The following is a 57,671-nucleotide window of genomic DNA, read 5'->3' as shown; positions in this document are numbered from 1 at the left end:
GTTTATCCGGGATCTTCTGGATATGAAAGGGGAAGTGAATCTTTTTACACGGCCCCGCCGTTTTGGAAAAACGCTGAATATGAGCATGCTCCGGTATTTTTTTGAGATGGAAGAGGACAATGCCGGAAGACTGTTTGCAGGCACAAAGATTATGTCCGCCGGAGAAGAGTATCTGAAATGGATGGGGCAGTTTCCGGTTATCAGCCTTACGCTGAAGTCCATGAAGCAGGCGACCTGGGAGTTGTCCTTTGAGATGCTGAAAAAGGCGATAAGAGAGGAATATTCGCGCCACTGGAAAACAGTGGAGGCCAGCGGACGGCTGAATGACGCTGACAGAGAGCGCTTCCAGCGTATTCGGGATTTGAAAGGTACGGACGCGGATTATGCGGATGCGCTGAAATTTCTGTCCGAATGCCTTTATATTTGTACGGGCAGAAAAACCATCATTCTGATTGACGAATATGACGTTCCTCTGGAAAACGCGCATTTTGCAGGATTTTATGAGCAGATGACTGCATTGCTCCGTTCTTTGTTCGAATCCGCGTTAAAGACCAATGAGAATCTGGAATTCGCGGTGATGACAGGCTGCCTGCGGATCAGCCGGGAATCCATATTGACGGGACTGAATAACCTCAAGATTATGCCCATCACCGCAGAGGATTATGCGGTGTATTTCGGGTTTACGCCGGATGAGGTGGAAGCAATGCTGAGATTCTATGATCTGGAAATGAACCTGAAGACGGTACAGAGGTGGTACGACGGCTATCAGTTTGGCAGCACAGAGGTGTACAATCCCTGGAGCGTCATTAATTATGTACAGTCCTGTCGGACGAATAAGGACGCCTTTGCCCGCCCCTACTGGTCCAATACCAGTTCCAACAGCATCATCCGCACCCTGGTGGAGAAGGCCGACCTGTCCGTGAAGCAGGAGATCGAAGCCCTGATAGAGGGCAAGACGATTACGAAGCCGATTCATGAGGACATCACCTATGAAGACATGGACTCCACCCAGGACAATCTGTGGAACTTTCTGTTTTTCACCGGCTATCTGAAAAAGATCCGGAAGCAGCAGGAGGGAGAGACCATCTACATGGAGATGGCCATACCAAACAGCGAGGTCCGTTACATCTATAAGAATACGGTTCTGCGCTGGTTCGAAGAAAAGACGGACAAAAAGGAACTGTCGCCGCTCTATGAAAGCATTCTGAACGGAGACACGGAAAAAATGGCGGAGATTCTCTCGGAGAACCTGATGGAGACCATCAGCTTTTATGATTATCAGGAAAGCTACTATCACGGCTTTCTCGCGGGAATGCTGAAAAACATCGGAAACTATATTGTCCTGTCCAACCGGGAATCGGGGAACGGAAGACCGGATATTATCCTGAAATATCCCAGCGTCCGGGGCAAGGCAGTCATTATTGAAATCAAGGTGTCCGGGACCTATCAGGGTTTGGAGGATAAATGCGATGAGGCCCTGCGCCAGATAGAAGAGCAGAAATATGAGGAAGCTCTGCGGCAGGAGGGGTATCAGAATATCATGAAGTACGGAGTCGTCTTTTACCGGAAGGAATGTATGGCCAAGCTGGGGCAGGCCGGAAGTGAGTCAAATACCCCGCAGCAAGCTGACGGGGCATGAAAATAGTTAGCGCAGCTTAAGCTGCGGGAATAAAGAAAGCAGTATCAGACCGATAAGGGATGTGCCGTATATCTGTGGAAACAGTGTTTTCGCAGATATGCGGCATTTTCTTTTTGCAGGCAGCGCCTGTAAATCCCATAAATTATGGGAATCGGCTTAATTGCCTGACAAAAATCTGTATGATATGCTGAAAATCAGGAAAATGCCGTCTGAAGAAGGAAAAATGCCGGGAGGAACCGGAAGGAATAAAAAAGAAGGATAATGAAACAGGGAAGTCATTTCAGCATCAGGAATACAGATAGAAAGAGGTGGAAATACAGGTGAAAAAGAGGCTTTGCAGACAGTGGAAGAAAATCCTGGGGAGACTGCGGCGCTGGCTGGGAGCAGGGAGAAGGGACAGAAAGGACAAAAGTGTCAAAAAGACTCAGGCTTCAAAGGAGCGGCAGCTTTCACAGGAGGAGCTGTTTCTTCAGGTATGGACGCAGGCCCTGACTGAGAGGGCGGAAGTGTTTAACGGATTGTATGGGGGACTGCGGAGGCTTCAGGCAGGAACGGCAAAGAAAAAGGAGAAGATCATCGGCGAGTGGTGGAACCGCGCCCGCTATCAGTGGGAGGGAAGCCCGCTGGAAGAGATCAGCCGGAAAGTTCTGGAGCCGCTGCGGGAATCAGGCACAGAAGAGGAGTACCGCAGATGGACGGAACTGCTTCTTAGAGCCGCTGAAGCGGCGGGGATCACGCAGGACGCGCCGGGCGAGGCCGTGCTGGATGAGCTCACAGCAAATGCCTATACGGAATGGGAAGGAAAGCAGCTTTATCTGGGAGATCATGTGGAAATTCTGTTTCCGGCCTGGTATCAGAATGGGCGCGTAGTCGAACAGGGAAACTGCAGAAGTCTGGAGACAGAGGAGGGATAGACAGGATGGCAGCACAGAGAATCATAGGTGTAGATTTCGGAACCAGCACTTCGGTGATCCGGGTGAAGCGGTATGAGGGTGGGAAGCCGGCAGGAGGCAGCGCAAAGCTTGACACCTGTTCTGTGATATTTAACGGGATGTACCCGGCGGTGCCCACGGTAATTCAGAGAGTTGGAGACAATACCTATTATGGATATGATGCGCTGATATCGAGAAAAAAAGCCAGGACGCATCAGGGGTTTAAGGTAAAGCTGGAAAGTAATATTCAGAAAGAACAGGAAGAAGCCCGCGCGCTGACGGAAGAGTTCCTGGGGTATCTGGGCCGCTGTTATAGGGAACAAAGTGAAGGAGGCCATCTGGGGGAACCGGATGATCAGGAGAGGACGCTCATCAGCTATCCGGTGAAATGGAGCGAAGAGACAAAAAAATTTATGATACAGGCGGCAGAGAAAGCAGGCTTTCCCAATGTGGAAGGTATGGATGAGGCCCAGGCTGCTGTTCACGCGGCAACTCTGCAGTGTGAGACGTATCTGCAGAATCAGGGATATCTGGAACCGGGACAGACCTGTACGATTTTATTGATAGATATGGGGGCAGGTACTACAGATCTGGTGCTGTGCCGGTATACGCCGGGAGAAAAATCAGAAAATGAGATTCTGTGTACCTGGCCAAGAAAAGGCGATGTGCTGTTTGGGGGACAGGAAACAGATGACCTTCTGCGCAGCTTTGTGCAGAACCGCCTGCCGGAGGAAGCGTCTCTGATATTGAAAAATTTTGGAAATGAAAAGTTCAAGGCATGGAAGGAAAATCTGGTGTCACCGGCGCTGCTGCGGGGAGATGAGGTGGATGGGTTTGCGGATCTGGATTCCAGCCTGATGATGCTGGGTCTCGATGTGGGGGATTACGGCCTGAACCGTGCAGTGTTTGAACGATGGGCAGGGGAATATCTGAAAGGCCTGCCGCAGCTGGTACGCGGCTGCATTCAGGAATCGGGAATCAGTCCGTCAGAGGTAGAGCTGGTGGTTCTGACCGGCGGCCACAGCCAGTGGTATTTTGCAAAAGAGATTCTGAGCGGGCAGAAGCCGAAGATCTGTGAAACGCTGCTTCCGCAGATAGCGGCGGATGCGGGGAGAGTGATTTCCATATCCCGGCCTCAGGAGACGGTGGCGCTGGGGCTGGCATATCTGCCGCTGACTGTGGAATTGCCGGATTTAGACGCAGAGTTTGTTTTCGGGGAGGCAGGAAAGGGATATACCGTCATAAAATATACAGGAAAGGCAGAGACCGTTGTGATTCCGGCAAAGTATCAGGGACAGCCGGTGACAGCCATAGGAGCAGAGGCCTTTGCATACCGCACAGAATTGAAACGGCTGATCCTTCCGGAAGGAATTGAACGGATAGAAATGGGAGCCTTTCTCGGCTGTTCTGCTCTGGAGAGCGTGGAACTGCCGCAAAGCTGCACCTATATCGAAAATGGAGCGTTTATTCTGTGCGATAAAATTCAGTCAGTGAAGCTGCCGGGAAGAATTCAAAAGCTTGGCGCGGCGGCGTTTCCCAATGAGGTTATGCAGACTTTGGAAATCCCTGCAGGCTGTGAGCTGATGAGCGTAAATATTACATCTAAAAACAAGGATAATTCTGAGGACTCAGGTGCTTCAGAAATGACAAAGGCCGCCGTCGTGAAGGAGCCAGGGATTCTGGATAAGGTGGAGGATGCGATGAATAAAGTAAACTGGGGACATGTGGCGTACGCGACCATGAGAATTCTGAAGATTCTGTCGGGAGGCGGCTGAGAGATGCCCCGGGAAAACAGGAATAACGATATCAGCCGTTTTCGTGCCGCTCTGCAGGAGCTGGAAAACGGTTCTGAGGAAGGAGTGCCTATGCTGAATCTCACATTTACACTCGACACCCCCGGCTTCGCAGACGGTGTTTACCGCGTCCGCGCGAAGGGCTTTCTGGCGGCGGCCCTCTGGTGGGCCGCCGCCGGGAAAGCCCTGGCGGACTGGTCCGCTTTTGCGTACATACCTGTCGCTCCTTCCGGAGACGGCGTCTTCCGCTTCCGCGGAAGACGCGCCGTCCCTCCGGAAGCGACGCATATTCTGGTCCGGGCTGTCTGCCCGGACCTTCAGCGCTGGGAAGAAGCCCTCTTCCCGCTTCCGGAAGGATGGAGCGGGTCGCAGGCGGCTTATTTCAGACTCCAGTCTGCGTTCCCCGATCCGCAGGATGCTTTTTCCAGGCTCCAGCCCGTGTCTTCCGATCCCCAGCCTGCACCTCCCGGTCTGCTGAACAGCCGGGAAGGAGGGCTTCGCCTCTGCGTCATGAGCGATCTGCATCTGACGAAGGATACAGGCAGAATCCGCAGAGCTCTCGGGTGGGCGGCAGAGGTGGACGGACTGCTGCTGGCGGGAGATCTGGTGAATGACGGTCTGCCCGGCCAGTACCGGCTGCTTCAGCAATGTCTGGAGGAGCTTCCCGGAAGCCTTCCGGTTTTTGCGGTAAACGGAAACCATGATATGCCGCAGAAGCCGCTTCCCTGTATTTCGCAGGAGACGGACTATACGGCCTTTCAGGCCTGGCTTGAGCAGCGGGCGGCGCGGCAGGGGATTGAATGGCGGCAGGATGAAAGCGGCGCCTATTCCGTCAGGCTGGGCCCGGCGGAAATCATCGGCCTGAATGCGGCGGGCCACTGGCGTAAGTTTCTGTTTCCGGAGGAAAGACAGCTCCGTTTTCTGGAGGAATGCCTGCAAAAAGAAGAAGCAGAGCGCGGCAGGGGCTGGAGAGTGATTCTCTGCCACGCGCCGCTTCTGGCGCACAATCCACAGCGGAAGCCGGGCGGTACGCCCTATCTGAACCGGGACCGGGAGCTGCAGAGGATTGTGGATGGACAGGAACGAGTCATTTTTATCAGTGGACACACACATTTTTCTCCAAATGTTCCAGAGGGCTGCGTGGAATACGAACCGGAAGCCAGGCGTCTGTACCTGAATGCCGGAAGCGTACGGCCCACTGAGATGGGAACGGGAAGGCCGCGCGCCGCCGCAGGAGATTCTGCTTATGACGATGTACTGCTCCCGGGAGAATGGGCCAGCGGCGTCTTCTGGGAACTGCGGCTTAACAGACCGGCGGAAAGGAAAAGAACGGCAGCGAAGGAAGACTGGCCTGGAGCCGGGCAGGCCGCGGCCGGAGGTCTGGAGATCTGCGCCCGTTCTGTGCATACAGGCCGCCGCTATCCCAGGGGATATTACTGTTTTTCGTGAGGAAGCCTGAAGGCAGGTATGCTTTTCCGCTGACAAAAATGCAGTTTTGAACGGTAAAACGGAAGGAAAAAGTCTGCAGGTTTTTGAACATGATATGCTTTCAGCAGGATGAAAGTCCGGGAATACGTTGAACAGATTTTTGAAGGCTTGCTGAAGCAGAGAGGAGAGTGAAAAAGATGAAAAAGTCACAGGAGATGATTGACAGAATGCTTGAAAACGCGGAGGTTTTTCTCGCAGAGGGGAAAGCAGACAGGGCCTTTTCCACATATGTGGAGATTATCCGGATGTGTCCTGATTTTACGGCTCAGTACAATCTGGGAGTATTGTTTGCCCAGGGAAGGGGGACCGGACAGAATTTTCTGGAAGCGGCTTACTGGTTTGAGCAGGCAGCCAGAGAGGGAGACGAAGAGGCGGAAAAGCTCTGCCGCCGCTGCACGGTGGAGTTTCTGCAGCAAAAAACGGCGGCCGGCTCTGCCAGAGAGCTTTTTGAGGCAATGGCTCATTTTTCCTTTTATGTCTGGCCGGAAAAGGATGTCAGAATAACGGCAAATAAACAGATATTTTCTGTTGCGGCCTGGCATTTCAAGAGAGAAGAATACGCGGATGCGGCGAAGCTGTTCCGCGCTGCCGCAGAGTTTGGCGGAGACGGTATGTCTCAGAATTATCTGGGAGTCCTCTACAATGCGGGTGCGGGAGTGGAAAAGAATGATCTGGCGGCGCTGTACTGGTTTGACCGGGCGGCGGATCAGAGGATTGCGCCGGCAGAAAAAGACAGGGACGGGATTCTGAATGCTTACCGGAGCAGCTTAAGCCCGGCGGAATTTTACGAGCAGATGAATCTGCTGGGAGAATACTGCGCCTTCGGCACAGAGGATATTCCCCGGGACGCCGCCAAGGCAGAGCGCTGGCGGCAGGCGGCAGTATAGGAAAATGAGAAATGAAAAAGAGGTGAAAGTAAGAATGAATGAGCCGAATAAGAAGATGCCATTTGCGGAGCCGAAGCAGGGAAGCAGACGGGTCGTGGTGATGGGAGGTTCCTTCAATCCTCCGACGCTGGCCCATCTGAGGCTGATGAGGGCCGCTGTGGATGCCCTCGGCGCGGAAAAGGGGATTTTCGTTCCCTCAAACCATGCTTACGTTGAAAGGAAGATGCGGCGGCAGAGGCAGGAAAAGGAGGTGCTGCCGGAGGATATGCGCCTGGAAATGCTCGCCGCCATGTGTAAAGAGGACAGCAGACTGGCTGTGGATACCTGTGAGTATGGCCGGGACCCGAGCGCGAAAACCTTCGAGACTATGGAAACAATTCAGGAAAAGTATCCGGAGGCTGAGCTCTACTTTGTAGCGGGAGGAGATAAGCTGGCAGTCATCCCGCGCTGGCACAGAAAAGAAGAATTTCTCCAGAGATTCAGGCTTCTGGTAACCAGAAGAGAGGGAACCTCGCCGGAGAGCGTGATAGAGAAGCAGCCGTTTCTGAAGCAGCACGCAGATGCGTTTGTGCTTCTCGCGGAACCGGAAGGAATAGAAAATATCAGCTCTACGAGAGTCCGCAGCCTTCTGAGGGCCGGTGATGAGAGGGTGGCGGAACAGCTGCATCCACTTGTGTGGGAAATCCTGCTAAGAGAAGGAAGGCTGAACAGGAACGCAGATATCACAAGCTTTCGCGGCGCTTATGATTTCCTGAGTAATTTTTACGCTACTCCTGTGGAATATGAAGGACTGGTTTATCAGAATGCGGAAGCCGCCTTCCAGGCGCAGAAATGTCTGGACCGCCCGGAGAGGGAAGGCTTCTGTGAGCTTCCGGCGAACAGGGCCAAAAGGCTGGGACGCCAGGTAAAGCTCCGTGGTGACTGGGAAGAAATCAAGACAGAACTGATGCTGGAGATTGTCCGGGCCAAGTTCACGCAGAATGAGGAGCTTGCCGCGCGGCTGCTTGCCACAGGGGACCGCAGGCTGGTGGAGGGAAACACCTGGCATGATGTCTTCTGGGGCGTGGATCAGAGGACCGGGCAGGGCGAGAACCATCTGGGCCGGATTCTGATGCAGGTAAGGAACGAACTGAAAGAAAGAGCGGCCGGAGAAAAATGAGGGCAGGAAACTCACAGGAATCGGCAGAAATGCAGCGAAGGAAACTCACAGGAATCGGCAGAAATGTGGTGAAGAAAATCACAGGAAGAGAGGAAGCAGGGATGGATGAAAGAGAATATTATAAGCGCCTGGCAGCCGCCTATCTGAGAGGCAGAGCCGGACGGATCGGACAGAGTTCCACGGAAGAGGAGGAGCCGAAGCTGTATCCGTTCAAGCGCGGCCACAGAGAGCTTCCCCGGGTGAGAAAGGTCCTTGGCTTCCTGCATGCCGTCCAGCCGGAGAGCCTGCTGGATGTGGGAAGCGGAAGAGGAGTTTTCCTGTTTCCCTTTCTGGAAGAGTTTCCGAAGACAGAGACCGTGTCCATCGATGTGCTGCCGCGCCGGGTGGAATTTCTGCAGGATGTAAACCGGGGCGGAATCACGAGACTTCGGGCAGTGCAGGCAGATCTCTGCGGACAGCCGTTTCCGGACGGTTCCTTTGACGTGGTGACGGCGCTGGAGGTGCTGGAGCACATTCCCGATGTGGAAAGCGCAGTGCGGGCGGCGGTGCGGATGGCCAGACGGTATGTGGTGGTGACGGTGCCTTCAAAGCCGGACGACAATCCGGAGCACATTCATCTGCTGACAAAAGAGAGACTGACGGAGCTTTTTGAGGCGGCGGGCTGCCGCCGCCTGCATTTTGACGGAGTGCCGGGACACCTGTTTGTGGCTGCGCCGCTGGGAAAGGAAGGATGACGGAAGGATCTGCGGCCGGAAAGAAGAACTGCAGAAAACAGGAAGAGTATGGAGAAGGCAGGGAAAGGAGAGCATATGGAAAGACAGACGCAGTCAATGATCAAATATCCCCGGACGCCTCATCTGGAAGGCTCCCGGCTGCAGCCGGGAGACGAGGAACTGTCTCAGATTCCGTTTTCGGAGATTGCGGGGCGGAATCTGGCAGTGGAAGAAAAATGTGACGGAGCGAATTCCGCGGTTTCCTTTTCGGCGGATGGAGAGCTGCTGCTCCAGAGCAGAGGCCATTATCTGACGGGAGGATACCGGGAGAGACATTATGCGCTGATGAAGCAGTGGGCCGCCGTCCACAGGGACGCTTTTTATCAGGTCCTGGGCAGCCGTTACATCATGTACGGCGAATGGATGTATGCGAAGCATTCGGTCTTTTATGACGCCCTGCCCCACTATTTTCTGGAGTTTGACGTGCTGGACAGGCAGACCGGGCGTTTTCTGGATACGTCTTCGAGACAGCGGCTTCTGGCAGGGCTTCCGGTGGTGTCGGTTCCGGTACTGGCACAGAAAAGCTTTGCCAGGAGGGAGGAACTGATGGGGCTTTTGGGCGTTTCCCGTTTTATTACTTCCGACCACAGAGAAAGGCTGCGGAAAGTAAGCGGACGCCTTGGCCTTGACCCGGAGCTGCAGTGCCGGGAGACAGATCCCTCCGGGCTGATGGAGGGCCTGTATCTGAAGGTGGAGGAAAATGGGCAGGTGGCAGCGCGGCTGAAATATGTGCGGGCGTCCTTCGCCCAGTGCGTGGATGAGTCAGGCACACACTGGCTGGAGCGTCCCATTGTGCCAAATCAGCTCTGTGTGCCGCTTGAAAAGCTGTTTGAATCCTGCGGACAATGAGCAGCGGAGAGCTGGCAGACAGAAAGAAAGACAGGAGGAGGTGAGCGGCTGTGAAGAGCAGAGAGGAGCTCTTCCGGTGTTTTCCGGAAGGACCGGACTGGGACACAGACTGGGAAGGGGTGGAGCGGCATTTCTGTATTCAGAAGTTTGCGGAGGGTATGAGGGGGACGCCTCAGGATCCTGTCTGGCACGGGGAAGGGGATGTGTGGACGCATACGAAAATGGTCTGCGAAGCCTTAAGCGCCATGGAAGCGTTCCGGGCGCTGCCCCGGCGGCAGAGGCAGGAGCTTTTTCTGGCTGCCCTGCTCCATGATGCGGGAAAGATACGCTGTACCAGGGTGGAAGACGGGCGCCTGAGAGCTCCCCGCCACGGGGTAGCCGGCGCGCATATGGCCAGGGAGCTGCTCTGGAGGGAACTCGGCATGGCCGGCACGCCGGAGCTTCAGAATTTCCGCGAAACGGTCTGTACGCTGATCCGGTATCACATGGAGCCCATACACCTGGGGGAGAATGAGGACAGAAGGAAACTGATCCGGATCGCTGCGGCCGGAGAGCTGGCGGGCGATTTTCAGCTCTCTCTGCTCTGCCTGCTCTCCAGGGCGGACGCCGTGGGGCGGCTGGCAGAGGACACGGCGGAACTGGCCGAACGGGCCGCCTTTACGGAGATTCTGGCCGAAGAGCTGGGATGCCTGGAAGGTCCGAAGGCTTTTTCCTCCCCATACGCCCAGAGAGCCTACCTGAAAGGAAAGCTTGCCTGGCCGGAGGGGGAGCTTTATGACGATACCTGGGGCGAAGTGGTTCTGATGTGCGGCCTGCCCGGCACAGGGAAGGACACCTGGATCCGGGAGCATTATCCGGGGCTGCCCGTGGTGTCGCTGGATGAGATCCGCAGGGAAATGAAGGTTTCCCCTGCAGAGTCCCAGGGGCAGGTGGCGGCTGAGGCCAGGGAGAGGGCGCGGGCATATCTGCGCGCGCGGCAGCCCTTTGTGTGGAACGCCACCAGCCTGACGCCGGAGCTCCGCAGAAAGAATACAGAACTCTTTGAGTCCTATAAAGCATCGGTGCGGATTGTATTTCTGGAGACAGGCTGGAAAGAAGGCCTGCGGCGCAACCGGGAGAGGGGACATGCAGACTCTTCCCAAACGGTGCCGGAGGGCAGTATCGTGAGGATGCTGGAGAAGCTGACGCCGCCGGAGCGCCAGGAGGCGCAGCAGGTAGAGTGGAGAAGTACTTGACATCTTTGGATTTTCTGACCTGAAAGGACGCTTTTTAAAAATGGGATGTGCGTCAGAAAGGAGGAGCAGCGGATGACAGATAGAATAGATATGATTCGCAGCGGAATTTACGGAGTATGTGTGGGAGACGCGCTGGGAGTGCCGGCAGAATTTCGCAGCAGGGAGAGCCTGAAGCGGAAGCCGATCTCGGAGATGTCTGGCGGAGGGACATATGGACAGCCGGAAGGGACATGGTCGGACGATGGCAGCCTGACCCTGTGCCTGGCTCAGAGTATCGGGGAAACAGGGGGCGTCCATGCCCATGATATCATGGAGCGTTTCCTGGACTGGTATGAGAATGGGAAATACTCTCCGTGGGGGGAACGGTTCGACTGCGGAATTACAACGGCGCAGGCGCTGTTCCGGTATAAAGAAGGGGTGGAGCCTGTTCTGTGCGGTGGGAATAAGGTGTCCTCCAACGGAAATGGTTCTCTGATGAGAATACTTCCCGCAGCGTATTACCTTTATTCCAGATTCGGCGCGGATCTTACGAAGTCCCGGAAGGCGATGGACATTGTCCATAAAGCTTCCGCACTGACGCACCGCCATGCCATTGCGCTGTCTGCCTGCGGAATCTATGCCAATATCGCGGTTCGCCTGATGGAAGGCGTGGATCGGGAGACGGCTGTCAGAGATGGGGCTGGGGCAGCCCTCGGCTGGTACAGGCGGCATGAAAAATTTGCGGAGGCGCTGCCGATCTGGGAGCGGATTCGGGATACGGACAGCCTGGCGGAACTGCCGGAGACGGAGATAAAAAGCGGCGGCTATGTGGCGGATACGCTGACGGCGGCTCTCTGGTGCTTTCTTACCACGGGCAGCTACCGGGACTGCGTGCTGACGGCGGTTAATCTTGGAGAAGATACGGACACTACCGCCGCCGTAGCGGGAGGGCTGGCTGGGCTGGCCTACGGATATGGAGATATCCCAAAGAGCTGGCTGGCTGCGCTGAAGGGAAAGCCGGTCATCGAGGAAGCGTGCACTTCGCTGCTGCGGGGGATGGAGGGAAAGACTCCAGAAAACGGCGCCTGCGGCGTAAATACGGAGAAGGAAGCGCAGGCTGCTTATATGCTGAGAGAGAATCTGAAGGAGGCAAAGGCAGACAGGACAAGAGAAAAGATCATCGTGATGGGAGGTTCTTTCCATCCGCCTACCATCGCTCATTTTAAGCTGCTTCAGGCTGCTGCAGACGCAGTAGGGGCGGACAAGGGCATCTTCGCTCCGGCGTCAGGGAAATACATAGAACACAAGCTGAAAAGGAGCGAGCCATCCTGTAAGCTCATGACGGATGAGCTGAGGATTCAGATGCTGGAGGCGGTGTGCAGGGAAGATCCCCGGTTTTCCGTAGAAACAGGAGAGATGGGGGAAGATGCAGGCAATCATGCGTATGATACTCTCTGCAGAGTACAGAAAAAATATCCAAATGCCAGGATTTTTTATCTGGCTGGCTGCGATAAACTGCAGATCATGCCGCGCTGGAGACATATCCGGGAGCTGCTGGAGCATTTTCAGGTTCTGACAGCGGCCAGAAGCGGGCAAAAGCCGGAAACGGTGATTGCGCGCAGCCGCTTCCTGTATGAAAACTGCGCAGGCTTTCTCTCCTTCCAGATGCCGGACGGCACGGAAGGGATCAGCTCATCCCGGCTGCGCAGATGCCTCCGCGATCATGACGAGCAGGCCAGGGACATGGTGACAGATGAGGTTTGGGAGATCCTTGTGGAAAAGGGTTACGCAGATCTGGACTGTATCAGCCGATTTACAGGCAGATACGCGTTCCTTGGCAACTTTTATGACGCGCCTGTAGAATTTGGAGGAATCCGGTACAGGAACAGTGAGGCGGCTTTCCAGGCGCAGAAGTGTGAGGATGAGGAAAAGCGCCTCTGGTTCGCCGGACTGGCGCCGGGCAGGGCAAAGTCCCTCGGCGGCAGGGTCAGGCTCCGGGAGGATTGGGAAGAGGTTAAGACAGGCCTGATGTTGGAGATTGTCCGGGCAAAATTCACGCAGAACCCGGAGCTTGCCGAAAAGCTTCTGGCTACCGGCGGGAAAAGGCTGGTGGAAGGCACCACATGGAATGATACCTGCTGGGGAATCGACATCCATACAGGAAAAGGGGAAAATCGGCTTGGGAAAATTCTGATGCAGGTGCGGGACGAGCTGAAGGAAAATCAATACTTTAGCTCATAAAATAGCCTTCAGGCAGCATTGAAACCACATGTTAGGGCGTCCCGCATATATTGGGGCAGTTTCTGAATAAATCTGGCTGCCAAACAGCATGTATTTTGCAGGTTTTGGATATATACAGCATTTTCCCGTTCTGATATCCAAAAGTACCATTATCATAGCTGAATATTGCTTTTCTTCCTCGATATCAGCTGCGGATTATACATATGGAGAAAAAGCAGCCTGCTATGTCCAAAATAAGTTCAATTGTTGGATATACACGACATATTTTCTCGTATATGTAAATAAGGGCGCTGCGCCAATGAATCTCCGGGAAATGCTTGCCATCTCACGCGGAAATTGGATGGCAGACACAATTTTTTATTGCATATATCCAAACGCCAGATCCGCAGCAGGTAGAATGGAGAATCACTTGACGTTTTTTTACATTTTTGATATCTTTTCATTGTTCCGGAGCTGCCGGTTTTGCGTTCTGGCAGCTCTGGCATATTTGTACATTTTGGACGACAGTGCAGAAGCTGTCCTGTTTTACCGGAAGCTTTGCTTCCATGCCGATCGGCAGAAGAGAAAAATATAAAGATCTGATTTTCACAGCCCATATCGGGCAGCAAAATCCAGGGATAACAAAAATAATACCCTCAGTTGACAAGAGCACACACGGTCAGGACAGGGCTGTTTCAGCGTCCTGCTGCGTTGCTTTTCTCTCTGCGTACGTCCAGTACGCGTCGTTCAAGTGTCTTGCAGGGCACTGAAACAGCCGCTGCCTGACTCTTCGACCTCCAGTAGGCCTAATTACGGTAGTTTCAAGGAATCGGAATGAGGTGTACTAAACGTACGCCGATTGACGATGACGCAGAAAATGCCGTAATTAGGCCGCTGGAGGCGAGTGTGTCCTTGTCAACTGAGGGTAGGAAAGGGGAAGCAGAAACTTTAAATCCGCTGTTGTCTGGCTGATGTAATTTATTTATAATATAGGTAGCTTCTGAAATATGTTTCTGCGAAGCATGCGTATGGAGCAAAGAAACGCTTCCGGCAATTCTGGTAAGCATGGCAGCTACCCGCGGGAAGATCGTGCGCTGAAAGCGGCGGCTCAGCTGATGGGAGAGGAGCTGCTGGCCCTGATGGGGCTGAAAGGAAAAATCAAGAGAACCCTTCCGACAGAGCAGGTGCAGCTTAAAACAGAAGATTTTTTTGAGGATTTCAATTATGAGATGGAAGACGGAAAAATCCTGCATCTGGAATTTGAAAGCGACAGTATTACGAAGGATGATCTGAGACGGTTTCGCGTCTATGAAGCGATACTCAGTTACCAGTACAAAAGAGAAGTGACTACCTGTGTGCTCTGCACAGCCGACACAAGAAAACCTATGGAGCAGCTGGTAAATGGCATGAGCTGCTATCATGTCAGAGTTGTCTGCCTGAAGGATTGGGATGCAGACACGCTCATTCGAGACTTGGAAGAAAAACAGAAGATAAAGCGCCTGGAACGTGAGGAACTGTTGAAGGTGATTCTGACACCTTTGATGAGTGGAAAGCTGCCTCAGTCCGAACGTATCCGGCGGAGCCTTTTCCTTCTCCGGGGAGAGCAGGAAAATCAGGAGAAATCTGAACTGTTAAAAATGCAGGCAGTGCTTTACACGCTTGCGGAAAAATTTGTCCAGAAAGAGGAACTGGAGAAAGTGAAGGAGGAGTTTTATATGACGCGTCTGGGACAAATGATATTTGATGATGGAGTAAAGAAAGGAATGGAAAAGGGAATGGAAAAAGGAAGGGAGAGCGGCCTGGAGCTGGCCAAACAGATTCTCCGTCTGGCAGGAGAAAACGTTCCTGTGCAGGAAATTGCCAGACGGCTGTCTGCTACAGAAGAAGAGGTCAGGCAGATACTGAACTGAACATCGGAGATTTCGTGGGCGGAACGTTACGATTCACAGCCACCCGCCCGCATGCGCACTCGTCGCCTCTTTGAGGCTCCAGTTTTGCTCCTTACGGAGCTAAGACTGCTTATGTGGGCGGGGTGACTGCTTTACAGTCCTGATTCAGACATGGAAACAGATGCTTACGTGCCAGCACGACACATCTGTTTCCATGTCTGAATCGGCTGTGAATCGTAACGGCGGAACAGATTGAAAATACAGGAAAGACCCCGGGAGATATCCGTGTGTACGGATGTTTCCCGGGGTCTTTGCGTGTCAGTATATGAAATTGTACGGAAAAATACTTTCAGGGCAGGCAAAAATGCCTGGAGCCGTTCCGGACCCTGCGGAGGGGTCATAATAGGGACATGACAGGAAGTCAACAGCTTATTTTCCCATAAAATATGGGAATCCATTCCGTTGCCTGACAAAAGGTCCTATGATATGCTGAAAATTAGAGAAATGTTGCTTTTTGGCGGCCAGAGCCGGCGCAGAAGCGCGGTGGAGCGGCTGAAAAGCGGGGAAGCCCTGAAAATCGAGGGAGAACGGAAGATGTTTGAAAATGGACTGCCGAATGTGGCGCTGCTTTTATTTACAATGCTGATATGGGGACTTTACTTTATGATTCTGGTCTCAAGTCCCAGAAATAAAGTAAACCAGTGGTGCTTTATCGCAGGCTTTCTGCTCAGCGTGGGCGTGCTGAAGGAATATATCTATTACGGCGGCTTTCTGGCCGGCCGCCAGGTGGCGCTGCTGGGAGTTGTCTATGAGGCAGATGAGCTGCTGAATTCGATTCTGACGGCGGTTCTTTATTATATGGCCATGCCCTGCGCGGTGATCTGCGGCCTGTATTTTGCAAGGCTGGATCAGCGTTTTCCCAGGCTTTTCCACCTGGCGGAGCTGGCCCTCTTTCTTCCCATGCTGTGCTTCTGCATTGTCTATCCCTGGAGTCAGACAAGGGTGATTCCCCTTACGAATGACAGCGCCTATACCATCGTGGCTTTCTACAATCTGATATACGGAGTGCTGGCTACGATTCCCATTGTCTGTACGCTTGCCAGGGAAAGAAACAGTTATTCCTTCCGGCAGAGGCGTCTTGTGTCGGTCATTGTGCTTCTGCCGCTCTGGTACTGGCTGATCACGATTTTCGGGTTTCATCTGCTGGGACTGGAGGACCTTTACAAGGTCTGGCAGGGGAATGTGGTCATTATTCTCTGTCTGTTTGTCTATTATCTGTATCATCTGTTCCACGAAGGGATCTGGGGAATGCGGCTGAGCCGGGAGCATTTTGACTGGTCTGAGGAGCCTGTAAAGATGCCGGAGAACACCAGATACATGGTGCATATGCTGAAAAATGAGATGGCGAAGCAGAGGCTCAGCGTGCAGTTCATCCGCGAGCTGGAGATTCCGGAGACGAGGGATGAGCTGAATATTATTGAGAGATCCATTGAGCATATTGAAAAGTTTGCGCAGAAGAGCACGGCCTATACAGGGGAAATTCATATAGAGGCGGAGCCTGTCAATATTCCGGAACTTCTGCGGACCGTGGCGGACGAGCAGACGGGGGCCTGGAGGGGGCAGGTGAAAATCGAAGCAGACGAGAGATACCCGGAGCTTATCTGCGATCCGGTACATATGCGGGAGGCCCTGGGGAATCTGGTGAGCAACGCGCTGGATGCCATGGGAGAGCAGGGAACGCTGACGCTTTCCTACCGGACGCCGAAGCGGGATGTGGCGCTGATTCGTGTGGCGGATACAGGGCGCGGGATTCCGGAGCAGGAGATAGGGAAGATATTTGAAATGTATTACAGCGGCTATTCAGATCTGCAGCATTTCGGCCTGGGACTTTCCTACTGCCGAAATGTGGTAAAGGCCCACGGAGGCTATATTCAGATTCGCAGCAGTACGGAGCCGGAGCGGCATGGGACCGAGTTTACCCTGTGTCTTCCGCGGAGGAAAAGGGGAAGGAGGAAGCCAAATGAGTGAGGAATTCCGGAAAGGGCCTGTAAAGGTGCTGATTGTGGAGGATGACGGGGACTTTGCCTTTCTGATCCGGAAGCTCCTGAGAAAGCAGGAGGATATCCTTGTGGCCGGATACTGCGCGGAGCCGGAAAAGGTGATGAGGATGGTGCTGGAGACTGAGCCGGATGTGGTGCTGATGGATCTGAATCTGGGAAAGTCTTCCGCGGACGGGATCGGTCTTTCCAGAGAAATTCGGATTCAGACGGATGCCAAGGTCCTGATCCTGACGGCCATCAATACGCCGGACATGATCATGCGGGCTGCCAGAGACGCTTTTGCGTCAGGCTATGTATTTAAGAATCAGCTTTCCCTTCTGGTGGAAAACATCCGTGCTGTCGCAAAGGAGTATACGGCGCAGGAATACCTGATCGCTTCCTCGGCCCTGTCCGTGCTTTCGGACGCGGAGATGGCCGTATTTCAGATCATGATGGGAAAGGAAAATGACTTCCACTCGTCGGCGAAGACGCTGGCGAACCAGAAGGGAAGAGTGATAAAAAAGCTGGGACTGAAGAATCAGAAAGAGGTTCTGCATGTGTTCCGGATGTTTCAGGAAAGGGGAGAAGAGCATGAGATGCCAGTATTGCGGAAATGAAATGAGAGAAGGGGCGCTGTTTTGCAGCCAGTGTGGAAACAGGGCGGTCTCCCAGGCCGCGCCTGTGAAAAAGATATGCCCGAACTGCGGAGAGGAGGGCGCGCCGGATATGCTCTTCTGTGAATACTGCGGGACGCGGCTCACAGAAAAGAGGATGCCGGAGCAGCCCGCGCCGCGGCCGGTACCGACACCGCAGCCTGTTCCGGTTCCACAGCCGGTTCCCGCGCCGCAGCCTGTTCCGGCTCCCAGGGGCCGCTTCCTGATGGAGCTGAATCTGATGTCTTATTATAAGGGGGAGCCTACTCTGGGAATCGCAAAGGCGACGGGCACTGTGAAGATCTATGACGACAGGCTGGAATTTCATAAAAAGATGGGGAACAGCGCTGCGTCCATGTTCGGAGCTGTGGGTATGCTGGCGGCGGCAAAGCAGGCGAAAAAAGACGGAGCTGTGGATGTCTACCGCTACCGGGATATGCAGAGCGCCAGGGAAGGAAGATACGGCGGCCTCTACCACACCATAGTCCTTGTCATGAAGGACGGACAGACACATTCCTTTGCCGGAACCCTGAACAGCGGGAAGATTCAGGAGGCAGTGGTGCAGATTGCCCGGAATCTGGGCTGACTGGCCGGGAAAGTCCGGCGTCTGGAAAAAAAGATTTTTCGAAAAAAGCCGGAAGAGACAGTACGAATGAGAGGAGCAGTCCGGAGCTATGGCAATCGACTATCAGTATTATGAATTTCAGTCCTATGAATATCTGGTGAGGCTCGGGCAGCTCTGGGAGGGAATGGAAGAGCTGACAGGAGTGCAGGAGCTCCTGGGGCAGATTCGAAAGGAGCAGGAGCTGATCCGCACAAGGAAATTCCGGGTGGCAGTGGTGGGAGAATTCCGGAGAGGAAAGAGCACCTTCGTCAACGCGCTGCTGGGAAGGGAGATCCTTCCCACAGACGCGCTTCCCACGACGGCGACTCTGAACCGGATTACCTATGGAGCTGTGCCGAAGGCATATCTCTGCTACAGGGATGGGAGACGGGAGGATGTCAGAATCGAGGAGCTGTCCCGGTATGTGACGAAGCTTACCAGGGAATCGGAGAACGCGGCCGCCCAGATAGAGGAAGCCGTCGTGGAATACCCCTCGATCTTCTGCCAGAATCACGTGGACCTCATCGACACGCCCGGCATGAATGACGATATGGCGATGAACGACGTGACCCTGTCCCAGCTGGAGCACATCGACCTGGCCGTCGTGACCCTGTCGCCGGGAAGCCCGTTCAGCGAGACAGAAAGCCGGTTCATGGCAAAGCTTCTGGAGAGCGAAGAGATCTGTCAGATCATAGTGGTGGTGACGAAGATCGATGAGATACGCGGGGAGGAGCAGAGAAAGAAATTTCTCTCCTACCTGTCCTCACAGATTCCCGAAAAGACGTATGCGCGGCTGCAGGAGACCCACGGGGAAAACGAGCCTGTATTTGAAAAATTCCGCCGGATTTTAAACGAGCCCATCCTGTTCGGCGTCTGCTCTCTGGACGCTCTGGAGGCGCGGCAGTACGGGGATGAGGAGCTGCTGGAAAGAAGCGGCTTTGCGGAGTTGAACAGCCGGCTGCCCCAGATTATCCTGGCCAGCCAGAATAACAATACAGTTCTGAGAGCGGTCCATACCGTCCGGAAAATTGCAGAGGACTATGAAAAATGGCTGCCGGCTCTGAGGGCAGAGTGCGAAGACCGAAAGGAAGGGCTGAAGGCGGGAAGAAAGGAATTTGCGGAGGCCTGCTATACGCTGGCAGACATAAAGACTCTGGACGCCCTGAAACAGAAGCTCTGGCAGATGACAGATGAATTTTCCCAAATACGGGACGAGACAGGGAAGGGCTTTGTCAGATGCCTGTCCACGGTGCGGGTGTTGGACGCGGATGTGATTGACCGGACGCTCCAGGCTCAGGCCGTAAAAAGTATGAAGGACCTGAACGCGCGAATCCAGGAAAGCTTTAGGCCGGAGCTGCAGAAGCTCTGCGCGCAGGCGCTCACAGTCTGGTATCAGGGACTGATGAATCAGATCTGCAGTCTTCCCATACTTCAGGAGAGCAGGCTGGAAAAGGTCAGAGAGATGGCGGAGGAGCTGCGCGGTTCACAGCCATTTTCCACAGAGCTTCCGATAAATCGCTTCAGCTGGACGAAAAGTCCGGTTCCCGCCAGAGCTCTGCTGCTGGCCCCGGATCTGATCGTCTATGTCCGGCAGGCAGTCTCCGACTCGGTGAATATCTGGTGTGTCGGGACGAAGACCCAGATCACGGAGAGCCTGAAGCAGGCCTCCTCGCAGGTCTTGGGAGCTCTGAATAAGCTTGTGATGGCCCTGTACCAGGCGGAGAATGCCCGGATCGCGCAGTGGGAAGCCAGGGAAAAGAGGCTTCAGAGCCCGGAGCTTCTGGAGCGTCTCAGGAAGCTTGCCCAGGAAAACAGCCGCCTGGAGGCGGATTTTATAAAGGAACTTTCAAATACTATGGAAGGGGAGAAAGGTTATGAATAATGACGCAAGATACACAAGCTATCAGAATATGGTGACGCAGGTAAATACCGGCCTGGTCCAGATGCAGAAAGCGGCCGCCAGAATGAATCTGGAGGAGACGGCAAAGCAGCTGGAGGCCAGCCGGGAAAAGCTGGAGCGGCGCAAGTTCGCGGTGGGCATTCTCGGAGAATTCAGACGGGGAAAAAGTACAGTAATCAATTCCCTTCTGGAGAAGGAAATTATGCCGTCGGATATCCTTCCGACTTCGGCTACGATGAATCGGGTAACCTATGATCTGACGCCCCATGTGGTGCTTCAGATGCGCGACGGCAGCGAGATGGAGATAGGGATCGACCAGCTGCCGGATTATGTGACGAAGCTGGACAAGGAAAAGGAAGCCAGGGCGGCAAAGGTGGAGGAGGCCGTTGTGTACTATCCCTGCAAATTCTGCCAGAACGGCGTGGATATCGTGGATACGCCGGGGCTCAACGATGACGAGCGGATGAGCCGTGTCACGGAGGAGATTATTCCGAAGCTGGACGTGGTCATCCTGGTGATGGTTCCGGAAAGCCCCTTCAGTATGAGTGAGGCGGATTTCGTGCTGAACAAGCTGATGACAAGCGATCTGGGGAGGCTTCTGTTCCTGGTCAACAAGATTGACACCATCCGTCCGGCCTCCCGCCGCCAGGACGTCGTAGATAATATCAAAAACCGGATTCAGGAAAAGGTTCTGGAAAGCATAGAGAGAAACTATGGAGCAGGTTCTGATGAGTATGAGGATGCGAAGAGAAAGCTGGGCAATATCAAGGTCTTTCCGTTTTCGGCTCTGGACGCTCTGGAGGGAAAGATGGACGGCGATCTGAAGCTGATAGAGAAGAGCGGCACGCTGGCCTTTGAGCAGGAGCTGACGCGGATGCTGACCGAAGAGAGGGGAGCCCTGGAGCTTCAGATTCCCTTGAGCGTCATGGGACGCGGCGCCCAGGAGATCCTGAAGGCCATCGAGACGAGAAAGAACGCCCTCCAGATGAGCAGCCAGGAGTTCGAGCAGCAGCAGAAGGAGGCTCTCGAGCAGATCGAGACAATACGCGCCCAGAAGACGGAAGAAAAGAAGAGGCTCCGGAACAATGCCATTGCGGCCAGGGATCAGCTGACAGGGCAGGTGGCGGACTTTTATCCGACTCTTCGGGAGAGGCTTCTGGATACGCTGGACAATACTTATATAGACACGGGCACGCTTGGTACAAAGGGCGGGCAGGACGCTGCCGTGGCAGAGCTGCAGAAGGCAGTCAGCACGGAAATGGAAGCGTCCATGAGCGCTTTTTCGGAAAAGATAGAAATGCAGCTTCGTGATATCGCAGGAAAGGAGGCGGCCCGTCTGGGCAGCTTCGCCCAGGAGGTATCCAGCCGTCTGGATTCCCTGCGTTCGGGCATTGGAACGGGAGCTTCCTGGAAGACAGGAGATTCCTTGAGCATTGCAGCCGAGTATGCGCTGGCCATGACAGTAGGCGGCTTCGGCCTGGGCGGTATCATCGAGGGCTATAAGGAGGCAGGCTTCAAGGGCGCGGCTCTCGGAGGAGCAGCCGGTCTCGCGGCCCAGCTCGCCACTGCGGCGGCTCTGATGGCGATCTCCCTTCCCGCCCTTCCGCTGTCCCTGATCGCGCTGGCGGCAGGCCCTGTAGCCAGTAAATTCCTTGTGAAAAAAGTGTTTAAGCGGGATGTGGGAGAAAAGAAGCTGGCGGAGATCCGCGCTGCGATGAAGAAGAATCTGGACGACATGATTGCGGATATGGAGGCCAGAGGCGAGCTGGAGCAGTGGGTGCGCCAGAGAGTGTCCGGCGTATTTGAAAGCCTTACCGCGGCCCTGGAAGAGGAATGCGAGGTTATGCTGAAGGATACCCAGGGAACCATCGACGCCATCAAGGAGGATCTGCTCCAGAACGAGATGCAGCGCCAGAAGCTTCAGGAGGATTACGAGGAAAACCAGAGAACGGTAAAGCAGATTCTGGAGAAGCTGGAACCGGTATCCGCCAAGGTAGGAAAGGTGCTGAAGGGCGGCCGGATGGAGGAAGGAGAAGCCTATGCTTAGAGAAAATTACGCGGATCAGGAGAATCCGTCTCCGCTCCGCAGCATGGAGCACAGCTTCCGCGCCTACACGGCGAGGAGAAAGGCTGTGGAAGAGAGAAGAATGTCGGGAAACGGCCTTCCGGATTATGCCTTTTCCTCAGACTATGAGTACCGGAAACGGCTGGACGCGATTCCCCATTTTTACAGTGTGGCGAAGAAGATATGCGGGACCTACGCCAGCCGGACGCTGCAGGAGATCAACATATCGGGGCTGCTGGTAGGGCCGGAGCAGTATCCGGATGTCTACCAGATGGGCTGCGACTGTGCCAGAATCCTGGGAATCGGCATCCCCAATATTTATATCATCAATGATCAGACGCTGAATGCCCTTACGATATGTACAGATGATATCGAGCCGTTGATTATCATTCACAGCGGTCTGTATGAGAGAATGACGCCGGGAGAGCTGCGCTGCGTCATCGGCCATGAATGCGGCCATATTCAGAATCAGCATGGTATTTACGATATACTGAGACAGATTCTGGTGGCTGCGGGGACCTCTGCCGCGGGCCTTCTCTCCGTTCAGCTGATGAATCTGATGACCCAGGGCGTTCAGTTTCTTCTGAACGCATGGGACCGGGCGGCGGAGGTGACCTGCGACCGGGCAGGCATGATCTGCAGCGAGCGGGTGGAGGACGCTTACAGCGTAAACGCAAAGCTGCTCTACGGCGCTGCCATAGGCGATAAAGAAACGGTGAATCTGGAGGCCCTGAAAAAGCAGCTGGAGATGCAGATGGGCACGCTGGTGCGCCTGGAGGAGCTGTTCGCGGATCATCCTGCTGCTGTACGGCGGATCATGGCAGAGATGGAATTTGCCCGGTGCGAGGTATTTTACCGCTGGAGGCCGGAGCTGAAGGAAGCGGGACAGAGCGTCTGCACGAAGGAGGAGACGGACGAGCGCTGCCGCCGTTATGTGGACGTAATACGGAAAGGAAAGTAGAGGGGGAAGAGTATGGGAGCAGGAATAGAGAATCGAATTACATACGATCCGGATGAGATCACCCGGCTTCTGGAGAACCAGCTGGATAAGCTGAAGGTGTTCCGATTCGACAGCCGTTACCGCAGTCTTCTGGGAGAGAGCTTCATAAATCTGGCCGCCCGCTGGGAGAAGGACATTCTGAGCCGCCGGAACGACCCCTTTACCCTGGTGGTCTGCGGAGAGTTCAAGAGGGGGAAATCCTCTCTGATCAATGCCCTTCTCGGAGAGGACGTAACGCCTGTCAATGTGACGCCGGAGACCGTGACCCTGAACCGGATCATCTATGGCCCTCATTCCAATGAGGCGGTGCTTCCGGGAGGAAAGAAGCTGCAGCTGTCCGATGAGGAGATGCAGAGAGAAAATCTGGAAGCCCTGATGCGTCAGACAGGCTTTTCCTTCCGGCAGATAGAGCTTCAGAGACCCGTCGATTTTCTGAAGCAGACGGCCGTGGTGGACACGCCGGGTCTGGGAGACTCCATGCGGGATTTCGGCGGGCTGGTGGAGGAGGCTCTGGCCCAGGCAGACGCGGTGGTCTATGTGTTTTCTGTCAATTATCCGCTGTCCCAGACAGAACAGCTGTTTCTGAAGACCATGATTGTCCCGCAGAAGTACACGGATCTGCTTCTGGTGGGAAATTATCTGGATGTGCTGAACAGCGAAGAGGATTACGAGAGAATGAGAAGTCTTCTGGTTTCCCGGATTCAGAACCTGCTTCCGGGCCAGGAACCCTGGCTCTTAAGCGCTCTGGATGAGCGGTGCAGGCAGCTGAGAGAGGAGAGGCCGAATCCTCAGATGGAGGCGCAGCTGGGGGAGCGTTTTGACCGGTTCCGGGAGGAGCTGAACCGGCTGGTGGAGGCGAAGAAGGAGACGATTCTGCCGGATCGGATGCAGCGGCTGGCCCGGGGCATGATCGCGGAGCTCTCGGAGAGTCTGACGGCGCTGGAGGACGGGCTTTCTATGAGCAGCCAGGACGTGAAGGCTGCCATGGAGCGCGTTCAGGAGCAGAAGGAAAGCCAGATCCGGACGCAGGAGGAGACCGGACGCAGGATCGACCGTCTCATAGATTCCATGAAGACTGAGAGCCGGATGTGGATGGGAGAGCTGCTGGACGATATGCAGCAGGAGACGGGAACGCTCACAGACATACCGGCTGCGGAGCTGAGCAAATATTACACCTTTTACTGCATCGATACGATTCAGGAGGGAATGAACCGCTGCATCGAGCAGCATACTCTGTATCTCTATGATCTGCTGGAGGAGATTTCGGCGGAGCTGTCCGCAAAGCTTTCCAAAACCAAGGTGAACAGCTCCTATGGCTTCCGTTTTACTCTGGACAACCGGACCTGGACGAAAGGCGACAACGTGAGCTATGTGGTGTCCAAGGTGGGAAGCCTTGCCCTTTTGAGCCTGGTGGCGGACGGCGTGGCAGGAGCCATGCGCCAGAAGGAGATGGCGGACAAAGCGCCGGATATCCTGCGTTCCATCGGCAGGCAGTATCCGGGGCTGCGGGCCTCTGTAAATCAGGCCGTTGACTCTGTCTATGGAAAGCTGGGGGAAAACGCAAAGAAGCAGCTGGCGGAATATTATGGGGATAAGATCCGCACGGCTCAGGAGCAGGTGGAACAGTCCGCGATGGTAGCCCGCCAGGATGAGGAACGAAAAGCGGAGATCCGGACGGCAGTCTCTGAAATCCGGGAGATTCTGAGCCAGATTCAGACAGAACTGGAGGGAATGGCGTAATGGGTGGATTTACGGTAAACGGCTTTGGAGCGACAGACCGGTTCGTTCCCATCAGAAATCTGGGAACCTTCCAGTGTCCGCACTGTAAGCAGGAGCGCATGCTTCAGCTGATGGAGGTACAGAGGAAGGTAAGCCTTCTCTATATTCAGACAGTGACGATCAACACAAAGTACGCAATCGCCTGCGCGTCCTGTCAGAACGGCTATTATATAGAAGAACAGCAGAAGGACGATATCCTTTACGGCCGTGCGATAGCCACGATCACGGAGCAGGGCGCAGTTCTGTTAAAAAAGGAGAAGATCATAGACGCTCCGGAAAAGCAGGAAAAGCCGTCTCTGCCGCAAAATAGCCAGGCGGAGCGGCCCCGGCGCAGATTCTGCGGCCGGTGCGGCAGTTCCCTGGACGGGCAGACCGGGCGATGCCCGGTCTGTGATGGCGAGGGAAATACGAAAGAGATAGAGGCAGAGGAGCTTTATGTGGAAGAAGGGCTGGAGCATATGGATTTCACATTGCGGACGGGGACAGAGTCCCGGACAGTTACGGCTGCGGGAAACATAAGCACAGCGGCGGATGCCGGTGCGGCCGCAAATGCGGGCGCAGCGCAGAGTCTTGCCGGAAAGTTGAGCAGAAAAATCTGCCCTTCCTGCGGTCTTCTTTTTTCCAGTGATAAAACAACCTGCCCGGTGTGCGGAAGCGGTCTGGAAGACCGCAAATAGAATGAAAGAGGGAGAAAACATATGACATATTGTGAAAACTGCGGCGCGCCGCTGGGAGAGAACGTAAAATTCTGCGGTCAGTGCGGCGCGCCGGTGAATACCGGGACGAAAACGAGAAAGTATTGTAAGAATTGCCATACAGAGCTGGAGCCGGGGGCGATCTTCTGCCCGGAATGTGGTTACCGGGTGGTGTCGGACCCTGAGCCGGCGCCGACTCCGACACCGATTCCAAAACCAGATCCAAAGCCAGATCCAAAGCCAGATCCGAAACCGGAGCCGAAGCCGAATCCGGCGCCAGCCCCGGCTCCGAAAAGCAAGCAAAAAGGGTGTCTGGGGACGATTGTCAAATGGATATTCTGGTTTCTGATTTTTATGTTTATACTTTGGCTTGTGACTATGGCAGGTAAGTAAAGTGCTGTTGTGAAAGAATGGAAATATGTCTCGTATGGAGAAAAATCCCCGAAGAACTGCGGTGAACGGCGCATTTTGCGGCTGCAGCTCTTCAAGGATTGGCGCGGCAGAAAAGGGAGAGTATATGGCATATTGTGAAAACTGCGGAGCACCGCTGTCGGAAAATGTCCGCTTCTGCGGGATGTGCGGCGCGCCGGTAAATATGGGAGCAGAAGCAAAAAAGTACTGTAGTAACTGCCATGCGGAGCTGGATCCTGGGGCGGTCTTCTGCGCAGAGTGCGGCTACCAGGTGGCTCCGGAGCCCGGGCCAAATCCAAATCCGACTCCGGGGCCGAATCCAGTACCAAATCCGGAGCATCAGCCATCCGGGGAACCGAGGCTGATAGGAGAAGCGGCAGGGCCCTTCCTATATTCAAACACAAAAAGCAGTCAATATACAGGAGCTTACAACAGGTATTTACTGATCTATGAGGACAGACTGGAGCTTCGGGACTGCAGAAAAAAACAGAAGCTGGAACCTGTGATTCTGTATATGCGTGATATTGGACTGGTGCAGGCTGAGGCCAGCGGTCTCATTAGGTATGGATGTATTACGCTGGTTATGAAGAATGGGGAACGCAGGTTTCTATTCATTGCATACAGATCGAAGAAAGGAAACCAGCAGATACAGGAAGCAGTTTCTCTGATCCGCAGTCTGCTGTTATAACGAGCCAGCCGGGGAATGGAATATTTTTTAAACTGAAGGAATAGGGAGATCGGTATGATAGAGATTAAGAGGAATGTTTACAGACACCTTAGAGAAGCAGGGGATCTCCCTGAAAGTACGGAGCGTCGAGGTGAAGTATCAGGGTGAAACGAGAAATGTGTTGTAAAAACTGCGGCGCGTCATTGGGAGCTGGGGCAAAATTTTGCAGTCAGTGCGGCGCTCCGGTAAACGCAGGGGCAGAAACGAAGAAATACTGCAGAAACTGTCATTCAGAACTGGAACCGGGAGCGCTGTTCTGTCCGGAGTGTGGCTACCGGGCAGTGGAAATAGAGGAAGGCCCTTTTACCATTGGTATGGAGATTGGCGGGGACAGGACTTGTATGGCAGTATACCGGGGCGGAACGCCTGAAATGATACCAGTCAGCCGGGAACAGACGCCGGTCACACCGGCTCTGGCATTTGTAGAGACGGAGGACGGAGTGGCAGTGCAGTGGAGCTATGGCTGGGAGGCCCTGAGAGATGACGTGGGAGATAAACAGGATGGCCACCAGTTTTTGCCGGAGGTTTTTCATGAATATACCGTAAGCGGGGGAAGCCGGACTGTAATTCGAATATGGGCTCTTCTGCGTAAGGGCGGCAGCGTGAGGATCGGGAGGCTGACCTATACCGCGGAAGAGATTGCTGCGGCATATCTGAAAAGACAGTTACAGGCCGCCCAGTCCTATTTGGGGAGAAAGCCGGCAGGAGTGGTGCTGGCGGTGCCGTGGGATTGGCTGGAGCCGCAGAAGGCGGCGCTTCGCCGCGCGGCCATCCGCGCCGGCTGGAAGGTTCGCCAGATTGCCTGCGGAATCAGTATGCTGGGATATGGGGCTGTCTCCAGAAACCTGCAGAAAGGAGAAGAAAAAGAGATTCTGCTCTGTTATCTGGGCCCGAATTGTGTGGAGGCGGGCATTTTTGAGGCGGGAGGAGAGATTATCGAAAAAAAAGTATCAGCCGGAATTCGGACAGTGGAGAGGATGTCAGATGATGAGAGGCGGATGGCACAGATCAAAGGACTGGAGATGATGGTCAGGGAAGTTCAGAGAGAATACGGGAATCCGGACATTTTCAAAAGGATAACAGAGGTATGGATAAGCGGAGAAATGGCGGACACTTCCGGAGTGAAGGAACGGCTTCAGATGCTGACGGGAAAAGCCCCAGTATGGCTTTCCGGCGAGGCGGGGCATTCGTATATAGCGGAAGGCGCTGCTTTAAAAGGAGGCGTGTTTGACGGAAAGAAGACTGCGGAAATACTTCCTCTATTTCTGGATGCTGTTTCTTCCTGTTACTGGGTCAGGGTAAACGGTGTAGAGGCGGGCTGTCTGCTGAATAAGAATACGACATTTCCCAATGCACGTTTTGAAATACTGGAAAAGTGTGTAAAAACACGTATTTTGGAAATAGAAGTTCTGCAGGGATTCCAGCTCTCCGGAAAAGATCGTATTCCGGCTGCGAAATATCAGTTTGACACCGGACTTTCTGCATTTGGCGAAGGTATGGATGCAGAGGTCAGACTGGACATGGACACTTCGGGAGTCTGCCAGGTGATTGTCTGCGTGCGGGATGGGTATGGAAAAGCGCTTGCGGAATTCAGGACTGAGATAACCGCAAAGGGAGGAGAGGATGAATATGGCGTATTGTAAGCACTGCCATACGGAACTGGAAATGGGAGCGCTGTTCTGCCCGGAGTGCGGCTGCCGGGAGGTGGAGGAACCGGAACCGTCCAATCCAGACTCTTCCATACTGGAGCCGCAGAAGGAGGCAAAGCTGCTGGGGCAGGCGGAAGGGGCGTTTGCATGCCGTATGCAGGGAACAGAAAGTCTCTCTCAATTATACGTCAGGAAGCATAAATCCACAGGCGAAGAATGCTGCGGCACTGATTCGCAGCTGTCCTGGCTGGAAATCAGGATGGCATAATTAAAACATGAATACAAATACCATAAATCGTGGAAGATTTTTGTTTGAGCCGAAGGAATAAGGAGACAGGTATGATAGAGATTAAGATGAAGGTCGATGAAGTAGATTATGAAAGGGCGCTGGAGACATTGCTTCCTCTGCTGGCAGAGCATTTCTCCTCAAAGACGGATAACGCGTTGATTTCAGGAATCTTATCCAAGACGAAAGGGCTGCCCGTAGTGGCGGTAAAGGCGATGCTGAAGACGTTTCCCCAGGAGACAAAAGATGAGCTGGCTGTATTCTGCCTGAATTATTATGGGGAGAACATTTCCCATATACTTACAGACACCTTAGAGAAGCAGGGGATATCTCTGAAAGTGCAGAGTGTTGAGGTGAAGTATCAGGGGGAATCGTGATATGTACTATGAAAACTGTGGGGCGTCATTGAGAGAAAACGCGAAATTCTGTGACCAGTGCGGCGCTCTGGTACATATCGGAGAAAAAGAAAACTGTCAGCACTGCCATGCGGAGCTGGAGCCGGGAGAGCTGTTCTGCCCGGAGTGCGGCTATCGGGTAATGGAAGAACCAGCCCCAGAACCTGTGCCTGATCCGACGCCCCCGCCAGATCCAAAGCCAGACTCAAAGCCAGATCCGCTGGAACAGCAGAGCAGTACTTCGCCGCAGCCATTGCTCAATGTTGGCAGGAATGCGTTCTTTGCGGCGGTGATAGCGGCGGCCATGTCCGTATTAGGCGCTCTCTGGCTGGCGGAGATCAGCTATATGGATATGGATTTTGGAGAAGCATTGGGTAATGGAGGAATGGGATTTGCAGCATGGCTGACAGCGGTATTCAGTTTTGCACACGCAAGAAAGTGTCAGGAGGAAGCCCAGAGAGAAAGTGATCCGCAGAGACAAAGTTTTTTGAAAAGACAGGCAAGTTCTTTGGTGAATTTGAGTTATACATTGGTGCTTCTTATGCCGATTCTTATACCGATGATTTTTTCTGCTATAGACGCATTTTATTGACAGGACAAGCCGGGGAAAGAGATTCTTCCCTTTCACCCCGCAAAAAAGCAGAACAGCCCCCGGATAACCGCAGGCCGGGTATGATAAAGACAGCTCAGAGGCCGGAGCAGAGAACCGGAGCAGCGGATCAGAGCAGCGCGCCGCCCGGCGCGGACATAGAAACCGCAGCAGCTTCCGAAAGGGAAGGAGGACACAGGAAACTATCATGGCAAAATTAAAAGAAGACATTCTGATGGACGTCAGGCCCCGGGATCTTCTGAAGAAGCTGAGCCTTCAGGATCAGAAGGTGGAGCTGGATATCCAGGTGCCGGATAACTTTTATCAGACCATGCTGGAGCAGCTTCTGGAACGGGATTACCTGAATTATACTTCTGAAAAAATATTTCAGCCGGAGAGCGCCAGGCGGGCGAAGAAGATCCACTGGCTTCAGATCACCCGGCTGCCCATTCATCCCAACGAAAATGAGAGCTATGATCTGCTCTCACGCTGGCAGGGCGTTCTGTCCAGCCTGCACGCCTGGGATTACCGCCTGATTTTCCTTTTGCTGAGAAATCAGGGCGAGACGAAGCTCTTTCTGGGCACGGTGTCTTCCCGGCAGGAAGTGGCGGCAGAGGAGGCTATCGAGCAGATCCGGGAGGCGGCTTTTGGCTCCATGCCGGGCATGGGGCTGCGGACCCTGGATGAGAAAAAGGCTGTGGATGAGGTGAATCTGCCGCTGCTGGACATGAATTACATCGGCGCGGTGACAGGCATTCCCTCCTTCCGGGAAAATGAGAAAAAAGGTATGCTGCAGACCCTGGATCAGCTGGCTTTCGGCATCCGCGACATGTACGGCACGGAAAAGGATTACGCCATGCTGGTGATCGCGGACCCGATCCGGGATCAGGAGATTTCCGATATCATTTCCCGCTACCGGAGACTGGGAAGCCAGATCCATACGGGAGTCCGGCTGACAGCGGGCCAGTCCCTCTCCAGAGGCGAGTCCATGTCGGAGCAGGGAGGCGTCGGAATGGGGATTTCCATTCTGAGTACGGTGCTGGGGGCCATCGGCGGTTCGATGCTGGGCGGTATCATGGGAAGAAGCATCGGCATGATGATGGGCAGCCAGATCGGAGGAATGCTGAATAAGCAGAAGCAGGCTTCTGTCAGCGGCTCCGCCTCCACCAATCAGGAATATCTGGATAAATTTGCAGAATACGCGGAAGTGGTCACGGATCATCATGTGGCCCGCCTGAATGAGGGCAGAAATTTAGGATTCTGGAACACAGGCGTTTATGTGCTGGGCACCTCTCCCAGAGATGTGGTGACGGTTACGGGTATGCTCCGGTCGGTCTATTCCGGCGATACCACTTATTTCGAGCCCATCCGGCTCCATCTGTTCCGGCCTGATTCCAATGCCCTGCAGATCGTCCGCAACCGGTTCGAGCTGCTTCCGATGGCGGAACGGGCCTCCCGGCCTTCAGAGACAGAAAAGGAAAAAGGGGCGGTCCGGGAAGAACAGAGGGCAGAGGAAAACTGGCATATTTTTGGAAGAGTGTACCAGTACCTGAGCACTCCCATCAATACCCGGGAGCTGAGCCTGGCTACCTCCCTTCCCCGCAGAGATGTGCCGGGTCTCCGGTTCGTGAAGACGGCCGTCCGCTTTGCCAACAATCCTGCGGTGATTCGCGGGGATCGGATTACGCTGGGAAATATTGTGGATACCGGTATCATCCAGAATACGACCTACGACATCGACGTCAATTCCCTGGTGCGCCACGCTCTGGTGGCAGGCGGAACCGGAAGCGGAAAATCCACCACCTGCAAGCGGATTCTCTCGGAGGTGATCCGCCGGGACATTCCGGTCATGGTCATCGAGCCGGCCAAGGACGACTATGTGCGCTGGGCCATCGAGCAGAACAGGCATCTGCCGGACGAGAAGAAATTTACGATTTACATGCCGGGAGTCAGCGAGGTGGACGGAACGCCTGTGGAGGAGCTGCGCATCAATCCCTACGAGCCCGCGGCGGCTCCGGGGGCGAAGGTGGATCTGCTGCAGCACTGTGAAAATTTCGTGACCCTGCTGAACGCCTGCCTGCCTTCCGAGGAGGTCGTGCCGATTCTGATCGAAGAGGTGGTGGACGAAACGATCCGGGACTTTGCGGAACGCAATGACTGCGATTATGACGCCGGGATCACGGAGCCTCTGCCGAAATATCCGGACATCGACAGGATGCTGGAGAAGGCACGGGATGTGATGAAGCACAAGTCCTACGCGAATATGAACCGGGACAATCTGACCGAGGTGCTGCTCACCCGTTTCAAATCCCTGCGCAGGGGGATGCGGGGCCGGATTCTGAACGTGCCCAAATCCACGGATTACCATAAGCTGTTTTCCGGAAACGCCGTGATCAACATCAGCCGGCTGGCGGGCAGCAAGGATAAATCCCTTGTCATGTCGCTTCTGATGCAGGCCCTTTACGAGTACCGGATGTCACGCTACACCAACGATCCGGAATACAGGGCCAGGGCCCAGAAAAACAGTCTCTGCCACCTGACCCTTGTGGAGGAGGCCCACAACGTGCTTCTGAAGCCTCAGGTACAGAAGAGCAGCGGAAGCCCCCAGCAGGCGGCGGCCGACCTGTTCGACAACCTGCTTTCAGAGGTCCGGGAATACGGACAGGGGCTGGTGGTCGTGGATCAGGTACCCACGCGGCTCATCGAGGGAGCTGTCAAAAACACCAATTACAAGATTGTGCACCGGCTGACCGCGCCGGACGATCAGGAAATCATGGCCTCCTGCATGGCGCTCAGGGATGATCAGAAATATATTATCCCCGCGCTGGAGAAAGGAAACGCCATCATCTGCGGAGACGAGGACGACGCGGCGGCCTGGGTGAAGATGCCCGCGCCGGGCCAGGATGTGAGATAGAAACCTGCCGCAGGAAAAAGCCGGCGCAGGAATCCCCGGCAGGACCTGATGTATACAAAAGCGGACAGGGAAAGGAGGAAAGAGACATGAGCATGGAATGGATGGATTATGAGGAATACGAGAACGAAACATATGAGAATGAAAAGATAGAAGAAGCTCCAGAACTGGCAGAAAACAGTCTGGAAGAGGCGGAGTGCACGCTGGGAAGCGGCGAGATGACGGAACAGGAGCTTCTGGAGGAGCAGAGACGCCAGGAACAGCTGGAGAAGCTTTACGACGAACGCAGCTATCTGCAGAGAAAGCTGAACGCGGCAAAAGACAATCTGGAGCATTCTGAAAAAGCGCTGGAACAGCTGGAATCGAATAAAGAGCAGGGTATGGAGGGCGTGGATTCAGCTATTTCCAGACGTGAATTCCAGGTAAAGGTATACACAAAAGAAGTGGCGGATCTGGAACGGGAGATCTGGTTCCTGGATGGAAAGATAGCGCTTCTGGAGTGATTTGGCCGGTGTTTTAAAGGGGCAGAGGGATAAAAAGGATTTTATGGAGGTGAAGCAATGTCACTGGAGATTTGGGATGACGATATGGCGGAGGCCATGGAGCAGGCGGAAGGACAGCAGGAGCTGGAAGAAGGCGTGCTGATGGAGAACATCGGGGAGATGCAGCAGGAGCTGGGCGGCCTGATGGAAAGTTTTAAGGATTTTTTTGAGGGAGATGATATTTCCGGCGATCCGGAGAAGGACATGGAGAACTGGCATCACCAGACAGAGCAGAATTCCTGTGCGGTGGCCTGCCAGGAGTTCGTGGCGGAGCAGCTGCTGGACCGGGAGTTCTCCGAGCAGGAGCTGATTCAGCTGGCCACGGAGCGGGGCTGGTACGATCCGGCCACGGGAACGCCCGTAGCGGATGTAGGCAACATTCTGGAGGAGCTGGGACTGGAGGTAGAACGGCAGAATGGGGTTACCCTTGCGGAGCTGGCCGAAATGCTGGATAATGGAGAAAAGGTGATCGTAGGGGTAAACAATATGGTTCTGGCCAATCCGGCCATGGCGAACCTTCCGGGCATGTCGGCCAATCATGCCGTACAGGTCATCGGAATCGACGGCACAGATCCGGACAACATTCAGATCATTCTGAATGATCCGGGGGTGGAGAACGGGCAGGGAATCCGCCATGATCTGAGTACCTTTATGACAGCCTGGAGCACCAGCGGAAATTATACAGTGTCCGCAGATAAGGAGTAAGCTATGATGAATTCAGAAAATATTGTAAAGGAACTGATGAACCATCCCGTAATCCGGACGGAGCTGCCCATGCAGATGCTGCTGGGGCTTCCCTGTCTGGAGAAAAAGGCAGGACGGCTCTGCATGAGCTTTAAACCCCACAGGGAGGAATATCAGGACGGTAAGGTAATTTATTATCCCCAGCAGTTTGAATTGAGCTTTGTATATCCCTTTAAGAGGCTGGTCTGCTTCCGCAATCTGATGTTCGAGCGGAAAATCGATATCACAGAGCCGGTCTGCAGCGTGGAGGCTGCGTGGCTTACAGAACGGGGCGCGGAGCTGATGAAAGAGCTGTACGCCGCCTGCGACAGAGTTCTGTCCTTCCAGGAGCAGGACGGCCGGGTCTCTGATATGAGCGTAGACAAATACCAGAAGACATACCGGGAGACAGTGGAAAAGCTGGGTCTTACGGGCCTGTACGGAGGAACGGAAGCATGATCTGCGCGGCAGTTTTTGAGACGGATGAAAGAGTGAGAGATCTTCTCCGGGAATGGACGGTGGAGTATCTGATCCGGGAGAACCGGGAACTGAATCTGCTCTGGTTTACCCAGAATGTGACAGAGCAGAAGCTGGAAAAGTACGCGAAAAGAATCAGCTTCGCGCTGATTTCCCTGGACCGGGACGCAGGGCGCAGGGCAGGAGAGCTGCTGTACCGCCTCAATCCGGAATGCAGGATTGCCTATTACCGCTGGGAGCCCTGCGCTCTGGAGCCGCTTCTTCCCACCCGCCCTGCGGCCTTCTTTCTCCGAAAGGACGACAGAGGAAAGGAAGAGCTGCAGAAAATCCTGGACAGGATTCTGGAGGAACTCTCCGGCGCGGAGGACATCTTTTTCTACGAAGGGAGAAAGGGGATGTACTGCATTCCCCTTTCCCATATCCGGTATCTGCAGAGCGATCTGAAATATGTGGAGATTCATACGGCTTCCGGGGAAGGGCTGCGGCTCTTTTCCCGGTTATCGCCGCTGGAGCCCCAGCTGGACGGGCGGTTTGTGCGGATACATAAAAGCTATATTGTAAACAGCCGCTATGTGGAGACCCTGGACAAGGGGGCTCATCTGGTGCGGCTGTCAGGCGGAGAGACCCTTCCGATCTCGGACGCCTGGTACGGAAGAGCGCTGGAACGGCTGCGGGAGCTGAAAGCACAGAATAACTGACAGAGAGGGGATGGTGTTATGGCGGCGGAGCGTGTGATTGGGGTCGATTTCGGCACAAGCACCTCGGTGATCCGGGTAAAACGGTACCGCGGCGGGGAACCCGTAAGCCAGGAACGGCTGGCGGCAGAGGCCGTCGTATTCAATAACGGGATTCCCATGGTTCCGACTCTGATACAGAGGCTGGGAGAGAACGCCTATTTTGGCTGCGATGCGCAGACAGCCAAAAGGGGAGCTGTCCTGTATCACAGCTTTAAGGTGGATCTGGAAAGCCCGGACCCGGAAAAGCGGCAGAAGGCCCGGGAACTGACGCAGGAATTCCTGAAATATCTGGCGGGGGTATATAAAAGCCAGAGCGAGGGCGGCCATCTGGGAGAGGCGGACGACCGGGAACGGACGATCATCAGCTATCCGGTAAAATGGGGCAGCGGGACGAAAAAGTTCATGCTGGAAGCGGCCGGCCAGGCGGGCTTTCCCAATGTAGAGGGCATGGATGAGGCCCAGGCCGCCATCCATGCCGTGACTCTGCAGAGCGAAAGCTATCTGAAAAAAGAAGGCTATCTGAGGGAGGGACGGCCCTGTACCGTTCTTCTCATTGATATGGGCGCGGGGACGACGGACCTGGCCCTGTGCCGGTATACGCCCGGAGACAGTCCCGTGACAGAGACGCTTGTTTCCTGGCCTGTGGGAGGAAATGTGCTTTTCGGAGGCCGCGAGGCCGACGAGCTTCTGCGGGATTACGCCAGAACAAAGCTGCCTGAGGACATGGCAGAAAAGATCCTCTCAAAATGCAGCGCAGACAAGTTCAAGGCCTGGAAGGAAAACACCGTGTCGCCGGGACTTTTAAGAAATGATACGGTAGAAAATTTCCCGGATCTGGATATGATCGCAGAGCTCTATGACGTGGAGATGGAACCCTGGCATCTGACCCGGCAGACCTTCGAGGAGAAGGCAGAAGCCTACCTGAAAAAATTTCCCGCTCTCATCCGGGGCTGCATCGCCGCGTCCGGCGTAAAGGACGCGGACATCGATCTGGTGATTCTGACCGGCGGCCACAGCCAATGGTATTTTGTAAAAGAGATTCTGACCGGCAGGCTGCCCGCGGTCTGCGGCAGCCTTCTGCCTCAGATCACAGAGGACTCGAACCGCATTCTCTCTGTGACGAGACCCCAGGAGACGGTGGCGCTGGGCCTTGTCTACGCGCCGATGGATTCCTTTTCAGGCTCCCCGGCCGGCCTGGCAGACGCGGAGAACATCACAGAGAATGTGTATGTTATGGATGCGGAGGGCTTCGGAGGTGCTTCGAAGTCTGCGGCCAGTCCGGTGGTTCTGCCGGAGTCTGCAGGCAGCTCTTCCAGTCTGCCGGAGCCTGCAGCCAGCTCTTTCAGCCTGTCAGAGCTGGTGGAGAAATTCACGGCAGGACAGGATTTTGTGCATCCCGGCCGGGGTGATTTCGCAGTGAAGAACATGACCCTGCTGCGGGAATATCTGGGGATTTCAGCAGGCGAAAAGGTTTATCTGGCCTGCGACACGACGCTTCTGGGAACCTGTAAATACGGCTATGCTTTCGCGGAAAGCGGAGTCTACAGCAGAAGATACGGGGGCATGGAATTCATTTCCTGGGAGATTTTTGCAGACAGCGGTTTCCGGCCCTTTGACATCGGGGAGTTTGGAATCGGCATCGGCCCTCTCACTCTCTGCCATACAAAGACCGGGGAGCCCGGGAACGCCCTGCGGTTCATTGAGGAGCTTCAGAAGTACCTGCGGCAGAACAGGAAACAGGGATAACACAGGCTGACAGGAACGGCCGTCCGCGCAGCTTCAGGGGAATCAGGGGAAAAAGAAATATTAGAAAGCGAGTGAAAGAAAATGGCGGCAGAACGTATCATAGGAATTGATTTTGGAACAAGCACCTCTGTCGTGCGCGTAAAACGGTACAAAGACGGGATGCCTGTGGAAGGCGGAAGTGTTCTGGATACGAATTCCGTCATTTTCAACGGGACATACCCGACTGTGCCTACGCTGATTCAGCGGACCGGGGACACTGCATATTATGGTTATGACGCGCAGGTGGCGAAGAAAAAGGCTATATTGTTTCACGGCTTCAAGACAGATCTGGAGAGCCCGGATGAGAAAAGGAGACAGGAAGCCCGGGAACTGACGCAGGAATTCCTGGTTTATCTTGCGGCAGTCTACAGAGCTCAGAGCGAGGGCGGTCATCTGGGAGACGCGGACGATCAGGAGCGTACTCTGATCAGCTATCCGGTCAAATGGAGTGCGGATACAAAAAGGTTTATGGTGGAAGCGGCGGAAAAGGCGGGTTTTCCCAGGGTAGAGGGGATGGACGAGGCACAGGCGGCGATCCATGCGGTGACGCTTCAGAGCCAGGATTACCTGCAGAAAAGGGGATATTTGAAAGAAGGAAAATCCTGTACGGTTCTTTTGATTGATATGGGAGCGGGTACGACCGATCTGGTGCTCTGCCGCTACACGCCAGGGGAACGGGCAGAGACGGAGATTCTGTCCACATGGCCCGTAAGCGGTGATATCCTGTTCGGCGGCCAGGAGGTGGAAATGCTTCTGCAGGATTATATCCGGGAAAAGCTGCCGGAGGACATGGCCGGCATGGTTTTGAAGCGGTGCGGTTTCGACAAGTTCAAGACCTGGAAGGAGATGGTCGTTTCGCCGGCCCTGGCCCGAAACGAGCGGGTGGAGGGCTTTGCCGATCTGGATTTGATCACAGAACTTCTGGATCTGGAGATGGAGCCCTATGGACTGACGCGCAGTGTTTTTGAAGAAAACGCGGCAGAATATCTGAAAAAGTTTCCGGAGCTGGTGAACGGATGCGTCAATGCGGCCGGTGCCGCCGCCCGGGACATCGAGCTGGTGCTCCTGACCGGCGGCCACAGCCAGTGGTATTTTGTAAAGGAGATGCTGACAGGGAGGATGCCTGAGATCTGCGGGGAGCTGCTTCCGAAGATTGCAGAGAATCCAGAGCGGGTGATTCCTGTGACGAGGCCCCAGGAGACGGTGGCGCTGGGCCTGGTGTATACGCCTATGTCGGCAGAACTGAAACCGAATAAGAAAGAGGCTCCTTCAGTACAGGCTGAGCCGGATGAGAAAGGCGCTCTCCCGGTAAAGGCCGGGTCGGATGAGAAAGGAACTTCTTCTGCAAAGGGCGGGCCGGATTCGGAAGATATAGGGAAACGGTTTGATATTTATAGAAACCGCAGCGCCGGAAGCAGTGATATTCAGATTGCGGCTCTGGATGCAAAAGGAATACTGCAGAAGGCAGCGCTGAAAAACTACGGCTCTAAGATTGTGGAAGATACTCAGATATTGGCAGATAACTGGGACAGATACCATATGTGCAGCAGCGTTTCAGGAGAAGACGTCCCGAAGGCAGTAAAAGAAATTGCAGCGCTCAGCCGGGCCGGAGAGTTTCAGCTCAAAGGCCAGGAGCTCTGGTCAGACATTGTGAAGATCGTGAATTATGATTACGGAACTTTGATGTTGGCGCGGCCGTTTGGCCTTAAGAAAGACGGCACTGTGGTGACAGTGAAATATTATGAGAAGGACAGCCTCGGAAATCTGAGCCAGCAGCGAAAAGACAGGGGACTCTGGAATGTTATCAGTCAGTGGAAAGAAATCACAGACATTGATTATAAGAACAACTGGCTGATTGGGTGGAGAAAAGACAGATCCTGTGTGCTTCTGAATGATAACGGAGAGGAATGGAAATACGAAAATAGCCTTGCGCATGAAAAAGTACGGGCGATAGATGCCAGCCTGAGCATGGCAGCGGCCATTCTGGAAAACGGGATGGTAAAAATCATACCGTCAGGCGGGCGTTTTGCGGACAGAGAGCTCATTCGGAAACTTATTTCACAGACAGCATCCTGGGGAAATATAGAAAAGATATTCTGTCTCCAGAATACGGTGGCGGGTATCCGCAGGAATGGAACTGTGGCTATAGCCGGCAGGAGAACAGAAGAGGCAGAGAGGGAGCTGTATCAGTGGAGTGAAATTTCATCGATTGCTGTCAGCCCGGGAGGAGGCCAGATGCTTGGGCTGCGGAAGGATGGAAGAGTGGAAGGCACAGGCATTTTGAAAGAACAGATCCGGGAATGGCGGGATATTCTGGCGGTAAAGCTGTATCAGCAGGCGGGAGGTGGCAAAGAGACCCTCTGCGCAGCAGGCGTCAGAAAGAATGGTGATTTGATATATTCTATATGCGTAATCAGCTATAATAGCGGAGAAAAGAAGACAAAAGGCCTCTTTTTCCGGAAAGCAGAGCCAGTGCCGCCATCGGTCATGCGGCAAAACGGACTGATAAAATGGAAGATGCTTTAGAGCATACCAGAGATATTTTCGGAAAACTTCCCTTCTGTAGCTTAAAAATACCAGGATGTCCGCATCAGGCTTTTTGTGTGCTAAGCTTATTTCATCAGCAGACCGGAAGAGTAGGAAACCGGAAGTCTGGCTGAGCAGAGTACAATCACAGAACGCAGGGAGGGAAAGAAAAATGAGAAAAGATTTGACAGAGCTTGTATTTATTCTGGATAAGAGCGGTTCCATGCAGGGACTGGAGGCGGATACTGTCGGCGGCTACAACAGCATGCTGGAAAAGCAGAAGAAAGAGCCGGGCAGCGCCAATGTGACTACGGTGCTGTTCAGCAGCGATATCAGCCTGCTGCATGACAGAGTGCCGATTGAAGAAGTAAAGGCGCTGACGGATCGTGAATACAGGGTCGGCGGCATGACGGCTCTTCTGGATGCCATCGGAGATACGGTGAACCGGATGGCTGCCGTACAGAAAGCGCTTACAGAGGATCAGAAGGCCGGAAAGGTGATCGTGGTCATCATTACAGACGGCTATGAAAATTCCAGCAGGGAATACAGCTATGACAAGGTAAAAGGACTTCTGGAACGCCTGAAGGCAGAGCGGGACTGGGAATTCCTGTTTCTGGGAGCAAATATGGACGCGGTGAAGGAAGCCCGGCGCTTTGGCATCGGGGCAGACAGGGCGTCGTCTTATGTCAATGACAGCAAGGGAATTGCCAGAAGCTTCGGGGCAGTCGGAGGAGCAGTTTCCAGCTTGCGGAACGCGCCCGGAGGATCGGCGGTCGGCGCGGAATGGAAGAGGGAGCTCGAGAAAGATGTAAAGGAAAGAGGAGGAGACTCATGAGAACTGCTGCAGAGGAAATCAAAAGGTTCGGACCGGTAAAGGGAATTCTGCTTACAAATGAAGATATCACCCGTCTGGAGGTGGACTGCATTGTAAACGCCGCCAACAAGACCCTGCTGGGCGGAGGTGGCGTGGACGGTGCGATTCACAGGGCGGCAGGACCGGGGCTGCTGGAGGAGTGCAGGACGCTGGGCGGCTGCGATACGGGACAGGCGAAGCTCACCGGAGGCTACAGGCTTCCGGCCAGATATGTCATCCATACGGTGGGCCCTGTCTATGGGCGGGACGATGAGGGATTGCTGGCTGTCTGCTACAAAAACTGTCTGGAGCTGGCGAAGGAACATGGGATTCGTTCTATTGCCTTTCCGGCTGTCTCTACAGGAATTTACCATTTTCCGAAAAAGGAAGCGGCGGAAATTGCCGTGAGAACAGTGCAGAGATGGCTGAAGGCTAATCCGGATCAGCGGATGGAAGTGGTGTTTTCCTGCGTGGACCGGCGCGTATACGATTGTGTTCTGGAAGAACTGGAAAAGTCCGGGGCGGCAGCCGAGGACGGCCCTGCTGCTGAAGACTGACAGAGAGGAGGGAGCTTATGGGTTTTTCGCATTCTTACAGCTATGGTTTGAGGGAGAATCCGGAAATTATCTTTACCAGCGACCGGACCGGCCGGCAAAAAGCGATTACGGATAAGACAGGACGATTTGTCGGTTTCCCGGGGATCGTGAAGGAGAAAGAATGGACGTCGCATCTTACAGAAGAGGGCTGCCTGGAGCCAGTGATCCGCTACCGGACAGAATTTGGGAAATTTGACGAGCACAGCTATATCATTCGCTGGCAGGTTCAGCCAGACGGAATGTACTGGGCGGATGAGGACGGCTTCGGCATGACTCCGGATGAAGAAATCACCTTATATGCCCTGCTGGATCTGGACGGAAATTATATCGGACCCTTCCGTGTATATAAGGTGGGAATAAAACGCTATCTGGAACCGCCTGTGGTGAGAGAACCGGTAAGACCTCCGCAGCCGGCAGAGCCTCCGAAAAAATCCCGGCGGTCCTGGATAAAGGGCTGGTGGAAAAGAAGGTAAAAAAGGAAAAAGAATAGAAAAGACAGCAGGACGAGCGGCTGGCCGGTACAAGACAGGGAATATCAGCCGCTGCGGCCCTGCTTTTTTGCTCCATGCTCCGCTTGTCATTTGATTTGTTTCCGTGTAAAATAAGGACAAAAAATATACGGAGGAACCGCACATGTACCATACCATCCTGTTTGATCTGGACGGAACCCTGACAGATTCCGGTCCCGGCATCACAAATTCCGTAGCATATGCGCTGAAAAAATGGAACATAGAAGAAAAAGATATCAATGTCCTCAGAAAATTCGTAGGGCCGCCGCTGGATGCTTCCTTTGCGAAATACTACGGGTTTTCGAAGGAAAAATGCGTGCAGGCAATTCAGTATTACCGGGAGTACTATCTCACAAAGGGCATTTATGAAAATCAGGTATATGATGGGATGGAAGAGCTGCTGAAATGGCTTCGGGACACAGGCCGGCGCGCCATTGTAGCCACTTCGAAGCCGGAACCTTCCGCCATTCATGTGCTGGAATATTTTCATATGGATTCTTATTTTGATATCATCGCCGGAGCCACCATGGACGGCAGCAGGGTGGAGAAAAGCGATGTGATCCGCTATGCTCTGGACCGGGCGGGCATTCAGGATTTATCCGGAGTCGTGATGGTGGGAGACCGGGAAAACGACATCCAGGGCGCGAAGGCAAATGGCCTGGATTCCATTGGCGTGCTCTATGGCTACGGAAGCCGTGAGGAGCTTGAGGAGGCCGGAGCCATGCAGATTGCGGAGACAGTGGAAGATCTGCGCCGCTGTATCGGACAGCCTGCGCGGAAAGAATAAGGAGGCTCTGTTCTTTCCATGCCGCATTGGCGGTGCGTGCTCTGCGGCGTCTGTCACAGGCTTTGCCGGCAGCGGTCCAGAAGCTGTTCGATTTGCAGGTTCAGATTTTCGGGCATGCCGCTCCCCCTGTCAAAAGGCAGTTTTATCCAGAGATGAAGACGCCGGTATCCGCCGGTGTCTTTTTTCTGCCGCCGCTGAGTTTTTCCGGTCCCGGTTTCTCCGGATTCCGTTTCTGCAAGCTGTATCCGGACCTGGGCTTTCCGCTGTTCGAAGAGCGGGATCACGACATAATACAGGCGGTCGTCCGGAAACGAAAGGTATCCCAGTTCCAGGCCGGACTGATTTTTCAGATACAGTCTGTGATTCTGCAGCCGGGAGGGACAGAGAACTCCGCCGGCTTCCGGGACAGGAGAAAGCGGAGCCAGTTCCAGCATAGCCGGAAGATAAAAGACAGGATTTCCGCTTTTATCGCGCGTTTCCCGGCCGGAAAGCTCACGCAGAAGAGAGGTCCCGTCGATAAACTGCTGAGCCAGAAGATAGACCAGCTCTGCAAGTATTTGGGAGCGCTGCCGGCCATGGGAGAAAGAGGCGGCGTCTCTTTGGGAATCAGGCTTATGGTCGAGTTCGTCCAGCAGTTCATTTCCGCACCGGGCTATACTGAGCAGAAATAATGAAAAGTCTTCTTCTGTGGTCCACAGATATTTTCCCCGGGCGATGCAGAAACTTCCGAGAATGGTTCCTTCAGAATCTTCTGCGTAATGATAGATTTCCCGTTCTCTGTACGCATGTTCGTTGACAGGGGCGTTCCAGTTGTACCGTTTCTCCTCCGGGCCGGTTTTGCGATCGTTCCGGGCCGTTTCACGTCCTTTTTGTAAAACGGAGGTACTGCTGCCGGAAACGCTTCGCTTCAGAACAGAATAGGCTGCGGTGATCTCCTGAGCGCAGGATACGGATGGAGCGCGGGACATGGACGGTTCGCAGGAGTCCGGGTGTACCTGCAGCATAAGCTGGCGGTATCTTTTTTTTATTTCATAAAAATCTGTTCCAACGGGAATCCCAAGGCTCTGATAAGCTTCTTTTATAGTCACAGTGAATCTCCTCACAAATAGAAAGCTGTTTTTGAACGTATTGCCCTTTGGCTCACTGACGCCAGATACAGTATAGCTCACAGGATGAGGAGGGGCAATGGGGGAGATCGGAAACCAGGTCATTATTTTACATATTTTTAACCGAAACCGGGTAGCTCTTTTTTCATAGAAGGCCGTATAATAGCAGAGAAATACAGAGAATTTTGAGATTGTGTTATCAGCCGGCTGAAGAGGGAGAGAAAAGAGATGGATGTTTACGGCTTTTTATTCGGCAGATTCGCGGCGGGCCGCCGGGCCTACAGACAGAAATGTACGGTTCAGACAGTGGGATTTATCAGTGAAGTACGCCGCACAGGGAAAGTGGTACAGCATGTTCCGCAGATACTGATTCTGGTAAACGCGCTGGATGAGGAGGGAAATTATTTTCAGACTTCACTGAAGCGCCTGGTTCCGGGGCATCAGCTCCCTCTGCTCGTGCCAGGAGCGGCGGTTCCCCTCCGTTATAACCCGAAAAACAGGGCTCAGGCCGTTTTTGACAGATATCCGGACGCGGCGCGGATACAGGAACTTCTTGACAGGCACGAATACAGCAAGCATCCTGGCAGCACGCCTTTGGAGGAGCGCCGGGAGATCAACCGGAACGGAGTGGACAAAAAAGCCCTGCTGGAAAGCTTACGCCTCACCGGAAACGAGGAACGCGGCGAGCGGGAAGCAGAGATCACGATCCGCTTTTTCAGCGCGGACAGGGAAAGCTCCACAGCCAGAAGGCGGATGTATCTCAACGACAGGGTTCTGGAAAATCTCGCGGTTGGCAGATATGTGAATATCCGTATGGTGCCGGAGAAGAAGAATCTCTTTGCCTTTGTGGTTCCTGCCAATCATATCTGTCCGATGTGACAGGCGGCCGCAGAAAACGGACAGCACGCGCGGCTGTCCGTGTGAATGAATATCGGGCGAATCCATATCAGGCCCCCTGCAGGCCGGGCCGGAACCGTTACTGAGACAGGAGAACGCGTTCCAGGGCTTCGGTCTGCTTTTCTTTTGCGTTTTTCAGATCATCAAAGTCGCCCAGATCTTCCAGGCAGACAGCGGAGGCATCGACTCCTGCGTCTGGCTGTTCTGCCTGTTCCCGCAGCGTTGCGGGAATCGTGCCTTCCAGCTGTCCCCGGATGCTTTCCGCCCGGAGCAGGCAGACCTGTTCCAGAGTCTCGACCGCCAGCCGGTGGTCTTCATAAGAGCAGAAGGCAGTGGGGTCCTTTTGGACATAGGGGGCGATCAGAGCTGCTTTTTCCTGAATTGTCTTTTCAAATAAGCCGCTTTCAAAATATTCCGAAAGGAACCGGTCAAAATATGCGCGGTACAGAGCAAAATATTCGTCATTCTGCATCAGCCTGTGATACAGAGGCCGGTTCAGCATGATTTCCCCTTCTGCCGGTGTATGGATGGGATAATTGATCAGGATATCCGGGTCCTTGATCGGGTCTGTCATCCCCAGCGCATAGGTACCGAAGGCAAGATTGTAATCCCAGGGCAGGATGCTTAAGACGCCGTCCTCTTCATAGAGAAAATAGTTGTGGCCGGTGTGTCCGATATAGCTGTCCCAGTTCATGACGAAGACCTGCACGGTAAAGTAGCGGAGAACTTCGTCCACATTGACAGCTGTCTCCAGATTCTCGCCCGTGGACAGGGTTTTCAGGGCTTCGATCAGACGTTCCTTGTCTGCGCCGGAGGGCTCGAATTTTGCATTGTCGAAGATGCCGGGATAGCTGTCCGGATTGTCGTCAATGTATTTCAGCGCCACGTCGGCGTTTTCGTCATTCAGGGAGCGGTAATCCGGCTTGTAAAGAATGCCGTGGTCATTTCCGAAGTTCCTGCGGGCGAACGCCTCTTCCGGTTCTTCTATGGCCAGAAACAGTCCCCAGTCTTCTCCGTTTACCGTGACCTGAACAAAGCTGCACAGGGGCGTGGGTACACCCATGAACTCCATCATGTCATAGGTCATGCAGGTCTTCAGATAGCTGTTGTCCTGGAAAGAGGCGTCCAGAGAAAATTTGTCCAGCCCATAGTAGTTTCCGCCGTCCCGGTACTGGTCAAATTCCAGCTTAAGGCTGTAGCGGTAAAGCCCGTAGTCCTCTGTCAGGTGCAGGGAATTATTGCCTTTGGCCCGCAGGCCGACGTAGCGGAAGGTCTCTCCGTCGATGGTGACATCGCAGGATACATACTCTTCTTTTGCCGCGTTTCGGACAAAGCCGCCCCAGTCGTCAATCTGAATATCAATCGTATGCACCCGGCTGTCGTCAAAAAGTTTCGACGCATAGGCCGGCGGAGAGCCTGCCTCGGAAGGAACAGGCTCCCCGCCGGATATCAGCAGAACGATAAGCAGTATGAACAGGCTTGCCGTACAAAGGAAGAGTTTGTTGTTATGCCAGCGTTTTCTCATCTTTTCTGCCTCGTGGGAAAGAGTGGGGCGTCAGTCTGCTTTCTGCTCAGTCGTCATCGTCATCGCTGTAGTTGCTGCCGCCATCGTCATAGTTGGTGCTGCCGTAATTGGTGCTGCCGTCATCGTAGTTAGTAGTGCCGCCGTCGTCATAGTTGGTGCTGCCGTCATCGTAGTTGGTAGTGCCGCCGTCGTCATAGTTGGTGCTGCCGTAGTCGGTTACACCGTCGCTGCCCGGGCCGTAGTCGGTGTCATTGTAGTCCGTCACACCGTCGTTGTTGGGGCCGTAGTCGGTGTCGTTGTAGTCAGTCACGCCGTCGCTGCCCGGGCCGTAGTCGGTGTCGTTGTAGTCAGTCACGCCGTCGCTGCCCGGGCCGTAGTCGGTATCGTTGTAGTCCGTTACACCGTCATTGTTGGGGCCGTAGTCGGTATCGTTGTAGTCAGTCACACCGTCATTGTTGGGGCCGTAGTCGGTATCGTTGTAGTCCGTTACACCGTCATTGTTGGGGCCGTAGTCGGTGTCGTTGTAGTCAGTCACGCCGTCGTTGTTGGGGCCATAGTCAGTGTCGTCGTAGTTGGTACTGCTTGTGGAGGTCTGTGCCGGAGTTCCGGTCTGAGAACCAGTCTGAGAACCAGTCTGTGCTCCGCCTTTGTGTTCTGCCTTCAGAACCTTGCCGGTTACTGCGTCCACGTCATATTCGTACTCTACGCCGCCTGCGGTGAATTCCAGCTCAAAGATGGCAGTTCCGTCATCGTGGTCAAATTCCTTGTCGTCGAATACAGCGTCAGCCGCATTGACATCTGCCTGGGCCAGCGCGATTTCCTTTGCTTTCTCCAGAGTGATATAGGGAGAGAGCTTTTCTGCTGTGGTGTAGGTCGGGTCGTAGTCATCATCGTCAATGGTTACGATATCGGAGGTCAGCTTTAAGTTCTTCACAGCATTCTGTGTGCTGGCGCTCATGTTCTCCAGAAAGTCGTCGCTGGGAAGCACGGAACCGGGCTCAATCTGAACGACGATGTTTTTCTGATGGCCGTCGATATCCTCTACAAAGTAGCCGGCGGAATGAATTTCTGTAATCAGATTTTTGAGTACCTCGTCGCAGTTTTTGCCGATTTCATCCTGGCTGGCTTCCGCGATCTTTTTGCCGTCTTCATTTCTTCCTGTGATTGCGGTGACGACGCCTTCTTTGTCGTAATCAATCTGAATCTCCGGGTTGACGCTCAATACAAGGATTCCTGTTTCTGCCAGAGCAGTGCTTCCTGCCTCGGCGGGAGCCTCTGCCGCGATTTCCTCAGTGGATGTCTGGATACTGTTGTCTGCTGCTGTCTGCTGGCTGCCGCAGCCGGTCAGAAGGGCGGTGGAAAGAAGTGCCAGGGAAGAGACCGTTACCAAAAATGTTCTTCTAAGCTTCATAGTTTATTTCTCCTCTCGATTTAAAAAATTTTTGATTCCCGTTGTCTGTGGGAGCAGTTTTCACAGTTGAGCGTTTTTTCTATACAATGCATTGCGATTTATTTTCTAACGCTTTTCTTTTACCTTACACTTATAGATTACGGCGGCCGATCTGGAAAAACGGGGTAATCAATAAAATTTTTAAAAAAATTTTTGAAATTATAAAAAGGCAGTTTACAGGAGAGTCTGCGGGGGCCGAGTCTGCCTTTCATACATACAGGCGGACACGGACAAAGCCGCGCCCGCCTGTATGTGGAAGCAAGGGAAAGGTATCTCAGTCGTCATCATCATCGTCATCATCGCCGTCGTTATCATCGCTGTCATCGTCGTCACTGTCGCTGTAGCTGTAGCTGCTGCCTCCGTCATCATAATTCGAATCCCCGTAATTTGAGCTGTCGGAAGCGGGAGCCTCTGGTACGGATTCTGCCGGAGCCGTATAGTCGGTGACACCGTCGTTATTGGGGCCGTAATCGGTGTCGTCATAATTGGTGACGCCGTCGTTATTGGGGCCGTAGTCGGTATCATTGTAATCGGTGACGCCGTCGTTATTGGGGCCGTAATCGGTATCATTGTAATCGGTGACGCCGTCGTTATTGGGGCCGTAATCCGTGTCATTGTAATCGGTGACGCCGTCGCTGCCCGGACCGTAATCCGTATCGTCCGCGGCCGGCGCGGCTGTTTCCGGCGCAGGCTGGGTGCTCTGGGTACTCTCGGTTTCTCCTGTCTGATAATTTGTAATTTCAACAGTGATTGTGAACTGGTTTTCCAGATATTTCAGCACCTCTGTCTGCAGTTCCTCGCCGTATTTCTGGATCAGGGCATCATCCGGAGCGTCGATAGAGAAGGAGATTTGCCCTCCTTCGGACAGAAAGCCCATTTCAATGGCCCGGTCAATCAGCTCATCTGTCACAGTAATTTTGTCTTTGCCTTTTCCGTCATAGCCTTCCAGCAGAGTTTTACCGTCTTCGTTGATTCCCTCCAGCCGGGTGACGCTGCCCTTACGGTTCAGGTCCATCTGAATCTCCGGGTTGATGGTAAGATAGATGGAAGAGTAGGAGACAACGTTATTCTGATAATAATTGAAACCAATCAGCAGCAGGAAGCAGGCTGCCGCCGTAGCCATACCGCTGCGGGCCCAGCGCATCAGATTCCGCTGTTTCGCAGGTTCTTCTTGCATCAGAACCGGATCGTGTACGATTTGTCCTGTTTTATAATGAAGGTTGGCCGCTTTCAGAAAACGGCCTTCTTCGTCCAGAAGGACTGCATAGCTGGGGTGGCATTCCATAACCATATAATTCATCACACTGCCACTCCTTTCATTACCTGTGTTAAATGTCCGCGTATAATTTCGTATCCGTTGGTATAGACCAGCAAAAGAGCGACCATGTACTTCCTGTGGCGTTCCAGCGTTTTGCGCTCCGTGCCGCTGCCCTCGCAGAGGCGGGCGATGGGAAGGCGCTTTGTCTGAAGGAGCTCTTCCAGAAGCTCGGGATGTTCTTTGGCGTACCAGAGCGCTTTCCGGCAGGCCAGAAGCGTCCTCTGCTGCTTCGGGCAGTTCTCCGCCACATCTGTCAGGCTGACGCCGAACTCCTGCATCTGTCTGGTAAGTTCCTCGATTTCCGTTCGTGTGGCTTCCCGGATGACGAGATTCTCGTTGTGATCGGCCTCGTCCGCGATCGTATCTCCCAGCGGCGTGTCTTCTTCGCCTGCGGGAGTGTCCAGAGAAATGACATTGCTGTGCTTCTGTTCTCTCCGGTGATAATCGATCAGACGGCTTTTGATCAGCATGGCCGCGTATTTCAGAAATGCGCCGCGGGAACGGGAGTATCCGCGGATGGCTTCGTGAAAAGCGATCATGGCGATACTCAGTTCATCGTCGTGTCCTTCCATGGGCGGGCGTTTGAGAAATTTTGCGGTTTCTGCCTTGATAAACGGCATATAGGTTCCGATCAGCCGGTCGGCCGCCTCCATGTCTTCTTTTGCTGCATATACCTGTTGGATGATTTTATGTTCATCATTCATACAACAGTTTCCCCCTGTATATAGAATACGGCCGGTTCTTCTGAAAACCGGGGCCGCTGCATAATAAATTTCTGCTTTGGATCAACAAAGGCACACACGCTTTTTAGAGCTGTGTGTGTCGATGCCTCTGAAGCAGCCTGCAATTAACTTTATTATACAGGATATCGGAAAGAACTGGAACCGGATAATATTAAGAATAGGTGAAAAACAGGTAAAATTTACGTAAAACACATCCCCGCCGGGAAGTCTGTCTCAGAGACAGGAGATATCCTGGCGGGGATGTCATGCGGCATAAGCAGCCTGCGGGTCTTACAGATGCCAGATGTCGCGGTTGTATTCTTCAATCGTCCTGTCAGAAGAGAAGAAACCGGCTTTGGCGATATTGACCAGGGCTTTCTTTGCCCAGGCCTTCCGGTCGGTCCATGCCTGAAGCGCCCGCTCCTTCGTCTCCTTATAGGAATCGAAGTCCAGAAGGGTCATAAACCAGTCTTTTCCGATCAGCTCATTCTGCAGCCTCTCCAGATTTTCCCGGCAGCCGATTTTCAGCATTTCCTCTCCTGTCATAAAGTCGACGGCAGCCTTGATGGCCGGATTCTGTTCGTAATAGTCTCTGGCCACGTAGTCGGCTTTCGCGTAGTGGCTGATGACCTCGTCGCTGGAAGCGCCGAATACAAAGATGTTATCGTCGCCGACGCACTCATGGATTTCCACATTCGCTCCGTCCTCTGTGCCGAGGGTGACGGCTCCGTTCAGCATGAATTTCATGTTTCCGGTACCGCTGGCCTCTTTGGAGGCGAGAGAAATCTGCTCGGAGATATCGCAGGCAGGGATCAGCTTTTCGGCCATCGTCACATTGTAGTTTTCCACCATGACGACTTTGAGCCAGGGGCTGACCTCCGGATCGTTGTTTATGATCTCCTGCAGGCACAGGATCAGATGAATGATATCCTTGGCAATCACATAGGCGGGAGCGGCTTTCGCCCCGAAAATCGCCGTGACGGGAGCGGCAGGAATCTTGCCGGCCTTGATTTCCAGGTACTTGTCAATGATGTAGAGGGCGTTCAGCTGCTGGCGCTTATACTCATGGAGACGTTTGATCTGGATATCAAAGATGGTATCCGGGCTGATTTCCAGCTTCTGTGTTTCTTTCAGGTATGTGCTCAGAGCCTCCTTGTTTTTCTGCTTGATTTCCAGAAGCTTTTCGAGCACCGTTTCGTCCTCCTGGTACGCGAGCAGCTTTTCCAGCTCGGACGCGTCCTTTTTGTAGCCTTCCCCGATAGTTTCATCCAGAAATTCTGTCAGGAGCGGATTGCAGTGGAGAAGCCAGCGGCGGAAGGTGATTCCGTTCGTCTTGTTGTTGAACTTCTCCGGGTAGAGCCGGTAAAAGTTGTGAAGCTCTGAATTTTTCAGAATCTCGGTGTGCAGGGCGGCTACGCCGTTTACGCTGAAGCTGTAGTGGATGTCGATATGCGCCATATGGACGGTGTCGTTCCGGTCGATGATGGCTGTGCTTTCATCGTCAAATTTTCTTCTTACTCTGTCGTCCAGCACCTCGATGATCGGCACAAGCTGGGGTACGACTTTCTTAAGATAAGCGATGGGCCATTTCTCAAGAGCCTCCGCAAGAATCGTATGGTTGGTGTAGGCGCAGGTTCTGGATACCACGTCGATGGCTGTGTCCATATCCAGGCCGCGGGCTGTGAGCAGGCGGATCAGCTCCGGAATCACCATGGTCGGGTGCGTGTCGTTGATCTGGATCACCGCGTAGTCAGGGAGATCATAGAGCTGGCATCCCCTGGCCACGCACTCATCCAGGATGAGCTGAGCGCCGCTGCTGACCATGAAATACTGCTGGTAAATGCGCAGAAGCCGCCCCTGTTCGTCGCTGTCGTCCGGATAGAGGAAGAGAGTCAGGTTCTTTTCAATGTCTTCCTTATTAAAATTGATTCCGTCCGCTGCAATGGAATCATCTACGGAATCCAGATCAAAAAGGTGAAGGCGGTTGGTACGGTTATGGTAGCCTGTCACCTCGATATCATACATTCTCGCAGTGACCTTCAGACCGCCGAATTCCACGGGATAGGTCACGTCAGTCCGGTTCAGCCAGGACTGATCTTCGATCCAGGGGTTCGGCGTCTCCTTCTGGAGGTGATTCTCAAATACCTGCTTAAAAAGTCCCAGATGGTAGTTCAGTCCGATTCCGTCTCCGGCCAGGCCCAGCGTGGCGATGGAATCCAGGAAGCAGGCGGCCAGACGTCCCAGCCCGCCGTTTCCCAGGGAGGGTTCCGGCTCAAGCTCTTCGATCTGGCACAGATCCTTTCCGTTATCCTTCAGAATCTTCTTTACCTCTCCGTAAATACCGAGATTAATCAGATTGTTGGAGAGCAGCTTTCCGATCAGAAATTCTGCCGAAATGTAATAAACTTTCTTTTTTCCATCCAACCGTTCTCTGTCTGCCGCCATTTCCTGAACAAGAGACAGGAGAGCGGAATAGAGTTCTCTGTTTTCAGCCTGAGAGACAGGCTTTCCAAGGGAATGCTCCAGTTTCTTCTGAATATCCATGGCAAATCTCCTTTCAAAATGTGTACGAACTTTCTATGCTCTATTCTAATCAGAGATTCCCCGAATTTCTTGCAAAATACGGTTCTGTTATTGTACAATACTATCATCTGAAGGAAGGAGACAGGTCTGTGAATCTCAGTGAATACCAGAATTACCATGAAGCGAAATCCCATACGTCGGCCGATTTTCCCTACAATACCTACCTCTGTTCCATACCGCTTGATTTTACTCAGGTGCCGCTGCACTGGCATGAAGAACTTGAGATGGTGGTTATTCAGAAAGGAGAGGGGACGATTTCTGTAGACTTTGACAGGCAGGCTGTCAGAGCCGGAGATATGGTCTTTATCCGGCCGGGACAGCTCCACTCCATCGAACAGAGCGGAACGAAGAAAATGGAGTACGAAAATATCATTCTGAAGAAAGAACTTCTCATTTCCGGAGAGGGGGATCTGTGTGCGGAGCGGTTTATCGGACCGCTGATGCGGGGAGAGCTTGGATGCGCCTCCTTTATCACGCCGGCCTTTTCCGGTTTTCTGGAGCTTTCAGACTGCATCAGCCGCATAGACCGGCTCTGCGAAAAGCGCCCGGAAGGGTATCAGCTGGCGGTAAAAGGGCTTCTGTTCCAGTTCCTGTTTCTTCTGATTTTCTACCGGCAGGAGAATCAGGCGCCGGTGTATCAGTCCCGGCCGCTGGAAAAGATCAAAACGATTCTGAAATATGTGGAGGAGCATTATGCCGATCGTATCACCATAGACGATATGGCGGCGCTGACCTTTTACAGCAAGTCTCATTTCATGAAATTTTTCAGGACGCATATGGGGATCAGTTTTATCGAGTATCTGAATGATTACCGTCTTACGATTGCGGAGCGTCTTCTTAAGACCTCGGACGCTTCCATTCTGGAGATTGCGCAGATGAGCGGCTTTGACAATCTGTCCTATTTCAACCGCCTGTTTAAGCGGAAATACGGTCAGTCTCCGGGCAGGCAGCGCCGGCTTTACGGGAGCGGCGGAGACGCCCGGAGATACTGAATCAGGTTCTTTCCTTCTTGTTCCACACGCGTCCCAGAATATCCTTCAGTACCAGAAGGGCATCCAGATCGTTGTAGCCGTATTCTATTTTGAGCTGCCCCAGAAGTTTCTGAAGTTCACGCCCGTATTTTTCCACGTCCACGGTCTGCCGGTAAACGCCGAGAACCGGATATTTTTTGCTCCAGGCTTTCGTCCAGTCGATTTTCTTCTGGGTCTCCTCGCTTGTGTTTTCGATTACCCGTTCGATTTCTTTTACGTCGATATCGAAATCGATGAGCTCGTCAAGAGACAGGTGGTACAGGACCGCCAGTCTTTTGGCCTGGCGGATATCAGGAAGCGTCTCGTCAAGTTCCCACTTGGAGATGGTCTGGCGGCTGACTCCCAGCTTTGCAGCCACATCCTCCTGAGACAGGCCGCTCTTCTTCCGCGCGTTGTATAAATGATTTCCCAATGTCATATGTTTTCCTCCGCAATGTTTTCTCAGATAAAATGGATTCCATTCTGAACAGTTAGATTATAGGAAAGTTCCGGGAAAAAGTCTGCCGGTGTGAAACGGCATTTCCGCCCGTTTTCCTTCCAATTTTCCGCCGTTATTCTGCGCGGCTTTCTGACAGAGCAGTTCCGGGTTCGGAGCGCAGCTCAGCCGGGGGCTTTCTCCTGAAATTCTTTGCGGAGAACCTCTTTCGGAGGCTCGATTTCGTCTGCAAGGCTGTGCTCCGTCAGCTCCGACAAAAGCATTATCTTTTTATTCAGCATGGGCCGCAGGCAGTTTGGCACATGTTCCTGGTGGGCTCTGTGAATTGCCACGCATTCTTTGCAGTTCCCGTGATAGCGGCAGGCTTTTTTACAGGGGCAGTGGTCCTTGTCCTTGTATTCCTCCCGGAATTCTGCCGCGAATTCTTCCTGCAGCCGGAGCCCTTCCGGCCGGTTTCCCTTGTGAAATTCCTTCATGGCAGCAAGTTCTTTTGGATTGTTTTCAATCATCATATGCAGTCCCTCCATTTTCATCCATATGCCGGCGGCCGTAAACAGTCAGAAAATACCGTGATTGTATTTGAACTGGCCGTACAGCATAAAGCCAAGGCCGATGACGGCGCCGGCAACGGTGATATAATACAGCCCTTCCGCTTCAAAAAATATCTGCAGGATGGCGGTGAGCATCAGGGCCGCGCCCATAATGACGGTTCCCGTTCCCATGGCTTTCCCATATGCAGGCACGTCTTCAGGCAGCACCTTCCGCCGGTTGTACCAGTGGATAGAAGAAATATTTCCTTTGATGTTGAAGCAGCCCAGAACGAGAAAAATAGCTCCCAGGGCAAGCATGGGGATATAGTCCATAGTAAGCTCTCCTTAAAAATATTTAAAAATGCTGGTGAAAATGCCGCTGCTATGCCAGATCCAGCTTCATAAAAATCGTGTTTTCTACCGGGCTGTCATTGTAGCAGGGGATCTCGTAGAATCCAAAGCCCCGGTAGAGGGAGACCGCATGCTCCAGAAAGGGCAGCGTATCCAGAAGCATGTGGGAGTAGCCGATTTCCCGCGCGCTTTCCACCAGTTTTTCGATGAGCTTCCGGCCCAGGTGTCTTCCGCGAAACGCGGGACGCACGAAGAAGCGCTTCATCTCGCAGTCCTCTTCCGACAGCTTTCGGAGGGCAATGCATCCGGCGGGCTCTCCGCCGCAGTATGCCAGATAAAGTCTGCCTTGGGGCAGCCCGTATTTTTTATCCAGATGCAGCAGCTCGTCTTCGTAATTCTGGATGGCCAGATAATTCCGGACGGAAGGGTCGTGGGCGGCCAGCATGTCCGTATATTCCGAGAAAAGCCGGACGGCGGCTTCTTTTTGTTCCGCCTCAAGCGCGGGAATAATCTCTATTTGCATGTCTGAATGCATGTCTAAAGTTCACCTTCTTTTTCGTGTGCAGGCATTGTCAGTCTTCCGCGGGGACTGGTGGCGCCGCTTTCTCCGGCAAGCCTTTCCAGGGTGCTGCCAGTGATTCGGTATACCGTCCAGTCTTCCATGGGCTCCGCGCCCAGAGAAAGGTAAAAATCAATGCTGGGCCGATTCCAGTCCAGGCACCACCATTCCAGACGGCCGCAGCCCCGTTCCACTGCGATTGCGGCAAGCTTCTGGAGAATAGCTTTTCCAAAACCGTGTCCCCGGTAATCGGGCATTACGTAGAGATCTTCCAGATAGATTCCGGCTCTGCCCAGAAATGTAGAGAAATTGTGGAAGAAAAGTGCAAAGCCGATTTCCTTTTCTTCAACGACGGCAAAGAGAACTTCGGCTTTCTGCTTATCAAAAATCCATTCCTCCAGCAGGGATTCTGTGGCGGTTACCTGATCTTCCATTTTTTCATAGCGTGCCAGATCCCGGATAAAACGGAGAATCAAAGTGGTATCTTTCCGTTCTGCGAAGCGGAATGTAAGTGTCGTATCAGTCATCAGTCGTTCTTCCTTTCCTGATGACATTGTAGTGTATTTTGCAGGGAAAAGCAATTCTTAATGATAAATTGGAGCGGACAGAGATCACGGAAAGATCCCGGCATGTATGAAATTCCCTGTTCTGGAAGGAATATCAGTGTTTACATAAAATGTATTCCGATGGTAGCATGGGGAAGGCGAAGCGGCTGACGGACGGAGCGGCTGAATACTTTAATGACAGAGATGAAAAGGAAGTGAAAAATGAGGAAAGCAGGAATGGAGAACATCAAAAAGCTTCTGGCTGTGTGGGGCGCCGCAGCCGTTTTCTTTCTGGGAGGAATAGAAGCAGGGGCGGCAGGCATGGGAAAACTGGGGATGGTATCCAGCGAAACAACGGTTCGGAAAGGGCAGGAGACGGAATTTCGGATTTCACTGGAAGCATATGAAGGCATAAGCAGAGGTATCAACGCGTTTATGGGGACATTGGTTTACGATACCGAAGTGTTTCAGACAGTATCACAGGAAGATTTTGCAGTGCTCAATTCCTGGGAAAATCTTTATTATAATCCTGATAACGGAAAATTCGTGCTGATAAAGAGAGCCGGAAGCTTCGGAGGGGAGGAGACATTTTTAGTGAAGCTTACGGCGAAGGAGACGATACCGGCAGGAGAAGTGTCTGTGACGGTGAAAGATGCCTCTGTCTCAGAGGGCAGCGCAGACCTGTTTCCGGCGGAGGCTTCGGTAAGGCTGGAGGCTGTCCCGGAAGAAACAGATGCTTCCACAGGCGGCTCCGACAATGGAGATAAGGAAAACAGCGGAAGCAGTCAAGACAATGGCGATAAGGGAGACAGCGGAAGCAGCTGGGATAATGGAGAGAATGAAAACGGTGGCAGCAATGCGTTCCACCTGACGAACAGCGCTCATACAGGCGACAGCACACGCGTCCTGTCCTATCTGGCGCTGGCACTGGCCGCTGCCGCGGCATTGGCGGCCGCAGCCTGGATGGCGGTCCGGAAAAAAGGAAAAGGGTATGCCGGCTACGAAAAGCTGCCGGCAGTGGCTGCGGGAGTGATAACGGCAGGGCTGACAGCAGCTCTCCTTTGCGGAAATATCTATGCCGCCGGAAATAAAGGGGAGCTGAATGGAGACGGACAGACAGATTATCAGGACGCGGCGCTTTTGAAAAAGCATCTGACAGGGCTGGAGCTTCTGTCCGGAAAGGAGTACGAGAAGGCGGATTTGAATTCAGACGGGGCTCTCACCATCACAGATCTGTCTCTGCTGGTTTATAAAATAGAAGAGGCTGCTTCTCTCAGCGGGATTGAGCTGAAGAATGTGACAGAGAACAGGCTTTATTACAGAAATGAAGCGGGGAATACAGAAGAGATACAGGTCCTGGATATTACGGCGGGGCTGCCGGAGAATACGGAAAATTATTATGCTGTGATTGAGATGGAAGGCCTGCCTGACCTTTACGCAGGAATCAGGGGATTCCGGCAGGACCCGGATACGGGAATCCTGCGGGCAGTTCTGGATCAGGAGGATCTGGTCTTCTACCACCCGGACGGAACGAAGGAAGAGGAATATGCGTTTCCACTGGCCTGGAGAGATGAAGATGGGGATCATACGCTGGTCGCAAGCGCCCGAGAGCTTTTCCAGAAGATGGCCGCGAATCCGGGAGAACACTATGAGCTTACAGAGGACCTGGACGCTTCCGGCATCTCTGACGCAGCCGCGGCTGTGGCGGGCGCCTTTACCGGGGAACTGGATGGAAACGGATATCGGATTCTGAATCTGAAGACTTCCCTGTTTGATACTCTGAATCAGGCCCGCGTGCATGACCTGGTCATTGAAAGAGCGGCTGTCACAGCGCAGAGAAGAGGAATCCTTGCCAATGCGGTGAACAATCAGACGGTGATCGAAAGAGTGTTTGTTGTAGATTCTTCCATATCCAATGGAGTGGATGGGTTGGGAGCGTTCACGGGAGAACTGAACAATTCAGTCATCCGGGAAAGCGCTTCCATCGATGTGTCGGTGAAGGGGCTGGTGGCAGCAGGAGGAATTGCCGGCAAGACGGCAGGCTCTGATACGGTCATTGAAAACTGTTATGTGACAGGAAAAGTGCAGGGGACTTACGAACACTGGAATCTGGGTTCCAGAGTGGGAGGCATCACCGGATGGCACGGAGGAGGAACCATCCGGCAGTGCTTTACGCAGGTACGGCTGATCGCGCCGGCGCGGAAGGGTAATGGCGGACTGATTGGCGGTCCGAATACGGGAAGCCCCAGGATTAAGAACTGTCTGAGCATGAGTACAGGCGCCGGATACCGGATTGCCGGTTTTGCAGTGCTTGATAACGCGGAAAATGTGTACGAATACAGGGGCTCGGACAGCATGACCAATGTTACAGAGGCAAACCGGGAGCAGATAAAAGAGACAGACCGCATTAATGACAGAGCTTAGTGTGAAAGAAAGTAGAGGCCAGCCGAAAAATGGCGCACTGAAACAAGCTATTGAAAAATAGCCATTTGAAACAAGGTTGATTTTGTTGAGATATGCTAAGAAGCAAGCAAGGG

At 53.6% G+C, this 57,671-nt stretch carries 50 protein-coding genes (1 of these 50 running past the window's edge); 39 read left to right on the top strand and 11 right to left on the bottom strand.

Going from position 1 to position 57,671, the window contains the following annotated elements:
• The 36 genes from B5E82_RS05780 to B5E82_RS05610 form a co-directional block, all read left to right on the top strand.
• A protein-coding gene (locus B5E82_RS05780; RefSeq protein ID WP_087306624.1) for an AAA family ATPase crosses the window boundary here: on the top strand, positions 1 to 1,639 show its 3' portion. The gene continues 83 nt to the left of window position 1, outside the view; only the last 1,639 of its 1,722 coding nucleotides appear in the window; its start codon lies off the left edge, out of view; its stop codon occupies positions 1,637 to 1,639.
• 320 nt (positions 1,640 to 1,959) lie between these two features.
• On the top strand, positions 1,960 to 2,553 hold the full coding sequence (locus tag B5E82_RS18095) for a hypothetical protein (protein WP_162610720.1): 594 nt from the start codon (positions 1,960 to 1,962) through the stop codon (positions 2,551 to 2,553).
• 5 nt (positions 2,554 to 2,558) lie between these two features.
• A complete protein-coding gene (locus B5E82_RS05775) occupies positions 2,559 to 4,346 on the top strand; it encodes a leucine-rich repeat protein (RefSeq protein WP_162610719.1) in 1,788 nt (595 codons plus the stop codon).
• Between the two features lie 3 nt (positions 4,347 to 4,349).
• On the top strand, positions 4,350 to 5,813 hold the full coding sequence (locus B5E82_RS05770; RefSeq protein ID WP_087306622.1) for a metallophosphoesterase family protein: 1,464 nt from the start codon (positions 4,350 to 4,352) through the stop codon (positions 5,811 to 5,813).
• A gap of 176 nt (positions 5,814 to 5,989) precedes the next feature.
• Positions 5,990 to 6,739, top strand: a complete 750-nt coding sequence (locus B5E82_RS05765; protein WP_087306621.1) for a tetratricopeptide repeat protein — start codon at positions 5,990 to 5,992, stop codon at positions 6,737 to 6,739.
• A 4-nt stretch (positions 6,740 to 6,743) separates the two neighbouring features.
• Positions 6,744 to 7,898, top strand: a complete 1,155-nt coding sequence (gene nadD / locus B5E82_RS05760) for a nicotinate (nicotinamide) nucleotide adenylyltransferase (protein WP_087306620.1) — start codon at positions 6,744 to 6,746, stop codon at positions 7,896 to 7,898.
• Between the two features lie 29 nt (positions 7,899 to 7,927).
• The gene (locus B5E82_RS05755; protein ID WP_162610718.1) at positions 7,928 to 8,632 is read left to right on the top strand and encodes a class I SAM-dependent methyltransferase; all 705 of its coding nucleotides are present in this window, start codon (positions 7,928 to 7,930) and stop codon (positions 8,630 to 8,632) included.
• A 75-nt stretch (positions 8,633 to 8,707) separates the two neighbouring features.
• Positions 8,708 to 9,520, top strand: a complete 813-nt coding sequence (locus B5E82_RS05750) for an RNA ligase family protein (RefSeq protein WP_206415633.1) — start codon at positions 8,708 to 8,710, stop codon at positions 9,518 to 9,520.
• 50 nt (positions 9,521 to 9,570) lie between these two features.
• Complete coding sequence (locus tag B5E82_RS05745; protein ID WP_087306618.1) at positions 9,571 to 10,755, top strand: AAA family ATPase; 1,185 nt, start codon at positions 9,571 to 9,573, stop codon at positions 10,753 to 10,755.
• 72 nt (positions 10,756 to 10,827) lie between these two features.
• The gene (locus B5E82_RS05740; RefSeq protein ID WP_087306617.1) at positions 10,828 to 12,975 is read left to right on the top strand and encodes an ADP-ribosylglycohydrolase family protein; all 2,148 of its coding nucleotides are present in this window, start codon (positions 10,828 to 10,830) and stop codon (positions 12,973 to 12,975) included.
• Between the two features lie 1,007 nt (positions 12,976 to 13,982).
• Entirely contained in the window at positions 13,983 to 14,864 is an 882-nt protein-coding gene (locus tag B5E82_RS05735) for a hypothetical protein (protein WP_140393095.1), read from the top strand.
• Positions 14,865 to 15,329: 465 nt separating this feature from the next.
• The gene (locus B5E82_RS05730; protein ID WP_242966251.1) at positions 15,330 to 16,871 is read left to right on the top strand and encodes a sensor histidine kinase; all 1,542 of its coding nucleotides are present in this window, start codon (positions 15,330 to 15,332) and stop codon (positions 16,869 to 16,871) included.
• Positions 16,864 to 17,499 carry a response regulator gene (locus B5E82_RS05725; protein WP_087164590.1) on the top strand — a complete coding sequence of 212 codons (636 nt, stop codon included), beginning with the start codon at positions 16,864 to 16,866 and terminating at the stop codon, positions 17,497 to 17,499. Before B5E82_RS05730 ends, B5E82_RS05725 begins: the two co-directional genes overlap by 8 nt.
• On the top strand, positions 17,474 to 18,121 hold the full coding sequence (locus tag B5E82_RS05720) for a zinc ribbon domain-containing protein (protein ID WP_162610717.1): 648 nt from the start codon (positions 17,474 to 17,476) through the stop codon (positions 18,119 to 18,121). Before B5E82_RS05725 ends, B5E82_RS05720 begins: the two co-directional genes overlap by 26 nt.
• Before the next feature lie 88 nt (positions 18,122 to 18,209).
• On the top strand, positions 18,210 to 20,021 hold the full coding sequence (locus tag B5E82_RS05715) for a dynamin family protein (protein ID WP_087306614.1): 1,812 nt from the start codon (positions 18,210 to 18,212) through the stop codon (positions 20,019 to 20,021).
• Positions 20,014 to 22,086 carry a dynamin family protein gene (locus B5E82_RS05710; RefSeq protein WP_087306613.1) on the top strand — a complete coding sequence of 691 codons (2,073 nt, stop codon included), beginning with the start codon at positions 20,014 to 20,016 and terminating at the stop codon, positions 22,084 to 22,086. Before B5E82_RS05715 ends, B5E82_RS05710 begins: the two co-directional genes overlap by 8 nt.
• Entirely contained in the window at positions 22,079 to 23,065 is a 987-nt protein-coding gene (locus B5E82_RS05705) for a M48 family metallopeptidase (RefSeq protein ID WP_087164586.1), read from the top strand. Before B5E82_RS05710 ends, B5E82_RS05705 begins: the two co-directional genes overlap by 8 nt.
• 12 nt (positions 23,066 to 23,077) lie before the next feature.
• Positions 23,078 to 24,844: a dynamin family protein gene (locus tag B5E82_RS05700; protein WP_087306612.1), complete on the top strand. Its 1,767-nt coding sequence runs from the start codon at positions 23,078 to 23,080 to the stop codon at positions 24,842 to 24,844.
• Complete coding sequence (locus B5E82_RS05695; protein ID WP_087306611.1) at positions 24,844 to 25,560, top strand: zinc-ribbon domain-containing protein; 717 nt, start codon at positions 24,844 to 24,846, stop codon at positions 25,558 to 25,560. Before B5E82_RS05700 ends, B5E82_RS05695 begins: the two co-directional genes overlap by 1 nt.
• Before the next feature lie 21 nt (positions 25,561 to 25,581).
• Complete coding sequence (locus B5E82_RS05690; RefSeq protein WP_087306610.1) at positions 25,582 to 25,971, top strand: zinc ribbon domain-containing protein; 390 nt, start codon at positions 25,582 to 25,584, stop codon at positions 25,969 to 25,971.
• A 124-nt stretch (positions 25,972 to 26,095) separates the two neighbouring features.
• Positions 26,096 to 26,677: a zinc ribbon domain-containing protein gene (locus tag B5E82_RS05685; protein ID WP_162610716.1), complete on the top strand. Its 582-nt coding sequence runs from the start codon at positions 26,096 to 26,098 to the stop codon at positions 26,675 to 26,677.
• A 143-nt stretch (positions 26,678 to 26,820) separates the two neighbouring features.
• Complete coding sequence (locus tag B5E82_RS05680) at positions 26,821 to 28,359, top strand: Hsp70 family protein (protein WP_140393094.1); 1,539 nt, start codon at positions 26,821 to 26,823, stop codon at positions 28,357 to 28,359.
• Entirely contained in the window at positions 28,346 to 28,633 is a 288-nt protein-coding gene (locus tag B5E82_RS05675) for a zinc-ribbon domain-containing protein (protein WP_087306607.1), read from the top strand. Before B5E82_RS05680 ends, B5E82_RS05675 begins: the two co-directional genes overlap by 14 nt.
• 71 nt (positions 28,634 to 28,704) lie before the next feature.
• A complete protein-coding gene (locus tag B5E82_RS05670; RefSeq protein ID WP_087306606.1) occupies positions 28,705 to 29,028 on the top strand; it encodes a hypothetical protein in 324 nt (107 codons plus the stop codon).
• Between the two features lies 1 nt (position 29,029).
• Positions 29,030 to 29,638, top strand: a complete 609-nt coding sequence (locus B5E82_RS05665; protein WP_087306605.1) for a zinc ribbon domain-containing protein — start codon at positions 29,030 to 29,032, stop codon at positions 29,636 to 29,638.
• Between the two features lie 205 nt (positions 29,639 to 29,843).
• Positions 29,844 to 32,549: a helicase HerA domain-containing protein gene (locus tag B5E82_RS05660; protein ID WP_087306604.1), complete on the top strand. Its 2,706-nt coding sequence runs from the start codon at positions 29,844 to 29,846 to the stop codon at positions 32,547 to 32,549.
• Positions 32,550 to 32,635: 86 nt separating this feature from the next.
• Positions 32,636 to 33,049, top strand: coding sequence for a hypothetical protein (locus B5E82_RS05655; RefSeq protein ID WP_087306603.1), 414 nt, complete (start codon positions 32,636 to 32,638; stop codon positions 33,047 to 33,049).
• Between the two features lie 57 nt (positions 33,050 to 33,106).
• Positions 33,107 to 33,793 (top strand): C39 family peptidase, encoded by a 687-nt coding sequence (locus B5E82_RS05650; protein WP_087164575.1) that lies wholly within the window; start codon positions 33,107 to 33,109, stop codon positions 33,791 to 33,793.
• Between the two features lie 3 nt (positions 33,794 to 33,796).
• Entirely contained in the window at positions 33,797 to 34,270 is a 474-nt protein-coding gene (locus B5E82_RS05645) for a hypothetical protein (RefSeq protein ID WP_140393093.1), read from the top strand.
• Positions 34,267 to 34,986 carry a LytR/AlgR family response regulator transcription factor gene (locus tag B5E82_RS05640; RefSeq protein ID WP_087306602.1) on the top strand — a complete coding sequence of 240 codons (720 nt, stop codon included), beginning with the start codon at positions 34,267 to 34,269 and terminating at the stop codon, positions 34,984 to 34,986. Before B5E82_RS05645 ends, B5E82_RS05640 begins: the two co-directional genes overlap by 4 nt.
• Positions 34,987 to 35,004: 18 nt before the next feature.
• Positions 35,005 to 36,771: an Hsp70 family protein gene (locus B5E82_RS05635; RefSeq protein ID WP_087306601.1), complete on the top strand. Its 1,767-nt coding sequence runs from the start codon at positions 35,005 to 35,007 to the stop codon at positions 36,769 to 36,771.
• Positions 36,772 to 36,852: 81 nt separating this feature from the next.
• Complete coding sequence (locus B5E82_RS05630) at positions 36,853 to 39,336, top strand: Hsp70 family protein (RefSeq protein ID WP_087306600.1); 2,484 nt, start codon at positions 36,853 to 36,855, stop codon at positions 39,334 to 39,336.
• A 172-nt stretch (positions 39,337 to 39,508) separates the two neighbouring features.
• On the top strand, positions 39,509 to 40,171 hold the full coding sequence (locus B5E82_RS05625; RefSeq protein ID WP_087306599.1) for a vWA domain-containing protein: 663 nt from the start codon (positions 39,509 to 39,511) through the stop codon (positions 40,169 to 40,171).
• Positions 40,168 to 40,746, top strand: coding sequence for an O-acetyl-ADP-ribose deacetylase (locus B5E82_RS05620; RefSeq protein ID WP_087306598.1), 579 nt, complete (start codon positions 40,168 to 40,170; stop codon positions 40,744 to 40,746). The genes B5E82_RS05625 and B5E82_RS05620 overlap by 4 nt, the downstream gene beginning before the upstream one ends.
• A gap of 17 nt (positions 40,747 to 40,763) precedes the next feature.
• A complete protein-coding gene (locus B5E82_RS05615; RefSeq protein ID WP_087306597.1) occupies positions 40,764 to 41,258 on the top strand; it encodes a hypothetical protein in 495 nt (164 codons plus the stop codon).
• Positions 41,259 to 41,418: 160 nt separating this feature from the next.
• Positions 41,419 to 42,081, top strand: a complete 663-nt coding sequence (locus B5E82_RS05610) for an HAD family hydrolase (RefSeq protein ID WP_087306596.1) — start codon at positions 41,419 to 41,421, stop codon at positions 42,079 to 42,081.
• Positions 42,082 to 42,134: 53 nt separating this feature from the next.
• Here the strand turns inward: B5E82_RS05610 and B5E82_RS05605 are convergent, their stop codons facing one another.
• Entirely contained in the window at positions 42,135 to 43,169 is a 1,035-nt protein-coding gene (locus tag B5E82_RS05605) for a J domain-containing protein (RefSeq protein ID WP_162610715.1), read from the bottom strand.
• Between the two features lie 246 nt (positions 43,170 to 43,415).
• On the opposite strand from B5E82_RS05605, the gene B5E82_RS05600 reads away from it, so the two are divergent.
• Positions 43,416 to 44,066, top strand: coding sequence for a hypothetical protein (locus B5E82_RS05600; protein ID WP_087306594.1), 651 nt, complete (start codon positions 43,416 to 43,418; stop codon positions 44,064 to 44,066).
• A gap of 97 nt (positions 44,067 to 44,163) precedes the next feature.
• Here the strand turns inward: B5E82_RS05600 and B5E82_RS05595 are convergent, their stop codons facing one another.
• The 5 genes from B5E82_RS05595 to B5E82_RS05575 form a co-directional block, all read right to left on the bottom strand.
• Positions 44,164 to 45,609 (bottom strand): CotH kinase family protein, encoded by a 1,446-nt coding sequence (locus tag B5E82_RS05595; RefSeq protein WP_087306593.1) that lies wholly within the window; start codon positions 45,607 to 45,609, stop codon positions 44,164 to 44,166.
• Positions 45,610 to 45,655: 46 nt separating this feature from the next.
• Positions 45,656 to 47,020: a PepSY domain-containing protein gene (locus B5E82_RS05590; RefSeq protein ID WP_087306592.1), complete on the bottom strand. Its 1,365-nt coding sequence runs from the start codon at positions 47,018 to 47,020 to the stop codon at positions 45,656 to 45,658.
• 313 nt (positions 47,021 to 47,333) lie between these two features.
• Positions 47,334 to 48,359: an anti-sigma-I factor RsgI family protein gene (locus tag B5E82_RS05585; protein ID WP_087306591.1), complete on the bottom strand. Its 1,026-nt coding sequence runs from the start codon at positions 48,357 to 48,359 to the stop codon at positions 47,334 to 47,336.
• Complete coding sequence (locus tag B5E82_RS05580) at positions 48,359 to 49,081, bottom strand: sigma-70 family RNA polymerase sigma factor (RefSeq protein WP_087306590.1); 723 nt, start codon at positions 49,079 to 49,081, stop codon at positions 48,359 to 48,361. Before B5E82_RS05580 ends, B5E82_RS05585 begins: the two co-directional genes overlap by 1 nt.
• Positions 49,082 to 49,390: 309 nt before the next feature.
• Positions 49,391 to 51,643 (bottom strand): glycogen/starch/alpha-glucan phosphorylase, encoded by a 2,253-nt coding sequence (locus tag B5E82_RS05575; RefSeq protein WP_087306589.1) that lies wholly within the window; start codon positions 51,641 to 51,643, stop codon positions 49,391 to 49,393.
• Between the two features lie 128 nt (positions 51,644 to 51,771).
• Here B5E82_RS05575 and B5E82_RS05570 point away from each other — a divergent pair, with 128 nt between their 5' ends.
• On the top strand, positions 51,772 to 52,674 hold the full coding sequence (locus tag B5E82_RS05570) for a helix-turn-helix transcriptional regulator (protein WP_087306588.1): 903 nt from the start codon (positions 51,772 to 51,774) through the stop codon (positions 52,672 to 52,674).
• Position 52,675: 1 nt separating this feature from the next.
• On the opposite strand, the gene B5E82_RS05565 is transcribed toward B5E82_RS05570, so the two are convergent.
• The 5 genes from B5E82_RS05565 to B5E82_RS05545 form a co-directional block, all read right to left on the bottom strand.
• Complete coding sequence (locus B5E82_RS05565; protein WP_087306587.1) at positions 52,676 to 53,131, bottom strand: helix-turn-helix transcriptional regulator; 456 nt, start codon at positions 53,129 to 53,131, stop codon at positions 52,676 to 52,678.
• Positions 53,132 to 53,313: 182 nt separating this feature from the next.
• Positions 53,314 to 53,661, bottom strand: a complete 348-nt coding sequence (locus tag B5E82_RS05560) for an LPS biosynthesis protein (protein ID WP_087306586.1) — start codon at positions 53,659 to 53,661, stop codon at positions 53,314 to 53,316.
• A gap of 45 nt (positions 53,662 to 53,706) precedes the next feature.
• The gene (locus B5E82_RS05555) at positions 53,707 to 54,012 is read right to left on the bottom strand and encodes a hypothetical protein (protein ID WP_087306585.1); all 306 of its coding nucleotides are present in this window, start codon (positions 54,010 to 54,012) and stop codon (positions 53,707 to 53,709) included.
• A 49-nt stretch (positions 54,013 to 54,061) separates the two neighbouring features.
• Positions 54,062 to 54,565 (bottom strand): GNAT family N-acetyltransferase, encoded by a 504-nt coding sequence (locus B5E82_RS05550; protein ID WP_330398280.1) that lies wholly within the window; start codon positions 54,563 to 54,565, stop codon positions 54,062 to 54,064.
• 2 nt (positions 54,566 to 54,567) lie between these two features.
• The gene (locus B5E82_RS05545; RefSeq protein WP_087306584.1) at positions 54,568 to 55,116 is read right to left on the bottom strand and encodes a GNAT family N-acetyltransferase; all 549 of its coding nucleotides are present in this window, start codon (positions 55,114 to 55,116) and stop codon (positions 54,568 to 54,570) included.
• Between the two features lie 240 nt (positions 55,117 to 55,356).
• Between B5E82_RS05545 and B5E82_RS05540 the strand changes: the two genes are divergently transcribed.
• A complete protein-coding gene (locus B5E82_RS05540) occupies positions 55,357 to 57,558 on the top strand; it encodes a ZmpA/ZmpB/ZmpC family metallo-endopeptidase-related protein (protein WP_087306583.1) in 2,202 nt (733 codons plus the stop codon).
• Positions 57,559 to 57,671: the final 113 nt, after the last annotated feature.

Source organism: Lachnoclostridium sp. An138 (assembly GCF_002160765.1).
In the GTDB taxonomy this organism is placed as follows: Bacteria; Bacillota; Clostridia; order Lachnospirales; family Lachnospiraceae; genus Laedolimicola; species Laedolimicola faecalis.
Note: the sequence above shows the minus strand (reverse complement) of the source record. Positions and strands in the feature narration are given on the sequence as shown.

What these genes read in the sequence shown, in the direction of transcription:
- B5E82_RS05775 (WP_162610719.1), top strand. Translation starts at nt 2,559, where the DNA reads ATGGCAGCACAGAGAATCATAGGTGTAGATTTCGGAACCAGCACTTCG.
- B5E82_RS05770 (WP_087306622.1), top strand. Translation starts at nt 4,350, where the DNA reads ATGCCCCGGGAAAACAGGAATAACGATATCAGCCGTTTTCGTGCCGCT.
- B5E82_RS05765 (WP_087306621.1), top strand. Translation starts at nt 5,990, where the DNA reads ATGAAAAAGTCACAGGAGATGATTGACAGAATGCTTGAAAACGCGGAG.
- nadD (WP_087306620.1), top strand. Translation starts at nt 6,744, where the DNA reads ATGAGAAATGAAAAAGAGGTGAAAGTAAGAATGAATGAGCCGAATAAG.
- B5E82_RS05755 (WP_162610718.1), top strand. Translation starts at nt 7,928, where the DNA reads ATGCAGCGAAGGAAACTCACAGGAATCGGCAGAAATGTGGTGAAGAAA.
- B5E82_RS05750 (WP_206415633.1), top strand. Translation starts at nt 8,708, where the DNA reads ATGGAAAGACAGACGCAGTCAATGATCAAATATCCCCGGACGCCTCAT.
- B5E82_RS05740 (WP_087306617.1), top strand. Translation starts at nt 10,828, where the DNA reads ATGACAGATAGAATAGATATGATTCGCAGCGGAATTTACGGAGTATGT.
- B5E82_RS05735 (WP_140393095.1), top strand. Translation starts at nt 13,983, where the DNA reads ATGGAGCAAAGAAACGCTTCCGGCAATTCTGGTAAGCATGGCAGCTAC.
- B5E82_RS05730 (WP_242966251.1), top strand. Translation starts at nt 15,330, where the DNA reads ATGCTGAAAATTAGAGAAATGTTGCTTTTTGGCGGCCAGAGCCGGCGC.
- B5E82_RS05725 (WP_087164590.1), top strand. Translation starts at nt 16,864, where the DNA reads ATGAGTGAGGAATTCCGGAAAGGGCCTGTAAAGGTGCTGATTGTGGAG.
- B5E82_RS05720 (WP_162610717.1), top strand. Translation starts at nt 17,474, where the DNA reads ATGAGATGCCAGTATTGCGGAAATGAAATGAGAGAAGGGGCGCTGTTT.
- B5E82_RS05715 (WP_087306614.1), top strand. Translation starts at nt 18,210, where the DNA reads ATGGCAATCGACTATCAGTATTATGAATTTCAGTCCTATGAATATCTG.
- B5E82_RS05710 (WP_087306613.1), top strand. Translation starts at nt 20,014, where the DNA reads ATGAATAATGACGCAAGATACACAAGCTATCAGAATATGGTGACGCAG.
- B5E82_RS05705 (WP_087164586.1), top strand. Translation starts at nt 22,079, where the DNA reads ATGCTTAGAGAAAATTACGCGGATCAGGAGAATCCGTCTCCGCTCCGC.
- B5E82_RS05700 (WP_087306612.1), top strand. Translation starts at nt 23,078, where the DNA reads ATGGGAGCAGGAATAGAGAATCGAATTACATACGATCCGGATGAGATC.
- B5E82_RS05695 (WP_087306611.1), top strand. Translation starts at nt 24,844, where the DNA reads ATGGGTGGATTTACGGTAAACGGCTTTGGAGCGACAGACCGGTTCGTT.
- B5E82_RS05690 (WP_087306610.1), top strand. Translation starts at nt 25,582, where the DNA reads ATGACATATTGTGAAAACTGCGGCGCGCCGCTGGGAGAGAACGTAAAA.
- B5E82_RS05685 (WP_162610716.1), top strand. Translation starts at nt 26,096, where the DNA reads ATGGCATATTGTGAAAACTGCGGAGCACCGCTGTCGGAAAATGTCCGC.
- B5E82_RS05675 (WP_087306607.1), top strand. Translation starts at nt 28,346, where the DNA reads ATGGCGTATTGTAAGCACTGCCATACGGAACTGGAAATGGGAGCGCTG.
- B5E82_RS05670 (WP_087306606.1), top strand. Translation starts at nt 28,705, where the DNA reads ATGATAGAGATTAAGATGAAGGTCGATGAAGTAGATTATGAAAGGGCG.
- B5E82_RS05665 (WP_087306605.1), top strand. Translation starts at nt 29,030, where the DNA reads ATGTACTATGAAAACTGTGGGGCGTCATTGAGAGAAAACGCGAAATTC.
- B5E82_RS05660 (WP_087306604.1), top strand. Translation starts at nt 29,844, where the DNA reads ATGGCAAAATTAAAAGAAGACATTCTGATGGACGTCAGGCCCCGGGAT.
- B5E82_RS05655 (WP_087306603.1), top strand. Translation starts at nt 32,636, where the DNA reads ATGAGCATGGAATGGATGGATTATGAGGAATACGAGAACGAAACATAT.
- B5E82_RS05650 (WP_087164575.1), top strand. Translation starts at nt 33,107, where the DNA reads ATGTCACTGGAGATTTGGGATGACGATATGGCGGAGGCCATGGAGCAG.
- B5E82_RS05645 (WP_140393093.1), top strand. Translation starts at nt 33,797, where the DNA reads ATGATGAATTCAGAAAATATTGTAAAGGAACTGATGAACCATCCCGTA.
- B5E82_RS05640 (WP_087306602.1), top strand. Translation starts at nt 34,267, where the DNA reads ATGATCTGCGCGGCAGTTTTTGAGACGGATGAAAGAGTGAGAGATCTT.
- B5E82_RS05635 (WP_087306601.1), top strand. Translation starts at nt 35,005, where the DNA reads ATGGCGGCGGAGCGTGTGATTGGGGTCGATTTCGGCACAAGCACCTCG.
- B5E82_RS05630 (WP_087306600.1), top strand. Translation starts at nt 36,853, where the DNA reads ATGGCGGCAGAACGTATCATAGGAATTGATTTTGGAACAAGCACCTCT.
- B5E82_RS05625 (WP_087306599.1), top strand. Translation starts at nt 39,509, where the DNA reads ATGAGAAAAGATTTGACAGAGCTTGTATTTATTCTGGATAAGAGCGGT.
- B5E82_RS05620 (WP_087306598.1), top strand. Translation starts at nt 40,168, where the DNA reads ATGAGAACTGCTGCAGAGGAAATCAAAAGGTTCGGACCGGTAAAGGGA.
- B5E82_RS05615 (WP_087306597.1), top strand. Translation starts at nt 40,764, where the DNA reads ATGGGTTTTTCGCATTCTTACAGCTATGGTTTGAGGGAGAATCCGGAA.
- B5E82_RS05610 (WP_087306596.1), top strand. Translation starts at nt 41,419, where the DNA reads ATGTACCATACCATCCTGTTTGATCTGGACGGAACCCTGACAGATTCC.
- B5E82_RS05600 (WP_087306594.1), top strand. Translation starts at nt 43,416, where the DNA reads ATGGATGTTTACGGCTTTTTATTCGGCAGATTCGCGGCGGGCCGCCGG.
- B5E82_RS05595 (WP_087306593.1), bottom strand. Translation starts at nt 45,609, where the DNA reads ATGAGAAAACGCTGGCATAACAACAAACTCTTCCTTTGTACGGCAAGC.
- B5E82_RS05590 (WP_087306592.1), bottom strand. Translation starts at nt 47,020, where the DNA reads ATGAAGCTTAGAAGAACATTTTTGGTAACGGTCTCTTCCCTGGCACTT.
- B5E82_RS05585 (WP_087306591.1), bottom strand. Translation starts at nt 48,359, where the DNA reads ATGAATTATATGGTTATGGAATGCCACCCCAGCTATGCAGTCCTTCTG.
- B5E82_RS05580 (WP_087306590.1), bottom strand. Translation starts at nt 49,081, where the DNA reads ATGAATGATGAACATAAAATCATCCAACAGGTATATGCAGCAAAAGAA.
- B5E82_RS05575 (WP_087306589.1), bottom strand. Translation starts at nt 51,643, where the DNA reads ATGGATATTCAGAAGAAACTGGAGCATTCCCTTGGAAAGCCTGTCTCT.
- B5E82_RS05565 (WP_087306587.1), bottom strand. Translation starts at nt 53,131, where the DNA reads ATGACATTGGGAAATCATTTATACAACGCGCGGAAGAAGAGCGGCCTG.
- B5E82_RS05560 (WP_087306586.1), bottom strand. Translation starts at nt 53,661, where the DNA reads ATGATGATTGAAAACAATCCAAAAGAACTTGCTGCCATGAAGGAATTT.
- B5E82_RS05555 (WP_087306585.1), bottom strand. Translation starts at nt 54,012, where the DNA reads ATGGACTATATCCCCATGCTTGCCCTGGGAGCTATTTTTCTCGTTCTG.
- B5E82_RS05550 (WP_330398280.1), bottom strand. Translation starts at nt 54,565, where the DNA reads ATGCATTCAGACATGCAAATAGAGATTATTCCCGCGCTTGAGGCGGAA.
- B5E82_RS05545 (WP_087306584.1), bottom strand. Translation starts at nt 55,116, where the DNA reads ATGACTGATACGACACTTACATTCCGCTTCGCAGAACGGAAAGATACC.
- B5E82_RS05540 (WP_087306583.1), top strand. Translation starts at nt 55,357, where the DNA reads ATGAGGAAAGCAGGAATGGAGAACATCAAAAAGCTTCTGGCTGTGTGG.